This window comes from Brucella lupini (assembly GCF_002252535.1).
GTDB classification, from domain to species: Bacteria; Pseudomonadota; Alphaproteobacteria; order Rhizobiales; family Rhizobiaceae; genus Brucella; species Brucella anthropi.
Genome location: NZ_NNRN01000051.1, coordinates 1 through 56,511 on the forward strand (window position 1 = coordinate 1; position 56,511 = coordinate 56,511).

Consider the following 56,511-nt stretch of genomic DNA (forward strand, 5'->3'; position numbering starts at 1 on the left):
TGGCTACTTCTACATCCCAGGCACCGAAACCTGCCTGCGTATCCATGGTTATGTTCGTTACGACGCAAAGGGTGGCGATCGCGTTTACGCTCGTACGCCTGGCGATCTGGACCGTGACACCTGGGGCAAGAACGCCCGTGCAACGCTCCGCTTCTCGACCGCTTCGGAAACCGAACTCGGCACTCTGAAGACCTTCACCGAACTTCGTTACAACTGGAACGGCGGCGGCGACGGCGAAGAAGACGCATACGGCTCGAGCGAAAACAGCTCGCTGCGTTATGCTTACATCCAGCTCGGCGGCCTGCGCGTTGGTCTCGATGAATCGGCCTTCGTAACCTTCCCTGGTTACCTCGGCAACGTCATCAACGACGACGTGATCCTCGCTGGCGGCTACCGCACCAACCTCATCAGCTACACCTTCACCGGCGGCAACGGCTTCTCGGCTATCCTGTCGCTCGAAGAAGGCGGCAACGGCGACTCCGACGTTGACGTAACGCTGAACGACTACACGCCGCACATCGTTGGCGGTCTGAAGTACGCTGGTGGCTGGGGCTCGATCGCAGCTGTTGCAGCTTACGACGCTCGTAACGAAGAGTGGGCCGGTAAGGTTCGCGGCGACGTCAACATCACGGATCGCTTCTCGGTCTGGGTACAGGGCGCTTACAAGTCCAACGACGACGAATACTTCGCTACGTCGGATGGTAACGGCGGTTTCTACACCTACCGTGGCATCACCAGCTTCTACGGCACGTGGGGCGGCGACTGGGCTGTCTGGGGTGGCGCTGCATTCAAGGCAACCGAAAAGGCTACCTTCAACCTGCAGCTCGCTTACGACGACACCAAGACCTTCGCAGCAACCGCAAACGTTGCTTACGAACTGGTTCCTGGTTTCACGATCACCCCGGAAGTTTCCTACACCAAGTGGGACGACGAAAACATCAGCCTCGACGGCAAGGATGCCTTCCAGGGTATGGTTCGTTTCCAGCGCTCGTTCTAATCCCTCTGGGATTGTTCACAAAGAACCCGGCAGCATCGCTGCCGGGTTTTTTGTTTGCGGATTTTCACGGTTGCGATCTTGCTTTCACCGAAATCTCGGTCTTTGTACGAATAGAAAGCGGCTTGTGTTCCGCAGCTTCGCATTCGATAATTTCCAGCGTGGAGACGCCACGACATGTTCAAATGGTTTTGGCCCGGAGTTACGTGGACCACAGCGCTGACTGCGCTTGCGCTCTGGTTTGGTGCCGATCGGGTCGAGACGGATATTGCATCACGTACCGGCGAAGCATTGGCTCCATATGTATGGACGGGCTTTGATGTGGACGGTCGCGATGTGACGCTTAAAGGTATTGCGCCCGATCCAGAGGCTCAATCCGCTGCGAAAATGGTGCTGGAGCAGGTGAGGGGGATTCGCGAAATCACCGATCTGACGAGTGTTCTTCCGCTCGTGTCGCCCTATTCGCTACAGATAAAGAAGAGTGCAGACGGAATCATTCTATCTGGTTCCGTCCCTGATAATGATGTCAGGGACCGTATCATGACGGCGGCTGAAAGTGCGGCTCGGGGCATCCCGCTTGATGATGAAATGGCCGTAGGCCGAGGCAGCCCGGCGAATTTCGTTGATTCGGTGGAGTTTGCCTTGCAATTTCTGTCGGCTCTGCGGGAAGGAGAGATTGAGATTTCAGACCTCAACATCTCTGTCAAAGGCAAAGCTGCAGACGATGCCAGCTATCAAAAGATAGAATCCCGGTGGCACTCCCCGCTTCCTTTCGCTCTGAAGGCAGGACGGGTAGAGATTGGCGAACCTTAGCTTTTACGGCGAGGAAGGCTGACGGAATCTCGAATTTCGTCCCCTGTTAGTTTTCTGTTCGGAATTGACAGCCCGCCTGTTCGAGCCTTTCCTTTCTCTTTATGAATAGGCATAGCGGATCATATGTTCCATTTCCGGAATAGAAAGCGGACCTGACAATGCTTTATTTAGCCGTATCGTTTTGGCCGGTTCTCGTTGTAGCGGTTTTAATCGGTGCGGGTGTGGGCTGGCTGACCGGTTCGAAATAGTGGCGGCAAATTGGGGGCGGGGAAAAATTGACGACGATTATGTTCGTCAGGCTTGAGTAATTTGGAGTACGAGGAAACCATATGCCGTTGCTGATTGTTCAACTGGCTGTTCTTGTTGCCATCGCTTTTGTTATTGGCTGTGTTCTGGGTCGTTTCGTGCGGCGCAGAAGTGCGGCGATGCCGGATCACGAGCGTACAATTATTGCAGCGGCACACGCGACATTGCCAGTTGCTGAAAAGCCGGAAGCGTCAAATAAGATCTCTTCCCCGGCAAAAACTGAAGAACCCAAAATCTCATCCCAACCGCGTGAACCGGAGAAGCTTCAGTTGAAAGCTGTGCCCGATGCTGAAGTGGTCGGGAACTGGCCTTCTCGGGAGGAAAAGGCGGGGGCTGAGGCAAATGCCGAGCCTGTACGCGATCCGGGCCGACCTGAGCTTTTGGAAGCTGCGCGCCTTGGAAAACCTGATGACCTTACCGTCATCAAGGGCATTGGCGGGGCGGTTCAGGGATTGCTCAACGGGATCGGCGTGTTTCATTACGACCAGATTGCCGGCTGGAATGAAGACGAATCGCGCTGGATCGAGCGAAACATAGGCTTTCCGCGCCGTGTGGAGCGCGAAGACTGGAGCGGGCAAGCCACCAAGCTGGCGAATGCAGCAAATAAAGCCAGTGCTAGGAGATCGGAAAAGCCCGGCAAAACAGCGACCAAACCAAGATCGCGACGGACAAAAAAAGCAGGCGAATAGCCTGCTTTTTCATTTCAGAGCATTTCTACTATTTCAATATAAGTGCGAAGTTTTCTAGCGCCGACCGTAAATCAGATCGGTCTGTATATCCGCACTTCCGGTCAGGCGGGCCTTATAGACTTCGTAGTTTTCCATCACGCGCTGAACATAGTTGCGTGTCTCGGAGTAGGGGATACGTTCGATCCAGTCGACGACCTGATCGATAGGCTTGCCACGTGGATCGCCATATTTCTCGACCCATTCGGATGCGCGGCGAGGGCCTGCATTGTAACCGGCGAAGGTAAGAACGTAAGACCCATTGAAACGGTCAAGCTGCTCGCCGAGGAAATGGGCGCCAAGCGTCGCATTATACCCTGCATCCGTCGTGAGGCGTGGCGCGGAGAAGCTCATGCCGTTGCGGGTCGCCACGCTTTTGGCCGTTGCTGGCATAAGTTGCAGCAGACCGCGTGCGCCAGCTTTTGAAACCGCGCCGACGTTGAATTCACTTTCCTGCCGGGCAATAGCATAGGCTAGAGCCTTACCTGATCCGCTTATATTGGCATTGGCGGGAATTGCGCCAAGCGGATGCGAGAGAGCACCAACATCAAGACCTCGCAATGCAGCATTTTTGCCGACGCGCAGCGCCAGATAGTGGTTCTCGTCGCGCTCGGCCATGACCGCCAGCAGAGCCAGTTCGCCGACACTGTCGAGTTCCTGCGAAAGCTGATTGTAGAGCGTCGTTGCGCGACTGCTATAGCCGACCTGTTCCAGCCGCTTGATTGCCTGCACGGCGGGACGGCCCGCAAACCGCGCGCGATCCGCTTCCGTTGGTCTTGGATAGATAAGCTCAGGTGCTTTTTCGCTCAGTTTGGCTGCCGAAAGCTGTCCGTAAAATGTTGTGCCGAAATGGGCGGAGCGGCGATAATAGTCGCGCGCATCGCCACCGCTACCTGCTTCGGCCGACCGTCCGAGCCAATAGAAAGCACGAGACGCCGAAATCGGACGCGAGGAGATTTCTGCGATCTTGGCAAAATGTGGCGCAGCCGTCTTCGGCTGGTTCAGGGCGCGCAGTGCATACCATCCGGCATGGAATTCCGCTTCTGCGGCCATTGTGGGCGATTCGGCGGCGTGGGCCGAAACCAGCTTGTAGGCGAGCTGCGGTTTGCCAAGGTCGAGCAGTTCCCGTGACAGGATGCGGCGTTCGACCCACCAGGCATCCGGATCGACAAGCGCCGACGCCTGACGTGGTGCCTTGAGCATGAGGTCTGTCGCCTCGTTATAGCGTTCGGCGCGACGCAGATAGCGAATCTTCAGGAACTGATAGGCGGCGTTTCCCTGCCACGTGCGGTCGACGTCCGCTATCGCCTTGGCGGCATTCGGAGACTTCTGTGCTACTGCCGCAAAAGCGTTGTAAAGCGATTGGGCCTGTGCCGGACCTGCAAGCAGTTTTGCGGACTGCATACGGTCATTATAAAAAGAACGCAGAATACGGCGCTGATGATCTTCGCGCGTCAGAACGTCAGAGAACTCTTTCAGGATCTTTTGCTCGTCATCGGCTGATAAGCGCTGTGTAGCCCACCATGGTGAAAGCAGTTCGCGCGCTTTGCCCGCATTTCCAGTGCTGACATAGGAGCGGGCAAGAAGAATCATGCCTTCTGTAGTCTGCGGGCGCGTATTGCCGAATGTTGCGATTACGGTCGCAGGAGCTGGATTTTCCTTGAACAAGGCCCGTTCAGAGTTACGGCGCAGAACCGATGTCCCCGGCCAGCCGCGCAAATCTGTTGCCGCCGCTGCAATTTCAGCGCTCGGCACACCATCAAGACCGGATGTCGCGATAGCCCACGTCAGAATCTGGCGGTCAAGCGAACCACGAGGAATCCCGTTGCGGAATGCGATAGCACTTGCCGTGTCACGGGAGGAAAGGGCATCAAGCCCGCTTTTCAGCGTTCCACCAATCGCTGCCGGGTTTTCCATGCGGCTGACTGCTGACGTCACGACCGGATCAGGCGTGGCCGGACGCGGTTTCGGTGTCACCAGATTCATCGGCGACTGGTGTGTCGTCGTCGGTGCAAAGGGACGCGCAAGCGGGGTGGGAACGCCGGACGGCAGCGAGGATTGGGCGAGCGAAATCACCGGCTGCAGAGCAACCGCAACAAAGCAACTCGCGAGGAGAGCTTTTCTTTTCAGGGATATCGCTGCGACTTGTTTTGACATTGGCTAACTAGAACAAAGACTTGGTTGATGTGCAATATGTTGTTGAAATCCGGCTTTTCTTAGCCCGGTTTTTGACTGGCTATTTCAATGATGAGGATAGGCTCAAGGAATGAATCTATCCTTAATAAAGCGTTATCGCTTCGGTGTTGCCGCATCTTGGTTGTTTCGGGCCGCCGATGTTTCTAAAGGCAATCGAGCGAATAGCCGGTGGAGCTTGGGGATCGCTTTAAATTTTGTCGCAAAACTGCCGTATTGCCCTTGTTTTGCCTGTATACCCCGCTTGCTCCACTCGTGTGGCAAGACTATTGTGCAACGCCTCAACCCGGTCAGAAGCCCCAGAGTGATCCCAAGCTGATCGGTGGAATGAGGTCCAGTCTTTCTTTTTTCAGGAGTTCACTAATGCTGAAGGGCTCAATTACCGCGCTTGTCACGCCATTCGATTCCGAAGGAGCGTTCGACGAGAAAGCCTTTCGCGCATTTGTAAACTGGCAGATTGAAGAAGGCACCAAAGGGCTCGTCCCAGTCGGCACGACTGGTGAAACACCGACCCTGTCGCATGACGAGCACAAGCGCGTCATTGAGGTTTGCATTGAGGTTGCAGCTGGTCGCGTTCCCGTGATCGCCGGTGCAGGTTCCAACAATACTGTGGAAGCGATCGAACTGGCGCAACATGCCGAAAAGGCTGGCGCTGATGCCGTTCTCGTCGTCACGCCTTACTACAACAAGCCGAACCAGCGTGGTCTTTACGAACATTTTTCGCGTGTGGCCCGCTCCATTTCGATCCCGCTCATCATCTACAATATTCCCGGTCGTTCGATCGTCGACATGACACCGGAAACGATGGGCGCACTCGTTCGCGATCACAAGAACATCGTGGGCGTCAAGGATGCGACTGGCAAGATCGAGCGCGTATCCGAACAACGCGCAACCTGCGGCAAGGATTTCATCCAGCTTTCCGGTGAAGACGCAACGGCTCTTGGTTTCAACGCCCATGGCGGGGTAGGGTGCATTTCGGTGACGTCCAACATTGCGCCGCGTCTTTGCGCCGAATTCCAGGATGCATGTCAGGCCGGCGATTTCTCCAAGGCACTCGAATTGCAGGATCGCCTCATGCCGCTGCACAAGGCACTCTTCATCGAGCCAAACCCGTCAGGCCCGAAATATGCGCTGTCGCGCCTCGGCCGCGTGGAAAATGCCTTGCGCTCGCCGATGGTGACTGTGGAAGCCGCGACGGCAGAGAAGATCGATCAGGCCATGAAGCATGCGGGTCTGGTCAACTGACCCGTCAAGTTTACCGCTTTCGCTGATTTTTACGCTCCCGTAGCTTCGGGAGCGTTTTCATTTCAGGCATTGCACATTATATGGTGCCATCATGAACAAGCCCAAGAATTCTCCTGTGCGCAAAATCATCGCGGAAAACCGCAAGGCGCGCTTCAATTTTGAAATTCTAGATACGCTCGAAGCCGGTCTCGTCCTGACCGGCACCGAGGTCAAGTCGCTGCGCGCCAATCAGTCCAACATAGCGGAGAGCTATGCGAGCTTTGAGAATGGCGAGTTCTGGCTTATCAATTCCTATATTCCGGAATATACGCAGGGCAATCGTTTCAACCACGAGCCGCGGCGCTTGCGCAAACTGCTCATCAGCAAACGCGAAATGTCCCGCCTGTTCAACTCGGTATCACGCGACGGGATGACCGTGGTGCCATTGAAGCTTTACTTCAATGATCGGGGTCGCGCGAAGCTGGAACTGGCGCTGGCGCGAGGCAAGAAGACTCACGACAAGCGCGAGACGGAAAAGAAGCGCGACTGGAATCGTGAAAAGGCTCGCTTGATGCGGGATAAGGGATAAAGATCAGCAAAGTATGAGAGCGCCTCAGGCGCTCTTTTGATTCAGATAGTCGCGTACATTCCGGAATACGGTTCGGAACATGGTATCCGTCAACCGCCCGGTATTGGTGTTATAGCGCGAGCAGTGATAGCTGGAAAAAATGCGCAGGCTGCCAATGTCGCTTGCCCGGTCGTGACCGAAGGGATGTCGCGCAACCGGCGCACCAAGTGCACGAACCGTCGATTGATGCGCAATCGTTCCCAGTGTGACGATTGCCTGCAGATTCCGAAATCGGGTCAGCATCGGCAACAGGAATTGTCGGCAATTGTTGATCTCGGCGCCGATGGGCTTGTTTTCCGGCGGCACGCAGCGCACCGCATTGACGATGCTGGCATCCAGCAGGCGCAAACTGTCGTCAGGACGAGCCTCGAACTTGCCAGTGGCAAAACCGAATTCACACAGTGTGCTGTAGAGCAGATCACCGGCATAGTCGCCGGTGAAGGGGCGTCCGGTTCTATTGGCGCCGCGCAAACCTGGCGCCAGCCCCACAATCAGGAGCCGAACATCGTCATCATGCGCTGGCAGAAACGGTGGAACCGGTGAATTATGCCACGAAGGCTCCTTGCGGCGCCATTCCTGCAGGAATGCGTGCAGCCTGGGGCAGATATCACAGTTGGGAGATGGTTCGGAAATCATGCCCCTGCATGAACCGGCTCGACGACGGCGTCAATAGCTGTCGTCGAGATCGTCATCCTGGCGGCGCGGTGCGCGTTCCGACGGATCGCGGCCAATCTCAGCCTTGAGCGAGACCAGATCGATGAAATGATCGGCCTGGCGGCGCAGTTCATCGGAAATCATGGCCGGCTGGGTGGTGAGGGTCGAGACAACCGAAACCTTGCGGCCCTTGCGCTGAAGTGCTTCGGCAAGTGAGCGGAAATCGCCGTCGCCTGAGAAAATCACAAAATGGTCGACTGTATCGGTGAGCTGCATGGCATCGACTGTCAGTTCGATGTCCATATTACCCTTCACCTTGCGACGCCCGGTGGAATCCGTGAATTCCTTGGCAGCCTTAGTGACGACCTTGTAGCCGTTATAATCCAGCCAGTCGATCAGCGGGCGGATCGAGGAATATTCCTGATCTTCAACCAATGCCGTATAGTAATATGCACGAAGCAGATAGCCACGCTTCTGAAATGCCTTCAAAAGCTTCCGATAATCAATATCGAACCCCAGAGTTTTCGAGGCGGCGTATAAATTGGCGCCATCAATAAAAAGGGCAATTTTTTCACGAGAATCGAACATCGTGCAATATATCCACTCTACGGCCGGACGGGAGTGGACCGACGACCGCTTATCAGTTTGTTTTCTAAACGGCGGGTGGTATCAAATTTTACCAATGCGTTTATTGCCTTCTAAGGATATATCACAGAAAAACAAGCAACCATGGGTTGTTATTTACCTGCACAAAATTACCTATAAGGGAGTCTTGTCTCAGTAATCCCGTTCTGGCTTACAAAATATTGTGCCGTTTTGACGCGCCGCCGTGTTTTATCGGGTGAATCCATGAAATTGACGTTCTTTTGGCAGATTTCATGAGTCGAGGCACGAGCAATTCCGCTTTTGCTTGTAATTTGGCTCCACAAGCGTTATGTGGGGAAAAATCCAATAAAGTTCGAGAAATGAAAGGGACCGCGCATGGCCCGCGTCACTGTTGAGGACTGCGTAGATAAGGTCGAGAACCGTTTTGAACTGGTTCTGCTGGCTGGTCACCGTGCTCGCCAAATTTCCCAGGGTGCACAGATCACCATCGACCGCGACAACGACAAGAATCCTGTTGTTGCGCTGCGCGAAATCGCTGATGAAACCCTGTCGCCAGATGATCTGAAGGAAGATCTCATCCACTCTCTGCAGAAGCATGTGGAAGTCGACGAGCCAGAAGCCGCTGCGCCTGCACAGATTGCTTCGTCTTCGGAAGAAGTTGCAGAAGGCATTGCAGACGCTGCCGAGGAAGATGTGGTTGCTTTCGACCGTATGTCGGAAGAAGAGCTGCTCGCCGGTATCGAAGGCCTCGTCGCACCAGAGAAGAACGACGACTTCTAATCGTCGTTCGAATTATTTCTCTTTGTGCATGCGTCGCGACTTTCCAGTCGCGGCGCATGTTTTTATGCGCCGACGGTTTACACACTGACTGGTCGAGAAGTTTCTGAATGCTTGTTGCCGGTTAGAATGACCAGATGACGAGCGATTTCTGCCGGAAATTAATATTGTCGGCAGAAAATTAAGCCTAAACGTCGAGAACTATTCGATTTTCGGCGATTTTGGGTCACAATGCCCGGTATGTGTGCAGGTACAAGTACCGGTTTCGAAAGGGAGTTCTCGTAGATGATGCGCCAATATGAGCTTGTGGAGCGTGTTCAGCGATACAAGCCTGACGTGAACGAGGCGCTTCTCAACAAGGCATATGTCTATGCCATGCAAAAGCATGGCAGTCAGAAACGTGCTTCCGGCGATCCCTATTTCTCCCATCCGCTCGAAGTCGCTGCGATCCTCACCGATATGCATCTGGATGAAGCGACGATTGCAATCGCGCTCCTGCACGACACGATCGAAGATACGACGGCCACTCGGCAGGAAATCGATCAGCTCTTCGGCCCTGAAATCGGCAAGCTCGTCGAGGGACTGACCAAGCTCAAAAAGCTCGACCTCGTTTCGAAAAAAGCAGTGCAGGCGGAAAACCTTCGCAAGCTGCTTCTGGCGATTTCAGAAGATGTCCGCGTGCTTCTGGTGAAGCTTGCGGATCGCCTGCACAATATGCGCACGCTGGGCGTGATGCGGGAAGACAAGCGCCTGCGTATTGCCGAAGAAACGATGGATATCTATGCGCCGCTTGCTGGCCGCATGGGTATGCAGGATATGCGGGAAGAGCTCGAAGAGCTGGCCTTCCGCTATATTAATCCGGATGCATGGCGCGCCGTGACGGATCGCCTGGCCGAGCTTCTGGAAAAGAACCGCGGCCTGCTGCAGAAGATCGAAAAGGACCTGTCCGAGATTTTCGAGAAGCATGGCATCAAGGCCAGTGTGAAGAGCCGCCAAAAGAAGGCGTGGTCGGTTTTCCGCAAGATGGAAACCAAGGGCCTTTCCTTCGAGCAGCTTTCCGACATTTTTGGTTTCCGCGTGATGGTCGACACCACGCAGGATTGCTATCGGGCACTCGGTCTCATTCATACGACGTGGTCGATGGTTCCGGGCCGGTTCAAGGATTATATTTCCACGCCTAAACAGAACGATTACCGGTCGATCCACACCACCATCATCGGTCCGTCGCGCCAGCGTATCGAGCTACAGATTCGCACACGCGAAATGGATGAGATTGCGGAGTTTGGTGTCGCAGCCCACTCGATCTACAAGGATCGTGGCAGCGCCAATAATCCGCACAAAATGTCGACCGAGACCAATGCTTATGCATGGCTGCGCCAGACAATCGAGCAGCTTTCAGAAGGCGATAATCCGGAAGAGTTCCTTGAACACACTAAGCTAGAGCTCTTTCAGGATCAGGTCTTCTGCTTCACGCCCAAGGGCCGCCTCATTGCTCTGCCGCGTGGTGCGACGCCGATCGATTTCGCCTATGCCGTTCACACCGATATCGGTGACAGCTGCGTCGGTGCGAAGGTCAATGGTCGCATCATGCCGTTGATGACCGAACTGAAGAACGGCGATGAGGTCGATATCATCCGTTCCAAGGCGCAGGTTCCCCCTGCGGCATGGGAGTCGCTTGTTGCAACCGGTAAGGCGCGCGCAGCCATTCGCCGCGCGACCCGCTCGGCTGTCCGCAAACAGTATTCGGGGCTTGGCATGCGCATTCTGGAACGCGCATTCGAACGTGCCGGTAAGCCGTTCAGCAAGGATATTCTGAAGCCAGGACTTCCGCGTTTGGCACGCAAGGATGTAGAGGATGTGTTGGCCGCAGTCGGACGCGGAGAGCTGCCGTCCACCGATGTGGTCAAGGCGGTCTATCCGGACTATCAGGACACACGCGTCACATCGCAGAATAGTCCGGCGAAGACTGGCGAAAAGGGCTGGTTCAACATCCAGAACGCTGCCGGCATGATCTTCAAGGTGCCTGAGGGCAGTGAGGATGCAGCGAAGACCGATGCGGATGCCGTGGCGAAGCCCGGGAAAAAGGCGCTGCCGATACGCGGCACCAACTCGGATTTGCCGGTGCGCTTTGCCCCGGAGGGGGCCGTGCCAGGAGATCGCATCGTCGGTATCCTGCAGCCCGGCGCCGGTATAACGATCTATCCGATCCAGTCGCCTGCGTTGACAGCCTATGACGATCAGCCGGAACGTTGGATCGACGTGCGCTGGGACATCGATGATCAGATGAGTGAGCGTTTCCCGGCTCGCGTCAGCGTATCGGCCATCAATTCGCCCGGCTCTCTGGCGGAGATCGCGCAGATCGTGGCTGCTAACGACGCGAATATTCACAATCTCTCCATGGTACGCACCGCACCGGATTTCACCGAGATGATTATCGATGTCGAGGTTTGGGACCTCAAGCATCTCAACCGTATCATTTCCCAATTGAAAGAAAGCGCGAGCGTCAGCGGCGCGAAACGCGTGAACGGATAGGATTAAGATGAACACCGAAGATGTGCTTGCCGTCTTCCGCGAAGCGGGAGCGATCCTTGAAGGCCACTTTATTCTTACGTCAGGCCTGCGCAGTCCTGTTTTCCTTCAGAAGGCGCGTGTTTTCATGCATGCCGACAAGACGGAAAAGCTATGCAAAGCGCTTGCAGAGAAAATCCAGGCGGCAGATCTTGGACCTATCGATTATGTGGTTGGTCCGGCAATTGGTGGCTTGATTCCCTCCTACGAAACTTCACGCCATCTGCGTGTTCCGTCGGTCTGGGTAGAGCGCGAGAACGGTGTGTTCCGCCTGCGTCGTTTCGATGTGCCGAAGGGCGCGCGAGTCGTTATCGTGGAAGATATCGTCACGACCGGACTTTCCATCCGCGAAACGATCGACTGCATGAAGGACCTCGGCATTGAAGTTGTGGCTGCGGCCTGCATCGTCGACCGCTCGGCGGGCAAGGCGGATGTTGGCACGAGGCTGATTGCTCTCGCCGAATATGAAGTTCCGGCCTATCCTGCGGATAAATTGCCGCCGGAGCTTGCTGCAATTCCGGCTGTGAAGCCCGGTAGCCGCAACATTTAAACAAGTACACCGACGGCTTTTGAAACGCTGCGGGGGACGATACACCCCTGCGGCGAAATTCCGCTTTGCAGGACGCGTTCTAGTTACCTATTTAAGGGGTAACTGCAAAAACGTTCTTCCAGCTTCCACAAACAGGGTTCCATCGTGAGTGTAGCGCCTATCAGATTCGACCCCAGATCGCCTTACCGTGCGCCATGTGGGGTATGCGTGGATTGCGATGTCCGACGAACGGCGGTTTGTGCGGCACTTGACGACGGCGATCTCGGTGCTCTCGAAGCAATCATGACGTCTAAGCGTCTCGATGCCAATGAGCAGTTGGTGGAAGAGGGGGAGCCGAAGCGCCGTGTCTTCAGCCTGACCTCCGGCATGCTGCGAATCTACACGTCGCTTCCGGATGGACGTCGGCAGATTGCAGGTTTCCTGTTCCCTGGCGACTATCTCGGTCTGGCTGACGACGAGACGTACTCCCAGTCTGCTGAAGCGGTCGTACCGTCGGTTTTGTGCGCCTTCTCCACCAGAGAGATGGATGATCTGATGGAGCGTTTCCCGAAATTGAAGGAGCGTCTGCACCAGATGACGCGGGCAGCTCTTCGCACGGCGCGCGACAATCAGCTGGTTCTCGGGCGCCTTGCACCGGTGGAAAAGCTTGCGAGCTTTCTTCTGATGCTGTCCGCGCGGGCTGAAAAGCGCGGCGAGAAGCCGAACCCGGTGCATCTCTCGATGAACCGTACCGATATTGCCGATTATCTCGGCCTGACCATTGAAACTGTCAGCCGGAGCTTCACAAAGCTGAAGACTCAGGGGCTGATCCAGTTGCTTGACGCCAATACGGTTGAGATCCTGTCCCGCCGGTCTTTGGCGGCCGTTGCCGGAATGGACCCGGAAAACCTCTGAATTCAAGCTGCCATCCCTAAAAGCCGGGTGTATTTCCGTTGATTCAAATCAATGCAGCACCCGGCAGAACAGCCTATTCCTGATCATAGAGATTGATGCGATCCGTTGCAGGATTGCACGTTCAAAATGGGGAAAACAGGTGCTGTTGTGGCTGGGAATTGCAATATCGGCTGTCATGCATGCGGGCTTCCTTGCCGCATCATGCCGTCTTGCCCCGCGGAATGTCGCCCCGGTTCTGGTGCGCGCATATCCGGCAGGGCCTCGCCGGAGCGCCCGACGCTTAAGGTGGACGCGCTATGCATGAAGAAGCGATAAGACGCTACGCCGCGTTGGCGGTTCCCAGATACACGTCCTTTCCGACAGCTGCTGATTTCATGCCTGTGGGGGTCGATACGACTCATCGTTGGTTGCGCCAGATCGGACCGGAAGAAAGCGTCTCCCTTTACATCCATGTGCCTTATTGCCGGCAGCTCTGCCATTATTGCGGTTGTCATGCCAAGATGGCGGTCCGCAACGACGTGGTCGAAAACTTCAGCACTTCTTTGCTCAGCGAAATCGAAACTGTCAGCAAGAGCCTGACAGCACGGCCCAGTGTCGTCCATCTTCATTGGGGCGGTGGTACGCCCTCAATTTTGAACCCGCGTCAGTTTACGAGCATTCTGGCCGCTCTGCGCGTTGCGTTCGATTTTGCGCCTGAGATGGAACACGCCATCGAGCTTGACCCGCGCACGGTTACCCCACAGCTGGTGCAAACGCTTGCGCTCATGGGAGTCAACCGCGCCAGCCTCGGCGTACAGGATGTCGATGCCGAGGTTCAGAAAGCCATCGGTCGCATTCAGCCGATAGAAACGGTTGCTAAGGCTGCAACTCTGCTGCGGGAAGTCGGCATTGATCGCCTCAACTTCGATCTTATCTACGGCCTGCCGTTGCAGACCGTCGAGACATTGCGTGAGACTTGTGAAAAGGTTGCGGTGCTCAAGCCTGACCGTGTTGCCTGCTATGGCTATGCGCATCTTCCGCAGCGGCGCGCCAATCAGCGCCTGATCGATGCAAGCCTTCTGCCCGATGCTGACGAGCGCTTCGCTCAGGCACGTGTGGTGGCGGACAGCTTCATCGGTTTCGGCTACGAGCCGGTGGGGATCGATCACTACGCATTGCCGGATGACAATCTGGCCGTCGCTGCGCGCAATGGAACGCTGCACCGGAATTTCCAGGGCTATACGGATGATCGCTGCCAGACATTGATCGGTCTCGGACCGTCATCGATTTCGCAATTCCCCGGTGGTTATGCCCAGAATATCTCGGACGTGAAGCAATATTCCAAGCGGGTTGAAGCGGGCGACCTTGCAACGGTTCGCGGTTATGCCATGCGCGAAAGTGACCGCATCCGTGCCGGAATCATCACAGCCCTGATGTGCAATTTCCGGGTCGATCTGAATACCACGGCGCCGGGCGTGGAGTTTTCCGACGAGCTGGCCTTGTTGCGACCTCTGGTGGCTGACGGGCTTGTGGAAGTCCGCAGTGGTGTCATCAGCGCAACAAGCGACGGCAAGCCGCTGATCCGTCTGGTTGCGGCTGCTTTCGATGAATTTCGCAGGGAGACGATGCACGGCTTCAGTTTCGCCGTCTGAACTTGCGTTGGAACAAAGAGATAGAGCGGATGATGCTCTATCAAGAGAATGCTGCTGCACCGGGCCGTCAAAAGGTCAGTAGCATGGGAGCACCGCCGTTGGGGGACGTGCGGTGCTCCACTATTTTGAGCACAGCCCGAGGAGCGTGAATTGCTTCTCGGGCTGTGCGTTTTCATATGGGTCAGGCCTTGCGGTTCTTTTCCAGCTTGGGCAGGAAAATCGTCAGCAAGCCGAGCAGCGGCAGATACGAGCAGATGGTGTAAACATACTCGATGCCCTTGTGATCGGCCACGATACCGAGGACGGCGGCTGCGATACCGGCCATGCCGAAAGCAAAGCCGAAGAACAGGCCCGACACCATGCCGACGCGTCCTGGCAGCAATTCCTGTGCGAACACCACGATTGCCGGGAAGGCCGAGGCGAGGATCAGGCCGATGATAACCGTCAGGATCGCCGTCATTTCCAGGTTCGCATAGGGCAGGGCCAGCGTGAACGGCAGGACGCCGAGGATCGATGCCCAGATCACCTTGCGCGCACCGATCTTGTCGCCGATCGGGCCACCTATGATCGTTCCCGCAGCTACCGCACCGAGGAACAGGAACAAGAGCAGCTGCGATGCCTGCACCGTCACGCCGAAATGGCTAATGGTGTAGAAGGTGTAGTAGCTCGTCAGGCTGGCCATGTAGATGTACTTGGTGAAGACCAGCATTGCCAGAACGCCAACGGACACCAGAACCTTGTTGCGTGGAAGCGGAAGGGTCTTGTCGGGCTTCGCCTTGCTGGCATTGGCAATCCGGTAGCGATTATACCAGTTGCTGACATACCAGAGCAGCATCATGCCGATCAGTGCGGCGACGGAGAACCACGACACGCTGATCTGGCCGAAAGGCAGAACGATGAACGCTGCCAGAAGCGGGCCAATCGACGAGCCGAAATTGCCGCCCACCTGAAACAGGGATTGCGCAAAGCCATGACGCCCGCCCGAGGCCAGACGCGCCACGCGAGCTGCTTCCGGATGGAAGACGGACGAGCCGAAACCAACAAAAGCCGCCCCCAGAAGCAAGATCGAATAGTGATGTGCCGTTGCCAGAAAGATCAGCCCGACAAGCGTACAGCCCATTCCGAAAGGCAGGGAATAAGGCATCGGCTTGCGGTCGGTATAGATACCCACGAGCGGCTGCAGGATCGATGCCGTCATCTGGAAAGTGAATGTCAGGAGGCCGATCTGCCAGAATGACAGGCTGTAGTTATCCTTCAGCATCGGATAGATGGCAGGAAGGAGCGACTGCATCATGTCGTTCAGGAAATGGCCCATGCTTGTGGCCAGAATAATAGCGAGGACAGTATTATCCGCGCCGCTGTTTGATGGCTGCTGTGCAGCACTCATGCTCATACTACTTCTCCGAAGATGAAAGCCGGTCTTCAGAGCCTGTTCCGAAAGTCGCCCTGTGTGGCTGCAAATGGCAATTTGTCTGCGTTCCGGTGCTCATGTAGCTTTCTCTGGTGCGTAGTCTTACCCGAAAAGTCTGCAACTTTTCGGGACCATGCTTAGAAGTACATTGCGCTCCGGTACTCGAAAATCACCATTTTCGCACACACATGACGCTTTTTGATCCAGGCTCTCAGGCATATTTCCTGCAGATACCATCCGAAAACAGGAAACAAGACCCTCAAGAAAATTACGGGGTGTTGATGAGGAACCAACGAAAATTCACGAATTTGACGTCTGAACCGGTACTTGTCCGATTCAAACGTCAAATTCATTCCGCCAGCGAATGTCGCGACCCATTCTCAGCAAGCCATTAATAGGACTATTGCCTCTCGCCCGCTTTCGTGATTTGGTCCAGTAGTTTCGAGAGTGGGCCAAACGCAGGGCAGAACTGCAATGAAACCAAAGTCTCCGCCGGGGCTTTTACTGCCGGGAAGCGAGGAGCTGCAGAAGTTCCACGAGCAGCGTATTGCCATGCTGGAGGGCATGAGCGGGCCAGTGATTGCCTTGCCGACACGCTATCCCGACGGCTATTTTGTGCCGCGCCACCGCCATAGCCGGGCACAACTTCTCTGCGCCTCACAAGGAGTGGTGCTGGTGACGACGGATGCTGGACGCTGGATGATTCCCAGTGACCACGCCATGTGGATACCGGCAGGTGTGGAGCATTCGGTTGAAATCCTCGGCGAAGTCTTCATGCGCTCGATTTACATCTGCGTCGATGCCGTCTCGGGTGTACCGGATTATCTCCACGTGGTCGGGCTTACCGATCTCATGCGGTGCCTCATAACGGATGCAACGACGCAGGACAGCACGCCGGAACCGGATAGTCGCGATGCTCTGGTAATCGAACTGATCCTGCGGGACCTTCACACATTGCCGCAACGCTCGCTGGGCCTGCCTTTTCCATCGGATCCGCGCTTGCAGAAACTGTGTCGTGAATTCGTGAAAAAGCCTTCTTCGCGCGCCACAATTGATGACTGGGCGGACAGGATGGCGATGAGCCGGCGCTCGTTCACCCGGCATTTCCAACGGGAGACTGGCGTAAGCCTTTCAGTCTGGCGCCAGCAGGCCTGTCTTTTTGCGGCAGTTCCCCGCCTGGCAGAAGGGGAGGCGGTGACGAGCGTGGCACTGGATCTGGGTTATGACAGCGTTTCCGCTTTCACGACGATGTTCCGCAGGATGCTCGGTGTTTCGCCGCGGTTTTATTTGCCTCGACTGGACACTGTTCCGTTTGAGCGCAGCGACAACGCCGCAGTTTTGTCCGAATAATAACAATTGTCTCCGCGATGGGAGAGCATTAATAGAAGCGCATGCTGTTTCAACGCCGTAATCCTCCGACCAGAAAAGAGCGCTTAAGGCTTCTGGTCTGGCCGCGCCGCTCCTTCTCCCGTTCCTTCCGGTACGGTGGCAAGCGGATTCTGCGCATCACTGCCTCGCCTCACGCTGTCGCAGCCGGTCTGGCCGTGGGCGTGTTTTCGGCGTTCACGCCTTTCTTTGGCTTCCATCTCATCATCGCAATCGTGCTGGCCTATTTCCTTGCCGGAAATATTGCCGCAGCGGCACTTGGCACGACGCTTGCCAATCCGCTGACCCTGCCATTCATCTGGGGCAGCACATTCGAGCTGGGCCGCTTCATCATGAATGGAAGCATCGACGATGCTCCGCCAGTTCATCTCGGGCGGGCGCTGGAAACCATGCATTTCGATGAAATCTGGACGCCGCTTTTGAAGCCGATGCTATTCGGCTCAACGATTCTGGGCGCAGCATTCGCTGTCGTGGTCTATTTCGTTACCCGGTTTGCCGTCTCGGCCTTCCGCCGTCGCCGTATCGAACGCCTTGCCGAAAAGCATCGCCTGCACCGCGAACAGGAGCTTCAGAAAGTATGATCGTCGGTATAGGCAGCGATCTCATCGATATTCGTCGTGTCGAAAGCGCGCTGGAACGACACGGCGATCGTTTTCGCAACAGGGTTTTTACCGAGGTCGAGCAGAAAAAATCGGACGGGCGCAAACAGCGTGCTGCATCTTATGCAAAGCGCTTTGCGGCTAAGGAAGCCTGTGCGAAGGCGCTTGGAACTGGCATAGCTCAGGGCGTTTTCTGGCGGGACATGGGCGTGGTCAATGCCCCTTCCGGAAAGCCCACCATGCATTTGACCGGTGGTGCGGCGAAGCAGCTGCAGAAACTCTTGCCCGCCGGAACACGCGCCGCCATACATCTGACAATTACCGATGATTTTCCTCTCGCGCAGGCGTTCGTTATCATCGAAGCCCTGCCTGAGTGTCTGAATCAAAATGCGTCAGGCCGTAGCGAAAATGGTGATTTTCGAGAACCGGAGCGCAGTGTACTTAAAAGTACATGAGCACCGGAAGCGCAGAAAAATGCCATTTGCAGCAAGGCATGGCGACTTTTGGATCAGGCACAGAGACGAAATAGTTGTGGTTGTGACAGGTAAACTCCTGCTCATAATCGTGCGATAAACCGGCGTTCTGCCGGTGGCCTGATTGCGTCATGCATTCATAGTCGTTATTAGATCGCGTTATCGGAAGCGGAGATACAATGAGCGTGTCCAGCAAGAGTGAGACAAAAAAATCCGGCGGCCTTGGCGAAACCATCAGCGTTATCGTGCAGGCGCTGCTGCTGGCACTGGTCATCCGCACCCTTCTTTTCCAGCCTTTCAGCATACCGTCGGGCTCCATGCGCCCCACGCTTCTCGAAGGCGATTATCTGTTCGTTTCAAAATATGCCTATGGTTATTCGCGCTATTCGCTGCCGTTCGGACTGGATTTGTTTTCAGGTCGCATCTGGAGTGCCGAACCGAAGCGCGGTGACGTGGTGGTGTTCAAACTGCCGAGCGATCCTTCCGTCGACTACATCAAGCGTGTAATCGGCCTGCCGGGTGATCGTGTGCAGATGCGCGGTGGTGTGCTTTATATCAATGATCAGGCGGTCAAGCGCGATCGCATCGGCACGATCAACAATCCCGATGTCACCGAACAGAACCGTCCCGTCGAAGTCTATCGTGAAACCTTGCCGGACGGCGTGACCTACGACACGCTTGATCTGTCGCCAAACTCCATCGGTGACGATACGCGTGTTTTCGAGGTTCCAGCCGGCCATTACTTCATGATGGGGGACAATCGTGACAACTCGCTCGATAGCCGTTTCGGCGTTGGCTATGTTCCGTTTGAGAATCTTGTCGGGCGCGCAAACATCATCTTCTTCTCGATCGCCGACAAGGCGAGCCCGCTGGAAATCTGGAAATGGCCGACTGATGTGCGCTTTGGCCGACTGTTCAGTTCAGTCAATGCCGCGCCGCATACAGCTGTAACCGGAAACTGAAATGGCTTCGGCAAATCAGGCAGCAGCAATCCTGGAGGAGCGCACCGGACACCGTTTTCTCAATTTGAAACGGCTGGATCGTGCGCTCACCCACTCAAGTGTGCAGGCGCCATCGCGCGCAAATTATGAACGTCTCGAATTTCTCGGTGACCGCGTTCTGGGACTGACCGTCGCGGAGATGCTGTTCGATGAGTTTCCGGACGCATCCGAAGGTGAACTGTCGGTTCGCCTCAATGCGCTGGTGAACGCAGAAACCTGTGCGGCGATTGCCGATGAGATCGGTCTCGCTAACCTCATCCATACCGGTTCCGATATCAAGTCGCTGAATGACAAGCGTCTTTTGAATGTCCGCGCCGATGTTGTCGAAGCACTGATCGCCACGATCTATCTCGATGGCGGACTGGAGGCCGTGCGGCCTTTCGTCAAGCGCTACTGGGAGAAGCGGTCTCTGCAAACGGGCGCTGCCCGCCGTGACGCCAAGACGGAATTGCAGGAATGGGCACACCAGCAGGGCAACGTCCATCCTTCATACGCCATCATAAGCCGCACCGGTCCGGACCATGATCCGCTGTTTGCGGTGGAGGTTACGGTCAAGGGCTTTGCTACGGAAACGGGTGAGGGGCGTTCCAAAAGAATAGCCGAACAGAATGCGGCGGAAGCGATGCTTTATCGCGAAGGCGTCTGGAAGCGTGACGATTCCGCTTGATGCAAGAGTTGGCGTTTTTTAAGTCGAGATCGGTTATAATCAGTCAATTACGATGTGTCGCTTTCGTCGGCGGTTTTGTCGTATCCGGAATGCCGTACGCAGGGGACGGCGGCGTTCTGCAAGGAAATATCGTCTGGAAGGATAAAAAATGAACAATCGGACGACGCCGGCTGACGGCGAAAACGAGGCAGGCCAGACCCGGTCCGGCTTCGTGGCGTTGATCGGGGCGCCGAATGCGGGGAAATCCACGCTGGTCAACCAGCTTGTGGGAACGAAGGTTTCTATCGTCACGCACAAGGTGCAGACGACGCGCGCTCTTGTGCGCGGCATATTCATCGAAGATCAGGCGCAGATCGTCCTGGTGGACACACCTGGTATTTTCCGGCCGAAGCGCAGGCTCGACCGTGCCATGGTCACCACGGCCTGGGGCGGTGCGAAGGATGCCGACATCATTCTCGTTCTTCTCGATTCGCAAGGCGGTTTGAACGAGAACGCCGAAGCGCTGCTTTCGAGCATGAAGGATGTGCGCCGGAAGAAGGTTCTGGTGCTCAACAAGGTTGATCGTGTCGATCCGCCGGTTTTGTTGGAGCTTGCCCGCAAGGCCAACGAGCTGGTCGCGTTCGACCAGACCTTCATGATCTCGGCGCTGAATGGATCGGGCTGCAAGGATCTTGCGAAATATCTCGCAGAGAACGTGCCGAACGGTCCTTGGTATTATCCGGAAGATCAGATTTCCGACATGCCGATGCGGCAGCTTGCAGCCGAAATCACACGCGAAAAGCTCTATCTGCGCCTGCATGAAGAACTGCCTTACTCGTCGACGGTGGAAACCGAACGCTGGGAAGAGCGCAAGGATGGATCAGTCCGCATCGAGCAGGTGATCTATGTCGAGCGCGAAAGCCAGAAGAAGATCGTGCTTGGCCACAAGGGTGAGACGATCAAGGCAATCGGGCAATCCGCGCGCAAGGAAATCTCCGAGATACTGGAACAGACGGTTCATCTCTTCCTTTTCGTGAAAGTGCGTGAGAACTGGGGCAACGACCCGGAACGCTATCGTGAAATGGGTCTTGATTTTCCAACCTAAATTATAAGACTGGCGGCCATGGAATGGCGCGATGAAGGCATAATTCTCGGGACACGACGCCATGGCGAGACAAGCGCCATCGTGGAAGTGATGACCCGTGAGCATGGTCGCCATATGGGTATGGTGCGCGGCGGGCGTTCCCGCCGCATGCAGCCTTTGCTACAGCCGGGCAATCATGTGGACGTGACATGGTGGGCGCGGCTGGACGAGCATATGGGCAGTTTTACCATCGAACCGCTGGAATTTGCCGCCGCCCGCCTCATCGAAACGCCGGTGGCGTTATACGGTATCCAACTGGCGGCTTCCCATTTGCGTCTCCTGCCGGAACGCGATCCGCATCGCGGCCTCTATGAGACATTGCGGCTTATCATCGAACATTTTGACGATCCGCTGGCCTCCGGCGAACTGGTGCTGCGTTTCGAAGTGATGATGCTTGAAGAGCTGGGCTTCGGCCTTGATCTCAAGAAATGCGCGGCAACAGGCGTCAAGGAAGACCTGATCTATGTGTCGCCGAAATCCGGGCGCGCGGTCTGCCGTGATGCGGGTGCGCCATGGGCTGACAAACTTCTGCTGCTACCCGGCTTCGTCAACAACACGGCTGTTCGCGCGTCGTCCTATGATGACATCGATCATGCGTTCACGATGACAGGCTATTTTCTGATGCGGCATGTTTGGGAGCCGCGTGCTGTAACACCGCCTGATGCGCGGGGTGGGTTTTTGAATGCTCTCGGGCGGGCAATCAGCCCTTAGATGCATTTGATCCTGTTCTCACAGGCAGGCTGAAAACCTCACCTTCGAAGGCATCCGCTCCGCGTCCGATTGCGCGTATGGCCGCAGTCATTCGTCCGTTTCGCCCCAGAACTTCGTCTGCGAGCGATATGAGCCGGATATTCGGCGTCGCAGATGGTGACAGGCTGCGAACAAGCGCGGCAAGCTCGCTTTCATCCAGCGCCGGGTTTAAAGCCGAAGCGATGATATAAGCCGCGGCCGTAGAACGAGAAATGCCAGCATAACAATGGATGAGCAAAGGCGCATCCATGGACCAGCTCTTCGCGAAGTTCAGAAGTCCCCGCACATGGGTTTCATCGGGGGCGACCAACCCCTCGCGCAATTCGATAATATCGTTGAATGTCAGCGACAGACGGACGGCATCGTAGCCATCAGGCAGAGCCGCCGGGGCCTCGCTTCCAAGCGTCACGACATGGCTGGGCTGGTGCGATGCGAGTTGTGTTGCCAGTTGCGACAAGGGCGTCACGACGATCCGGCTCATCGGGGGTGGCGTGCCTTGTCCAATGCCGCAAATCGCGCCAGGAAATCCATCTGCACGTCTTGTGTGGGGCGCGGTGCGATATCCAGCCCTGCGGGGTCGAAGCCACGCGGGCGCCCGAAATATTTAACGGCCTCGGTCTCGGTGAAACCGGCAAGTCGCGTGGCTTCAAAGAAAGCGGCAACCTGATCCGCGCGCTTGATCAGCGTCTTGAGCTGCGCAGGCACAGTTACCGGCAGCGAGAAGCGCAGGTGAATTGCGTTTTCCAGCCGCGTTTCGATTATCTTGTAATTGCCACCCATCACCGCCTTGAAGGGCGAGATCATGTCACCGATCACATATTCCGGTGCGTCGTGCAGGAGTGACAATAGCTGCCATTCAATGCTGGCATCGGGCACCAGCCGGTTGAATATCTGATCCACGAGCAGCGAATGCTGTGCGACCGAAAAAGCATGTTCACCAACAGTCTGACCGTTCCAGCGTGCAACACGGGCAAGGCCGTGAGCAATATCTTCGATTTCAATATCGAGCGGCGAGGGGTCAAGCAGGTCGAGACGGCGTCCCGACAACATGCGTTGCCAGGCACGTGTCTTGCCGGAAGATCGGTCGGCGCTTGCCATCAGGCGTTGCCCGCTTCAGCTTCCGGAAACCCGAACCGCACGTGAGGCGGCAAGGTGAGTGTTATGGGCGCTTCGCCAGCCAGAATCGGACTACCCGCATCTATCGCATCCTTGGCGCGATCGATGCGCACAAGCGCGATGCCGATAGTGTCAGCGGAGCTTCCTGTCGTGCCGATCTCGCGCCCATAAACGGTAATAGGCGTACCCATCGGAGGCAGATTTCCATCGGAGTGTGCCACCAGAACGCGCCGCCGAGCCGTACCGCGATGCTGCATGCGCGACACGACTTCCTGCCCGATGAAACAGCCTTTCGGGAAGGAAACGCCGCCGGTCTGGTCGAAATTGACGTCATGCGGGAAGACGTCATTATAAGCGAAATCCGTTTCGCCTTCCGCTATGCCATACTCTGCGCGCAGCTTTGTCCATGCGCTTTCATCGGTCGTGCCATCGGCCGGACCGTAAATCCGGTGTACGTTCAGCTCGGTCGGAAAGCGGCTGTCCCGCTTGATTGAATCATTCTGTGAAGGATGTGATTCAGTTTGCCAGGAAACACTGACAAGCGATTCTGGTAGTTGCGTTATTTCGGCTTTTGCACGCAGCCTGTAGAGGGTGATACGCTTGATGAAATCGGCGGCAATGCTTGCCGGGAGATCGAAACGCAAGCCGCCATCAATGCGTGAAACGAGAAAATCGAACAGGATTTTCCCTTGCGGAGCGAGCAATGCTCCCGGTTTCAGGTTGTCCGGTCCAAGCTTGTCGAGGTCGGTGGTAATCACAGCCTGCAGAAATTTTTCCGCCTCTTCGCCAGTGATATGAACCAAAGCCCTGTTTGAAAGATTTACCACTTCAACTGCCGTCGTCATCGCTTCGTCCTTGCCTTTCGCGCCTTCGTTACGTAAGCCCCAATGGAAAGGCTCGCAAGTCCTATCAATCTGGCAGGAGACAACTATGGCCGAAACATTCGATACGATTTTGAAGGGTGCAACCATCGTCAATCACGACGGTATAGGCCAACGCGACGTCGGTATTCGCAATGGTCGCATCGCTGCCATAGGCTCTCTTTCCACACATACCGCAGGTGAGGTGATCGACTGCACCGGTCTGCATATTCTGCCCGGCGTGGTGGATAGCCAGGTCCATTTCCGCGAACCTGGCCTTGAACACAAGGAAGATCTCGAAACCGGTTCACTCGCAGCCGTGCTGGGTGGGGTGACCTCCGTGTTCGAGATGCCGAACACCAAGCCGCTCACCACTTCCGCCGAGACGCTGGAAGACAAGATTCGTCGTGGCCGCCATCGCATGCACTGCGATTTCGCTTTCTGGGTTGGTGGTACGCGCGACAATGCAAACGACGTTGCTGAACTGGAACGCCTGCCGGGCGCTGCTGGCATCAAGGTTTTCATGGGATCGTCCACCGGCGATCTGCTTGTTGAAGACGATGATGGCGTTCGTTCGATCCTGAAGAACACGCGCCGTCGCGCGGCCTTCCACTCTGAAGACGAGTTCCGGTTGAAGGAACGCGAAGGCCTGCGCGTGCAGGGTGATCCGTCGAGCCATCCGGTCTGGCGCGACGAAGTTGCAGCGCTTCAATGCACGGAACGGCTTGTGCGCATCGCTCGCGATACTGGCGCCCGCATTCACGTACTGCATATCTCCACAGCCGAAGAAATCGACTTCCTGAAAGATCACAAGGATGTCGCGACGTGCGAAGCAACGCCGCATCATCTCACCTTGTCGGCAGACGATTACAAGACACTCGTCAATCTCATCCAGATGAATCCGCCTGTCCGTGACAAGCGTCACCGCGATGGCGTATGGAAGGGCATCGATCAGGGTATTGTCGATGTGCTCGGTTCTGACCACGCTCCGCATACACTCGAAGAAAAGCAGAAGCCTTATCCGGCTTCCCCGTCCGGCATGACAGGCGTGCAGACACTGGTGCCGATCATGCTTGATCACATCAACGCTGGCAGGCTCACGCTGGAGCGCTTCGTCGATCTTTCCAGCCACGGCCCGAACCGTATTTTTGGCATGGCGCGCAAGGGTCGTATTGCAGTCGGCTACGATGCCGACCTGACCATCGTGGACATGAAGCGCCGCGAAACGATCACGCATGAGCAGGCAGGTTCGAAGGCTGGCTGGACGCCCTATCATGGCAAGACTGTTACCGGATGGCCGATTGGCACTTTCGTGCGCGGCATAAAGGTGATGTGGGAAGCGGAGATCGTCAACGCCAACATGGGCGAGCCGGTGGAATTCCTCGAGGCATTGCCGCATCGCTGAAGGTCGTCTCATGTTCGTTGTCAACCTGACCTACATCAAGCCTCTTGAGGAGATCGGGAGGCATCTCGAAGCGCATCGGGAATTTCTGGACCGGCAATATGCGGATGGCGTTTTCCTGGCTTCCGGGCCGAAAAACCCACGAAACGGCGGCGTGATCCTCGCAAGCGGTAAGGTCAGCAAGAGCGAGCTGGACGCGATACTGAGGCTTGACCCTTTCAGGCAACACGGACTGGCAACCTATGACGTCGTCGAGTTTACGCCAGCAAAGTATGCGCCTCCTCTTGGTGATCTTCTTTAAGGTAAGGAGCTGGTAACGTATTGGCGTGATCTGTCCGCTCTTTGTCCGTCAGGTGGCTTTTGATCCAAGTTGCAAGGCGTAGTCTCTCCCTATAGTCTTTTTATAGGGAGAACAAAAAATGTCCGCTCAAGATACTGCTTTGCTGGTTATCGACGCTCAGGAGTCATTCCGCCACCGGCCTTACTACCGGGACGAAGAGGTTAGCGCCTATATTGAACGCCAGCAGGCACTGATCGATGGCGCCAAGCGTGCCGGTATTCCGGTGGTGCAGATTTTCCATGTCGAGAATGAAGGCCCATTCTCGGAAGCATCGGGTCTGGTGAAGGCGATTTCGCCGCTGTCGATTGAACCCGACGCGGTTTTCCGCAAGCGCCGCCACAGCGCGCTGGTTGGAAGCGGGCTTGATGTGTGGCTGGTTGCCAATGGTATCCGCCGTGTGCTGGTTTCGGGTATCCGCACAGAGCAATGCTGCGAGACGACAACACGGCAGGCATCGGATTTTGGATATCACGTCGATTTCGTCAGTGAAGCGACATTGACCTTTCCCATGACTGACGCAAGCGGCCATGAGTGGAGCGCTGCGGACATCAAGGCTCGCACGGAGCTTGTTCTGGTCAATCGCTTTGCTCGTATCGTAACTGTGGAACAGGCGCTCGCCACGTCCGGAGAACGGAAGGCAGCATGAGTGACCAAGAGGACATTGTCCGGGTAGTTCCTGTTTATGTCGTAATCCCGCCGCGTGTGCTTCTGCTCGACGTGGCGGGACCGCTTGAGGTTTTGCGCAAGGCAAATCTTGAACAGCATAACGTACGGTTCGACGTTTGTTATATCGGGCCAGCATCGACCGTGCTTAGTTCCATCGGTCTGCCAGTGGCGGGGGTGGAGCCTTTGCCAGAAGCCTTGCCAGATGACGCACTGGTCATTGTTTCGGGTGCTGCCGATATTCCGCTCGGAAACGCGGAGATCCACCGATCCGCTGATGCGGCGCTGGAAAAGGAAATCGTTCTATGGCTTCGCCGGGCAGTTCGCCCCGGTGTGCGGCTGGTGACGATCTGTTCCGGTGCGCTGCTCGCAGCGCGCGCGGGATTACTCGACGGCTATTCCTGCACCACGCACCATCTAACGCTTGGTGAACTCGAACGGCTGGCGCCTGCCGCACGCGTGCATGAGAACAGGCTGTTCGTTGAAGACGGCGAGCGGTTAACGAGCGCGGGCATCACCGCAGGCATCGATCTGATGCTGCACATCGTGGCGGGGCTGACCGATCACGCCACGGCGCTGGCGGTTGCGCGTTATCTGGTCGTTTATTTGCGGCGCAGCGGCAATGACCCGCAGCTATCGCCCTGGCTTGAGGGGCGAAACCATATGAATCCGGTTGTGCATCGCGCACAGGATGCCATCGCGCACGATCCGGCGGCGGAATGGTCGGTGGAACGACTGGCGGATATTGGCGGTGCGAGTCCGCGCAACTTCTCGCGTCTGTTCAATGAATATGCCGGAATGACGGTGACCGACTATGTCAATCGTCTCAAGATCAGCCTTGCGCGCGAGATGCTTTTGAATTCCGAGCTCGATATCGAGAATGTAGCGGCGCAAGCGGGTTTTGCTTCCGCACGGCAGTTTCGCCGGGTCTGGCAACGCATCTACAACGAGCCGCCGAGCCGGGTACGTTTCGGGGTCTGACTATTCACCCGCAGTGAAAAAGCGCCAGCTACCGTCCGGCCCGATACCGATACTGTAGAAGATATAGCCGCCTGCTTTCTTCATATCCTCGAAATCACCGGCGGTGACGATTTCGAAAAGCTCCACGATCTGCGGCGGCGTCAGTCTGTCGAGGGGCATGGCGTAGAAATAGGGCCAGACATAAACCTCGTCGTCCTTGCCTGCATTCAGATGCACATAGCCGGTATCCAGTAGATCGACGATGATTGCCAGAACTTCACGGCCTGCTTCGTCGCCCGACAGCGATTTGAGGAAATCGATAACGTCTTCCTCATGGTCCTCAAGCGAGAGCTGGGTGGCCTTGTCCTCGACGCCGAGGAGCGGTCGCAATTGCTCAATGTCGCCGGAGCGGGCAGCTTCCAGCATGCGCTCACGCGTCAGCCTCACAGGCTCGGGCAGCTTGTCGAAATCGCGGTGGATTTCCGGCATGGGCTTGGAGGATGCAGCCGGGGCAGGTGCGTTGTCCGGCGACACTCTTGGCACCGCGCGAGGAAGCGCGCCAGGCAGGGGAATAGGGGAAGAGCTGTCGCTTTCATCCGTCACTGCACTGCCGCCGGGGCGTTGCAGGAAGTCCGACTGGTCCGCCAGCGCGAGGTCAAAAGAGCTTGCCGCAGCTGCGGGCAAGGTAATGCCGCAGGCAAGGATTATCCCGGCCAATAAAATTCGAAGCGAGGCGGAGTTCCTGATCGGGAATGACATTTGGCGCAAGGAGAGGGACGCCGGGAGGGAACTGCTACGCCGGTCTGGTCCCGCGACCGGCGTTCTATCGATGCTATTGAAGAATGCGCTGCGGCAGGAAGGTTCCCGCTACAATCTGTTCGCGCATTTTCTCAATCAGCTCCAGCGCACAATCGTCGCCCGCTTCACGGATCAGTTCAGTAAGCGCGGTCGTAAAGGCTGCTTCGGCAAGGATTTCCGGTTCGATACCTTCAGAGATACCGTCTGCCCAGGCCTCGTTGTGATATTCGATTGCGACGAGTTTCTTCTCGCGCGCAATCATTTCGTCCAGATCGGCCGGTGCATGTTCCATAGACTTCATCCTGGCTTTCGCCTTTCTGTTGCACTGTCGGTGTCTCACCGTTTCGCGGGAGCTCAACCATCTGGCAACGTGACTGCCTTCTTAAGACAGTGTTAACAGATTATCACGGATTTGAACGAACTAATCCTGTCAATCCGCACAAGAGTGAATGATTGGTTAATTTCCATAGCGCGAGATGATCTCGTTCGACAAGTCCTCGCCTTCTTTCATGTAGCGATCAATCGCCGCAAGCGCCGAAGGGGTGCAACGGGTATAATTGTCGCTGAACACGCGATACCCGTGGTTGAAGCTCGAAATGAGCCGCACCCGTTCGGCTTCGGAAGGCTTTTCCGCCGTCACAATCGCATCCATCCGATCGCGCCATTCGCTGCCAGCTTCGCCACACAGATTGCGCAGATAGTGAAGCGAGCCGAGAATTTCGGCGAGCCGCAACATCTTCCCTTCATAGGGCGCGTCCTGAGCGGAAGCCGGACATGCCGCCCCGACCCATAAAGCGATCGAGAAGCAGATAGCCGGTCGAAAAAACGGAATGCTTTTCAATCGAAAACCTCTCACCTGAAAATGAGCTATTGCTATAAATCGGGGCCTCTTCAAGGCAGATCGCTAAACAGGATTAATATCCAAGCGCTCGTCTTCATTTTCCGCCACCGTGCGCGCGACATCGAGGGTACTGTCCGTCACCTTTGCGGACGCCATTTCTTCTATCGTCAGCCAGTGAATGGATGCGGCGTCGTCTCCGGCAATTTCCTGCCCCGAAACATCGATGGCCCGGAACACAGACAGATAATAGCTCTTGTCATATGCCTTCCCCTCAAGCGCCAGATCTACAGTAATGACGTGCGATAGCGCCCTTGCATCAAGCGCCGTTTCTTCCTTGAGTTCGCGGATCGCGGCTTGTTCGGGTGTTTCGCCCGGTTCGATACTTCCTCCCGGAAAAGCAAGCCAGCCTTTCCACGGCTCCTTCCCGCGCTCGACCAGAAGGAAGCGCCCTTCGCGTCTGCAGATCAGCGAAACACCATGAATCTTCAGAGGTATCGGAACTACGGGAACTGTTTTCATCACGCTAGAGCTACACCGTTGGTAATGGAAAAGCACCCCTTGACCGGCGCAGAAAAACGCTAAACATGGCTACCATGTGTGGACGTTTTTCATTAACTGCAAGCCGGGAGGAGCTGGAAGCCTTCGCGGCCGCATTGATCGCAGAGGATTTTCCTCCACGATACAACATCGCGCCAACGCAACCCATATTGACTATTCTGGGCGGGGAAACGCCACCGCCGGGCAGCAACAGGCCGGATCGCGTCGGCTTGCTGGTGCGATGGGGCTTTGTCCCGTCATGGGTCAAAGACCCGAACGACTGGCCGCTCATGTTCAACATCCGCTCCGAGACGGCTGCAGAGAAGAATTCGTTCCGTGCGGCGCTGAACCATCGGCGAGCCCTGATCCCGGCATCGGGTTTCTATGAATGGCGCCGTGAGGGCAAGAACAAGGCTCAAGCCTACTGGGTGCGCCCGCGAAAGGGCGGAATCGTCGCTTTTGGCGGCTTGATCGAGACATGGAGCAGTGCGGACGGATCGCAGATCGATACCGGAGGCATATTGACGACGAGTGCCAACGGCCTGTTGCGGCCGATCCATGAACGGATGCCTGTTGTTGTGCAGCCGGAAGATTTTGCCCGCTGGCTGGACTGCAAACGTTTTCTGCCGCGCGAAGTGGCGGATATCATGCGTCCGGCTCAGGATGATTTCTTTGAAGCAATTCCGGTGTCGGACAAGGTCAACAAGGTGGCCAACACGACGCCCGATTTGCAGGAGCGTGTAGAGGAACAGGTTCCTTCGGAGCATTCAAAGCCGAAGCGAAAGAACAAGCCCGAATCCGATGACGGAAATGGCGGGCAGCTTTCGATGTTCTGACCGTGACCGCCAGTCTTGCTGAACTGGCGCTATTTGTTACGCATCCACCGACTCTGATCGCCGAGCCTGCGCGGCTCGGCGCTGAACGACATCAGCTTCTTCAGCCTGTCTTCTTGACGGCGAGAATGGAACGCCGGCGATTGTCGTTACGACCGTCGCTGCTGCGCCGCGTTGCGTTCAGCAATGCTGCAACAAGCACGGCAGGCCCGATTTCGCGGTATTTATCAACCAGTCGGTCTTGGCGGGGTTGCAGTTCACTCTTAGACATTGGTCCTTCCTTTCGATAATGCCTGCTCACCATTTTGTGATTGATTGAGACCGAATGAAGGCTGTTTGGAGCCGGTTTTGCGGTTTTCCGGTTAACGCGGGAAAGGGGGATATGCAGGTTGCAAAAATACAACATGCTTGGTGATCTCACTAAACTATCAGCCGCTTAGCGAAAGTTCTTGACGGAAGCACTCCTGCTGAGGATAAGTGCAGCCATGAAAACGCCGACCACGATCATTTGTATTTGTGCGATTATTATTGGCTAGCAGTTTGCTGGCCCGGCCGTTTTCGTCTCCCTTTCATAAAAATTGGATGATAACGCCCCGGCCAGTCGGCTGCGGTCAGTTGCGCACTGATTTCACAGGTCTATTTGGGGAATATTTACAATGGCTTATGCGCCAAAACTGCGTCTGTACAACACGCTGACCCGCATGAAGGAGGAGTTTTCTCCTCTCGATGCTGACAATGTGCGCATGTATGTCTGCGGGCCGACGGTTTATGACTTCGCGCATATAGGCAATGCCCGTCCGGTGATCGTTTTCGACGTATTGTTCCGTCTGCTGCGTCATGTCTATGGCGCAGAACATGTCACCTATGCGCGTAACATTACCGACGTTGATGACAAGATTAACGCCCGTGCCGCGCGGGATTACCCTGATCTTGCCTTCAATGAAGCCATTCGTCGTGTGACGGAAAGCACCAATGCGCAGTTTCAGGCTGACGTGACGGCACTCGGCAATCTGCGGCCCAGTGTTCAGCCGCGTGCAACCGAGCATATGGACGAGATGCGCGCGATGATCGATCGTCTCGTGAAGCTCGGTGTGGCCTATGTGGCTGAGGACCATGTCCTCTTCTCGCCGTCCGCCATGAATGAACGGAAGGGGCCGCGCTATGGTGCGCTCGCCCGCCGTTCGCTGGATGAGATGCTGGCTGGCGCCCGCGTTGACGTCGCGTCTTACAAACGGGACGAAATGGATTTCGTCTTGTGGAAACCGTCGAAAGAGGGCGAGCCGGGCTGGTCGTCTCCTGCGGGGATTGCGGTGCTGGGCCGGCCGGGTTGGCATATCGAGTGCTCGGCCATGTCGATGGCCAAGCTGCTTGAGCCGTTTGGTGGCGGATTGAAGTGCGATGATCCGCTGAAGAACCAGTTCGACATCCATGGCGGCGGAATCGATCTCGTCTTCCCGCATCACGAGAACGAAATAGCGCAGTCATGCTGCGCATTCGGCACTGAGCGGATGGCAAACATCTGGATGCATAACGGCTTCTTGCAGGTCGAAGGGCAGAAGATGTCGAAATCGCTCGGCAATTTCATCACCATTCGCGATGTGCTGAACGAAGGCCTGCCGCAACTGGGCGTATGGGATGACGTTGATGCGCGTGATCGCTGGATCGGTCTGGCGGCACGCCTGTCGATGCTACAGACGCATTATCGTGAGCCGATCAACTGGACGGCGCAGCGTCTGGCAGAATCCGCCGACGAACTGCATCGCTGGTATGGCTTGTTGCGTGACAGGAAGTTCACTGTACCGGAAACGCTGACCGCAGTTGGTGAAGTCGTTGAGGCCTTGTCTGACGATTTGAACAGCTGGACGGCGATCACCGCATTGCGCAAGGCTTTCAAAGCACGCGATATCACCGGATTAGGCGAGGGCATGGCGCTGCTGGGCTTGTTGGATCCGCATTTCGTTATGGCTGAAGATATTCCTGTCTTTGCAAAGGCGGAAGTGGATCATCAAGCCATCGAAGCACGTATCGCGGAGCGTCTGCGCTTCATCAATGAGAAGAACTGGGCCGAGGCTGATCGCATTCGCGACGAACTGCTTCAGGAAGGTGTTCAGCTTAAGGATGGCAAGGACCCGGCAACGGGCGAACGCACAACCAGCTGGGATGTGGTAGGCTAACAAGCTTATGGAGCAGGGAGGATGACATGACGCTTGATAACAAACCGATCTATACCGGCGGATGCCAGTGCGGTGCGGTTCGCTTTCGCGTCGACGGCGCGATGGGCGCTGCATCGATCTGCCATTGCCGCATGTGCCAGAAAGCGTTCGGTAATTTCTATGCGCCGCTGGTGTCGGTGAGCGATGCGAAGCTGGAATGGACGCGCAACGAGCCGAAGCGCTTTCGTTCGTCCAATCATGTGCAGCGGGGCTTTTGTCCCGAATGCGGCACGCCGCTTACCTACGAAGCGCCCGACGGGATCGCGCTTGCCATAGGCGCTTTCGATGCGCCGGAGGAAATCGAGCCGACGGTTCAGTGGGGCATCGAAAAGCAGCTGCCCTATGTGCCGGAACTTGCAAATCTTCCCGGCTACACAACGGAACGCGATCCGGAGAGCATCGAATTTGTACGAACGATGATTTCCTACCAGCATCCCGATTACGACACTGAAAGCTGGCCGCAACAGCAAGGTTGACCGGACCGCAGACCCACCGACAGGCAGGCACAATGGCACGCGAACGCATCTATATCTACGACACCACTCTGCGGGATGGACAGCAGACACCCGGCATTGATTTTTCCGTGGAGGACAAGAAGTCGATTGTCGCGCTGCTGGAAGAGCTCGGCGTCGATTATGTGGAAGGCGGTTATCCGGGAGCCAACCCGACTGATACGGCTTTCTTCAAGCGTCGTCAGACCGCTCGCGCCAAGTTCGTGGCCTTTGGCATGACGAAGCGTGCAGGCGTTTCGGCATCCAATGATCCCGGCCTTTCCAGTCTGCTTCAGGCCTCTGCCGATGCCGTTTGTTTCGTTGCCAAGAGCTGGGACTACCATGTCCGCCTGGCGCTGGGCTGTACCAATGAGGAAAATCTGGAGTCGATCACCGCTTCCGTCACGGCTGCGCGTATGGCAGGACGGGAAGCGCTGGTCGATTGCGAGCATTTCTTCGACGGATACAAGGCCAATCCCGAATATGCGCTTGCCTGTGCCAAGGCTGCCTATTCGGCAGGTGCGCGCTGGGTTGTGCTTTGCGATACGAATGGCGGCACGCAACCGTCGGAAATCGCCGAAATTGTTGCCGCCGTGACGGCTGTAGTTCCAGGCGAGAGCCTTGGCATCCACGCCCATAACGACACCGAGCAGGCGGTCGCCGTCTCGCTTGCAGCTATCGATGCGGGTGTTCGCCATGTGCAGGGGACCCTCAACGGGATAGGCGAGCGTTGCGGCAATGCCAATCTCGTTTCGCTGATCCCTACACTGGCGCTGAAACCCTATTGGGCCGAGCGTTTTGAGCTGGGGATCAAGCCAGCTGCGCTGAAGGGGATCACGCGGATTTCGCGCGCCTTCGATGATATCCTGAATCGTCCGCCGACGGAGCAGGCACCCTATACCGGCACTTCCGCATTTGCGACCAAGGCCGGAATTCATGCTTCCGCGCTGCTCAAGGAACCGCAGACCTATGAGCATGTGCCACCGGAATCCGTGGGCAACAGCCGGCGTGTCATGGTGTCGGATCAGGGTGGAAAGTCCAATTTCATCGCCGAACTGGAACGCCGGGGCATTCGCGTTGCGAAGGACGATGTGCGTCTCGATACGTTGATTGCCATGGTCAAGGAGCGCGAAGCCGAAGGCTATGCCTATGAAGGCGCGGATGCGAGTTTCGAGCTGCTCGCGCGCAATATGCTGACGCCACAGCCGGAATTCTTCAAGGTCGAATCCTTCCGCTGCCTCGTCGAGCGTCGTTTCGATGCCAACGGCATGCTGAAGACCGTTTCCGAAGCCGTGGTCAAGGTTGAGGTCGATGGCGAGGTTCGCATGTCTGTCGCCGAAGGGCACGGTCCGGTCAACGCGCTCGATATTGCGTTGCGCAAGGACCTCGGGCGTTTTCAGGCCGAAATCGAGGATCTTGGACTGGTGGATTTCAAGGTGCGTATCCTCAATGGCGGTACGGCGGCTATTACGCGCGTTCTGATAGAATCCGGAGATGCGACCGGTGCCCGCTGGCGCACGGTTGGCGTGTCGGACAATATCATCGACGCGTCCTTTCAGGCACTGATGGATTCGGTCAACTACAAGCTGATGAAGAACCGCGCGATGGCCGGACTGGCTGCTGCTGAGTAAACCCATCTGTTCACGGCGATTGATGCTTCGATCAGTTTAATTGAATGGATTTTATGGGTTGTTGGGCGCATAGCAGGTGAAGTTTGATGCTTCGCCTGCCGCAATCGGTTTGCGACATCTTCAGTTTCGCCGAGGAGAGAGGCATGTCCGACCAGACCATCACCGATACGCGCCTTTCTGACGGGTCGCGCGGTTTTCTGATGGCTTTGGCAGCCTATGGGCTCTGGGGCGCTCTACCGTTCTATCTCAAGGCACTTGGCCACATCCCGGCAATGGAAGTCGTGTCGCATCGCGTGATCTGGTCGGTTCCGGTCGCGCTGCTGCTTTTGCTGGCTCTGGGGCAGTTCAAAGGCATTCTCAACGCCGTGCGCCAGCCGCGTATGCTGGCCATGGCTGCTCTGACAGCCGGGCTTATCACTATCAACTGGTCGATCTATGTGTGGGCTGTGGCTCATGATCAGGTGATGGGTGCAGCGCTCGGCTATTACATCAATCCACTGTTCAATGTCGTCCTCGGCGGTCTCTTCCTCGGCGAAAGGCTGACCAGGGTTCAATATGTTGCCGTGGGACTGGCTTTCGCTGCAGTGATACTGCTGACCGTCAATGCAGGTGGTCTGCCATGGGTATCGCTGGCGCTGCCACTGACTTTCGGCCTCTATGGTTTCTTCCGCAAGTCACTGCCAATGCCGCCGTTGCAGGGTTTCACACTTGAAGTGCTCATCCTGTGCATTCCGGCGCTGGGCTATGTGCTGTGGCTGGCCGCAAACGGTCAGGACCATTTCTCGACCGGCCCAGCGTTTAACGTGACGATGCTGCTTCTGGCCGGGCCTTTCACTGCCATCCCGCTGATCCTTTATGCAGGTGGTGCCAAATTGCTGCGCTATACGACACTTGGCCTCATGCAATACATGACGCCGACGATGTTGTTTTTCTTTGCGATTTTCATCTTCCATGAGCCGTTCTCGACAGCTCAGCTCGGTGCATTCGCGCTGATCTGGGCCGGCCTTGCGCTCTATACATGGTCGATGCTGGTCGAACATCGCCGGGGGCGGGTGGAGGCCTGATCTTCACAATTCGCTGAATGTGATTCTCTTCTGGTGGATATCCCGCCAGAAGCCTTATTTTGGCCGCTGTCTTTGCCACTCTTCCGCCGATAATCCTTGGCGGAGAATTATTTAAAATGGTCTTCTGGTCAGCGCCAGCAAACGAAAGACTAGTTGCTGCGACGGCGGAGCCAGATTTTGCGTCCTTCGGAGCTGCCCTCAAGGGCGAGCCACTTTCTTCCCACAGTCTGAGACCATTCCGACAGGTCCGGTTTTCCCTGCATACACATCTGCGGTTCTGTCTGGCACTGGCAGCCGCTACCGTCATTGCCGGGGGCGGATTTTTGTTTACGACAGGGCGGCTGGTGCGACATGGGCGGCCTGCACAACCGGTCATGTTCAATACAACTACACTGAGAAGGAACCGCGCTGCACCGAAAGAAGCACGACTGGTGCCGGAAGGAAGTATTGCCCCCGGAAGTCGGGTATCAAGACGCATCGACATAGCTGAAGGCGTCGAGGACGGCGACGCGCGCCTTTACACCTACCAGCACGTGGTTCTTGACGCCAAAGGCTCGAAACGCGCCGTGATTGATGATGCGCTTCGCGGAGGAATTTCCTCGCTGAAATCTCGTTCGGAACCAGCCGAAGAAGCACTGGAGCGGGGTATTCCTGTCAATGTCAGTCTCGCCAGACCGGCTGTAGGAACAGAAGCCAAGGTTCATGAAATTATTGTCGCGCCGCAGTCACGCGAACGATTGGGCGCCTTGTTGCAGGCAGCGGGCATAGCAATCGAGGACAGTAAGCGGCTTGAGGAGGCTCTGGCTCGAACTGAACTGGTACCCGGTGACAGTCTGGAACTGCTGGTCGATAAATCGGGGCAAGACGCTGGCGCTGATGGCGAACAGCACATCGCGCTTGCGCGTTTCGAGCATGGCGATATCGATAAAGCTGTCTATGGACGTGCCGACGATGGCGTTTTTCGCGCTACCGGCAATGAACGCCTTTTTGCACGACTGTCGCGCGATGCGATGCTGACAGCCTACCACCCACAAAATGAGGTCAGCAGTAGCGGCTCCATTCCGTCCCGGCTGGCACAGGCGGGCGCACCGAAAGCAATCGTCGGTGAAGTCGAGAGGGTGGCTTCACAGAATGGTATTTCGCTTAATGGTGGTAAAAGGCCGGACTTGATCGACCTTCTTTTCCGCAAAAGTGCGGAGACGGAACCGGAACTGGTTTTTGTCGAGTTCACAACGGATGGGAAAAGCCGTCGCCTGTATCGTCATGAAGGCAATGGCGGTGCGGATTACTTTAATGAAGACGGCTCCTCCATGACGAAATATCTCATGCAGAAACCTCTTCCGAATGGCCGTCTCAATGATGGTTTTGGCTGGCGCATACATCCCGTTCTGCATGTTCGCAAACACCATAATGGCGTGGATTACGATGCGCCAATCGGCTCGCCCATCGTTGCGGCGGGTGACGGTGTGGTGGAGCTTATCTCGTATCAGAAGGGATATGGAAAATATGTCCGTATCCGTCATCAGGGTGGCTACAGCACGACCTATGCGCATCTTTCAGCGGCCAGAAAAGACCTGAAGGTTGGCGAACACGTCAAGCAGGGTGAGGTGATCGCCTATGTCGGGTCGACGGGGTATTCAACCGGCCCGCACCTCTATTATGAGCTCAAGGTCGGCGATCAGTATGTCAATCCGTTGACGGCGCGTCTCAACGCTGGTGAAAAACTGACTGGCTCGTCCCTGAACAGCTTCCGTGAAGAGATCGACCACGTGGGGCAGATCGTCAATGAAATGAAGCTGCCAGTCATGCCTGCTGCGCCTGAAGCGGCGAAGGCAGCCACCGGGAAAAGTGACCGTCATTAGAGCAGTAAACCGCTCTAACTATTTGATCGGGCGATAGGCGTTTGCCAGCGCGACGAATTCTTCCACACTGAGCGTTTCGGCACGGCGTGTTCCGTCGATGCCTGTCTTCTCAAGAAGCTCGGCCCCGCCAACCGGTTTCAGGCTCTGGCGCAACATCTTGCGACGCTGTCCAAAGGCGGCCTGCGTGATTTGCCCGAGCGCATTCGCATTGCAAGGCAGCGGGTCTTCACGCGGGATGATATGGACGACTGACGACATCACTTTCGGCGGTGGTGTAAATGCTTGCGGCGGCACATCGAAGCTGATCTTCGAAACAGTTCTCCACCCGGCAAGCACACCAAGGCGTCCATAATGATCACTGTCAGGCGTCGCGACGATACGCTCGGCGACCTCCCGCTGGAACATCAATGTCATCGACGAATAGAAAGGGGGCCATGGCTCGACCAGCAGCCAGTTGAGCAGAAGCTGCGTGCCGACATTGTAAGGCAGATTGGCAACGATGCGCGGCTTTGGCCCATCTGGAAATAATGCCGAAAAATCCTGCTCAAGAGCGTCGCCTGAGATGATGCGCAGACGACCCGGATAATGGGCCTCAATTTCGGCAAGAGCATCAAGGCATCGTTCATCGCGCTCGATTGCCGTGACATAAGCGCCTTGGGCAAGAAGTGCGCGGGTCAGTCCGCCGGGACCTGGACCAACTTCGATGATGGGCTGGTCCTGCAGATTCCCTGCCTGGCGGGCGATCTTCGATGTCAGATTGAGATCGAAAAGGAAATTCTGGCCGAGCGATTTCTTCGGCATCAGATCGTGCCGTTCGATTACCTCGCGAAGCGGGGGAAGGCCATCAATACTCATGCCATTTGTACTCGTTAATGTCCGTTGGCTGCATTCTCAGCCAGTTCTTGCGCAAGGCGAATAGCCGCGACAAGGCTGTCCGGGCGGGCGATGCCTTTGCCCGCAATGTCAAAAGCCGTGCCATGGTCTGGCGATGTGCGAATGAAGGGAAGCCCGAGCGTTACATTCACGGTTTCGTCGAAAGCCAGCGCTTTGGCAGGGATAAGAGCCTGATCGTGATACATGCAGACCGCAGCATCATAGGTTGCGCGGGCTGGCGCGTGAAACATCGTATCAGCGGGCAGGGGGCCGCGCGCATTGATCCCCTCATGGCGCAACGCCTCGATTGCGGGAAGGATGACGACATCATCCTCTTTGCCCATGGCTCCGCCTTCGCCCGCATGCGGGTTGAGTCCGGATATGGCCAGACGGGGTGATGCGATGCCGAACCGTTCGCGCAGTTCGGTGGCGGTGATCCGCGATACTTCGATGATATCGGCAGTACGCAAGCGTACGGGTACTTCGGAAAGCGGAATGTGTATGGTGACCGGAACGGCGCGAAGCTGTGGCCCGGCCAGCATCATGACCGGCGTAACAGGCTTTCCAAGATGTTTGCTTGCCAGTTCCGCCAGAAATTCCGTATGGCCGGGATGCTGAAACCCGGCTTCATAAAGCGGCTTCTTCGAGATTGGGCAGGTAACGACTGCCGAAGCCTCACCTTTCAGTGTGAGCGCGACCGCGCGCTCGATGGCTTCGATGATGCCTGCAGCGTTTTCTGGCAACGGCTTCCCGACATTATCCGTCAGCTTGTTCTCGAGCGGAAGCACCGGCAACGCACGAGAAAAGACACTGCTTGCGGCAGATATAGTGGAAATAACCTCTATCTCAACATCAAGACCAAGGTGTCGTGCACGGGCAGCCAGTTGCAGCGGATCTGCCAGCAAGGCGAAAGGCGGCAGCGAAAGTTCGCTGCGCCGAAGCCAGGCTGCAAGCACAACATCGGGGCCGATGCCAGAAGGGTCGCCAATGCTGATAGCGAGGAGAGGAACAGGTGCGGCGGACATCACGTCATATTCCATAGAGGACGGATGAACCGTCCGGTCGGTTTAGCGATTAACGATCGTCGCCTTTTCGCGCAGTTCCTTCAGATATTTCTCGCTGAGCTGTTCGGCTTTCTTTTCCTGGCCAGCAGGGGAATCCGCACCTTCCATGGAGAAGACGAGCTGAGCAACGCGGTCATCCGATATCTGGCGGGTCGAGCAGACTGCCAGGAATTCCACGCCCTTTTCGGTTTCCTGTGGCGGGGTCGTGCCACCGACGGATGTTGCCTTGACCGCTTTCGCCCACTCGTTCGGCAATTGCTGTTCGATGATGCGGCCGAGATCGCGGACGGTCACGTCAAGAATGCCTTTGGCCTGCTGACGGGTCGCGTCACAGCTCTGGAAGCGCGAGCGAAGCGCATTGGCTTCCTGCTTGCGCTTGGAAAGCAGGGCAGGAGAGCGTTTGGAAGCGGGGATCACGAAAATGACCTGCTGAAGGCGATATTCGGTTGCCACAGGCTTCTTACCGCCATCCTTCAACATGCGTTGAACGGCTTCCTGTTCACTGACCATGCCGGTCGCGCGGAAACGGGCACTGACGAGGCGGCCCCAGCCCATCTGGACCATGATGTATTTCTTGAAATGGTCGGGCGTAACACCTGACTGGTTCATCAACTGATTGAGCTGAGCCAGGCTCATCTTGTTGCGGCTGGCAAACCCGGCATAAGCCTCATCGACCTGCTGGTCGGTAATGTTGATGCTGCGCGATTTCATTTCGATGCGCTTCAACATTTCATCGGTCAGTTCTTCTTTCGCGACCTGACTGAGATTGCCACCCTTGCGTTGCAGCTTCAGGAACGCGACGCGGTGCTGAATGTCGCTGTTTGTAATGGCATTGCCGGAAACGATGACTTTGACCTCGGACCCTGCACCTGCAGCAAATGCCGGAACCGCAACGGTTCCAAGCGTCGTCAGGCAAACTGCGGCGCTCAGCATGGAGGCGAAGAGAGGTCTTGCAATCATCATCTTTCTTTCCCGATTCCTTCCGGTCGACGAACGACAATCCTTACCGGACATATCCCATTATAGTCATTGCCGCTATTCAGCCCAACAAGCAATCATATCAGCGGCTGATCATAAGCTGCCTGTATAGATGAGCTAGTGCGGCGAAACAATGACCCAAAAGCTATTTTAGGAAGCTTGTATCGTCTGAATACTGAAGAATGGATGCCAAATCAGGCTTTGATGAGCAAATTTCTTTGTCGCATTAAATGGAAAGACCGGAAGCATTTCCAACGCTTCCGGTCCATCAAGATTAGAAAGTCTGATTACCGCTGCCTATGTCGCCGAGGGTGCGCAGCGAAATGTTGAAGCCAACGCTATGGGACGCTTTATCATCACCCGGATTGCGGGTTTGGACATAAGCCATGGAATACGTGAAGCACTCATCATCATAGGCGAGGCCTGACGATGCGCGGACCAAGGTTTCAGATACCATATCGTAGGTGCCTGAGCCGAAGACGCGCCAGTTCGTATTGATGCGCGCTGTTGCCGAACCCGTAACTTCCTGACGAAGATCACTATATCCGTAGGCCGGTTGCGGCGCGATATAGGCGTACTGTGCAGAAACTGTCAGCTTCTGCCAGCTCTGCTGGGCTTCAAGCTCGCCACGCTGAACTGCGAAACTGTCCTTGTCGAAACGTCCGCGAGCAGCCAGAGCAAGGCCTGTCGAGTTGGACGTGCCGATCATGGCCACATAGTCGGAGCGGGCATCTTGCAGGCCGGAATCTGCGCCGACATTCACGAAATCGCTTGTGCCGTAGGAGTTTACGCCACCCAGCTGGAATGACTGACCGCCGAGAGCATAAAGCGCCCAATCGCTATTGTTGAAGTTGCCCGAATAGCGGACGCCGAGATTGGCACGCGTGCCACCTTCAACACGATCATAACCGGAGAACTTGTCGCGCGAGAACAGGTTCGTCGCGTCGAAGACAAAGCTCTGGGCATCTTCATTCGGCAACTCGCCTGCATAGCGTTCGTTGTTGCGAACATAAAGCTGGGCAATCGGCTCGATGATATGGGTTGAGCTGGTGGTCGAGAACAGGATCGGCCAGCGCAGTTCAAGCCCTGCGGTTGCCATGGCGCGAAGCGCTTCTGAACGCACGAGTGCATCCGTATAGCCAGCATCTGCCAGATTGAAGTTCGTATTGGCGCCAATGGCGTCGCCGCGCAGTGCCAGCAACGGCGTGATGACCAGGCCGGCAGGCGTGATGAATGTGCGCTTCCATTCTGCTTCGGTGGTCAGACGTGCATTAGTTCCGTCGAAGCCGGGAACGCGAGGGAACCTCGTGCCGAGAGGCGTATAATTTGCATTCTGACGATAAAGAACCTGCAGATTGGTATTGAAGTTCAGCTCACCGCCATAGACCGGCTCAGGCATCGTGTAGGAATAATCCAGACTTGGGAAAACCCAAGGCTGCTTCGAATGCATCTCGTTCGGATTATCCGACAAGAGAGATTCCTGCACATTGAAACGGTAGAAGTTCAGGTCGAAATAATTCCGGTTATTAATACCCGTGAGGTATATTTTGGAAACCTGAGTTTCGGCACCGTAGCCGTCAAGAGAATAAGTGCGGCTGAAATTCCGGTCGGTCTGTGCCATCACATCCCAACCAAAACGCCAACGCGAATTAAGATTGAAATCGCCTTTCGATGCGACCATGCCGCGATTGTCTTCTTCGCGGTCAACGGTGTTTACATCGAATTCGCCCGGCTTGTTCTGGTGAATGCCAGCAATACGAAGATTATATGTGCCATTTTCCAGGCGATGACGCCATTCGGCTTCGGTCAGGAAGCCCTGCTTCGTGTAATAGGTCGACGAAAGGGTCACGTCGTAATTCGGCGCAAGTGCCCAGAAATACGAGTTCTTGATGCCGAAGCCGAGATCGTCCTTGTAGGAAAAACCCGGAAACAGGAAGCCGCTCTTGCGCTTCACTGTCGGGTCTGCCATCTCGAATGCCGGGAAATAGGCAAGTGGCATACCAAAGAACTCGAAGCGGCCATGTTCAAAACGAACCGTCTTCGTCGTGCTGTTCCAGATGATCTTGCGCGCCTTGATCTGCCAGAGAACAGGCTTGTCCGGATTCTTCGCGCAGGGTTCGCAGGCCGTATAGACGCCATTGTTGAACGTCGTGATTTCGCCGTTACTGCGTTCAGCGCTTTCGGCGGCAAAGCGGGTGTTATCCGTCGTCTCGACGCGAAGGCCGTTTACGAAGCCGTCGCGGAAACTGTCGGTGACATCCATATGTTCGGAGTAGATCTTGTTGCCGTCGCGTTCGACGATCTCAACATTACCCGTCGCGGTCATGCGCCGCGTCTGCTGGTTATAGGTTACCTTGTCGGCGACGAGATGGTTGCCGTCATACTCGATACGCACCTTGCCCTGAGCCGTGACGGTATTGATGTCGCGATCATAGACGAGCTCGTCTGCTTGCAGAAGCATGCGCGCATTCGGATCGCTCTCATAATTGGATGCGAGAGCGTCCTGTGCCGATGCAGGAGAGGGCAGGGCTGCGACAGAAATGAAAGGTAAAGCAAGGACGCACGCCAAAGCCGTCCCGCGCGCAAGACGCGAGAGCGAATGGGGCAATACCATGCGGGCGTTACTCAAACCCACTAACCATCCTCCTTATGCAACAGAAAGGAGACACCAAAGAATGTCGCGATAACAACCGGAACCCAGGCAGCCACGAACGGCGGAACGAATCCCGCATTCCCGAATGCCTTCACCAGCACCGAAACGACATAAAGCATGAAGCCTGCGATAACGCCACCCAGAATCATCGCTCCTGACTGACCAAATCGCACAAATTTCAACGACACTGTTGCAGCAATGAGAGTCATCGCCATCAGCAATGCCGGCAATGCCAGAAGTGACTGGTATTGCATGTCAAATGCGTTTGCCGAATAACCGAACGAACGCGCGACTTCGATCTTGTGACGCAACTGCGTGAAGGGGATCGTGTCCGGCGTCGCGAGCTTCTCTTCTACATATTCAGGGCGCAGCTGCGTCTCTATCTTGAAACTCGCCATTTTCTGGGGTTCTTCGCCGCGCGCGAATCGCGTCACGTCGGTAAGCTCCCAATGACCGTCCTTCAGCTGTGCAGTGCGCGCATCGTAGCGTACCTTGATGTTCTTCTTTTCATCGAACTGAATGAATGTCGCATCGGCAAGTGTCGCGCCCTGATCCAGAATGCTTTTTGCGCCGATGATGGTTTCGCCTTCATCCGTTTTCTGGCGAAGCCATGGGTCGCGCAAGGCGGAAACGTCGGTAACCTTGCCGGTCTTCCATGTCGATGCAATCTCGTCGGCCTTGGCAAAGCCGTAGGCAGCAAACGGATTGAGGATGAAGATGGTGGCAAGGCCAAACAGGAAAGCGCCGAAACAGGCAGGCAGAAGGAATTGCCAGGCCGACACGCCAACGGAGCGGGCGACAACGAGTTCGTATTTTCTGTTGAGCGAGATGAGCGTCGCCATTGCGGAAAACAGGGCAACGAACGGGATCATCTGCTGCATGATGAACGGAACGCGCATGGCGGAAAGGCCAAGCGCCGCCCATACCGAATAGTCCGGCAGGTTCGAAAGCTTGCTCGCATTCTCGGTAAAATCGAGAAGCAGGGACAATGCAAAGATACCGAGCAGAAAATAGAACGTGATCTGCACGTAGCGGATGAAGAAATAGCGTCCAAGCGTCCAGCCAATCATGCCTGACCTCCGGCTTTATTGCGCGAACGTCCAGTGAGACGGGCATAGCGTTCTGAGACACTGTTTCTCAGATTGTCGAAATTGTCGAGAATGCGGTCGTTCCATTTGTCCGGCAGGCCGATCCGTCGCCCGGTAGCGAGCGCAAAGCCCGTCACAAGAATGACAGCGGCAGGAACGAGATACATGACAACGATATAACCTGCATCCTTGTCGGCCCGGTCGGACGCGAAATAGCCTGCCCAATAGACGAGAAGGGCGGTGCTGATCGCCGAGAAGGACGCCGATACGCGGGCTTCGCGATGCGAGCGGGAATCGCCAGCAAAAGCCAGTGCTATCATTGCAAAGACAACCGGATAGAGCCATTGCGTCAGACGGCGATGCAATTCGGCCTTGTAGCGCAATGGACGGGTCTGAAGGATCGGATCGTTCGGGTCCGGATTCAACAGGTAGGAAAGCGGACGATCCTTTGCGTAGATAACGAAATCGTCGCCAGCCGAGGCGAACTGGCTGAGATCGAATGCGTAGGAATTGAACTTGATGATCGAGACGGTGCCATCCGACACATCACGCCGCTGCACTTCACCGTTCTGCATCAAAAGCATGTCGCCAGTCGGCGTCGACGCAATCGCGCCATCTGCGGCGTAATAGATGAGGTCGAGCGACGGATCGCGTGAATCGGCAATGAAAAGCCCGCCAATGCTGCCGTCTGGGCGTCGTTCCGCCACCTGAATATAGAGATTATCCGCCAGTTTCCGGAAGTTGCCTTCCTGAACGATGACATTCATCAGGTCGGCGCTGGCATTGGCAATCATCGCGCGCATGTTCATGCGCGCATAGGGATCGACATAATTGGCGACGAGAAACGAGACGACGGAAATGACGGCTGCAAGAATCAGGATTGGACGCATGACCGCGCTGCGCGGTGCGCCCGACGCATTGATGACGACAAGCTCGGAATCCTGGTTCATGGTCGAAAGCGTCTGGGTGATTGCAATAATCAGCGCAAACGGCATCACGAGGGGGATGGCCGACGGGATCAACAGCGAGCTGAACTGAATGATGGTCTGGAATGTCTGTCCGCTTGTGGTCAGAAAGTCGATGCGCTGGAGCACCTGCACAGTCCAGGTAATACCGACCGCCGCCCCAAGCACTGCTAGGAACATGATCGCCACCCGGCGCAAGATGTACAACTCAATCAATCGCATAGGTGGAGTCTACATCCCGGTTCCGTTGAAGGAGCGCGCACCCGAAAGGGCAGCAGCACTCGTGATAATCATTAAACTTAATGACGCTTGGCTAAGATTGGCCCAATAAACGCGGTTAACAGACTACTAAAAGCATTAGGAAGATGCCAGCTCTGCTACTCCCATTAATGGGCCCTGTTAATGAGCGATGAGTCGGCTCAAGGCAACCAGTTTTTGTGCGGAGCAGGTAAGACGGGTTTGCAATTGTGTCCTGCACGGTTTTCCTCGGGCTAAAACTGGACAATCTGGCATCAACTCTTGCTGTTTCGCCATATTCGTCTCACATGAGTGGGGAAAAGTCGCGACACAATCGTGTCATTCTCAAATCGACACCAAGCTTGGAGTTGTCATGTCTAAACGTCCTTCGATCTCTTTCAGCGATTTTGCAGCACCGGAAAAAGGCGTGTCCATCGTCCTCGTCGCCAAGGGCGGCGGCTTTGCGGATGAGGCGGCTCAGGCTGCTGGCGGTGCGGAAAAGATCAAGCGCATTGCCGAAATTTCCGGATTCACCGGTGCTCTCGGCAAGACCGCTGAGGCGATCGAAACCACGTCCAGCGGTGTCGACAAGATTGTTCTGGTCGGCGTCGGTGAACCGGGCAAGCTTGGCAATGACGATTGGTTGAAGATCGGCGGCGCTGCATTTTCACGAATCGGTAAAGCCGAGCGCGCAACGGTGACGCTTGCATTGCCCGAAACCACCATTGCCGGTGACGAAGCAGCTGATCTCGCGCTTGGTATGATTCTGCGCTCCTACAAGTTCGAGCGCTACAAGACGCGCAAGAACAATGAGGAAAATGGCGATCCGAAACACGCTGCCAAGATCAGCATCTGCGTCGCTGATCCGCACACGGCGAAGCGGGCTTTTGAAGTTGCTGAGGCGGTTGCGGACGGCGTTATCCAGGCACGCAATCTCGTCAATGAGCCTGCGAACATTCTCGGCCCAGTCGAATTTGCACAGGAAGCTGAAAAGCTCGAAAAGCTTGGCGTGAAGATCGAGGTTCTCGGTGAGAAGGAAATGAAGAAGCTCGGCATGGGCGCGCTTCTCGGCGTGGCACAGGGTTCCGTTCGCCCGCCGCGACTGGTTGTCATGGAATGGCAGGGCGCGAAGAGCAAGGAAAAGCCGGTGGCCTTTGTCGGCAAGGGCGTGGTGTTCGATACGGGCGGTATTTCCATCAAGCCTGCCGCTGGCATGGAAGACATGAAGGGCGACATGGGTGGCGCGGCAGCCGTTACTGGCCTGATGCGCGCTCTGGCTGGACGCAAGGCAAAGGTCAATGCCATCGGCATTATCGGCCTTGTTGAAAACATGCCGGATGGCAATGCCCAGCGCCCGGGTGACATCGTTACATCCATGTCGGGACAGACGATTGAAGTCATCAACACCGATGCCGAAGGTCGTCTCGTTCTCGCCGATGCGCTGCACTACACGAATGACCGTTTCAAGCCGCGCTTCATCATCAATCTGGCCACCCTTACGGGCGCTGTCATGGTTGCTCTCGGCCAGTATCACGCCGGCCTCTTCTCCAATGACGACGAGCTTGCGGATCAGCTTTATGATGCAGGCCAGTTGACCGGCGAAAAGCTGTGGCGCCTGCCGCTCGGCACCGAATACGACAAGATGATCGATTCGAAGTTTGCCGATATGAAGAACAGCGCTGGCCGTTACGGCGGATCGATCACGGCGGCACAGTTCCTGAAGCGCTTTGTCGGCGAAACCCCTTGGGCGCATCTCGACGTTGCCGGAACGGCTATGGGGTCGCCAGCAAACGAGTATAGCCAGACATGGGCTTCCGGCTATGGCGTCCGCCTGCTGGACCGCCTTGTCCGGGATCATTTTGAAAGCTAAAATCTTTTCCAAACAAAAGGATGGGTGGAGAAGCGGAATCAATTTCTTCACCCATTCCCGAAACGGATAGTGCATGGCGGAAATTCTCTTCTACCATCTGACGGAATCGACACTCGATGAGGCCTTGCCCGGTCTGGTCGAGCGCTCGCTCGGGCGCGGCTGGCGCGTCACGATCCAGACTGTCAGCGAGGAAAGACGCGATGCGCTGGATGGTTTGCTCTGGACCTTCTCCGATACGTCCTTCGTGGCGCATGGCACCGATAAAGAGCCTCATCCCGAACACCAGCCGGTTCTGCTGACGACCGGTGAAGCCAATCCGAATGGAGCGACGGTGCGCTTTCTCGTTGAAGGCGCAGGACTGGAACGGGCGGATGCCTATGAACGTCTTGTCGTCATGTTCGACGGCCACGATCAGGATCAGCTCGATATTGCCCGAGGGCAGTGGAAAAATTTCAAGGCGGGGAGCCACGACTTGACTTACTGGCAGCAGACGCCCGATCGCCGTTGGGAGCGCAAAGCGTGACGCGAGTGCTATTCATTTTGATGATCGTCGCCGGTTTTGGGCTCGCCATCGGTTATCCTTGGTATATGCGCCATTTCACTGGCAGCGAAATCGGGCGCTGGACCATGCTTGAAAACCGCCAAAGCGGCTTCAAGATACAAGAAGTCAGGCTGTCGGCGGACGATGGGCCGGTGCGTGTGTTCATTGATGCAACGCCTTTGCCGGGTTACGTACCTGCGGAAAGGCGATCGGCGGTGACCCTTGCGGTCAGCCGCGACGGCCAGCCGGTTCTCTCTCAGGGGCTCGATTTCGCCTCGACGAGCGGTTCCATCAATACGGACCGCCCGCAGGATGGCAGCGTTCTGCGCCAGAGTGCGGGGGATATCGATCCAGTCATTCCAGGGCTTTATGCGTTCCGTCTGGTGCAGGGAAACACGGATGGGCTTCAGCTTTCAAAAGCCGATCTCGTATTGCGTCGTGGAGCGGAAACGCCGGACGAGGTCTATACGACCATAGGTCTGATCCTCGGTGCATTCGGTCTTTATGCTTTGATGCGCACGCGTTTGCGTCCCCAGAGCTGACCAATGACGATGCTCTGCAAAATTTCCGACAGGTTGCTGCTGTTGCTGCTTTCGGCTCTTGCAGCGCTGGTTGCGCTGATGCCGCTCGAAAAGCTTGGCGTCTTCGGCTCTTCCTTTGAAGGGCAGAGCGGTTACGCCGCCCTTTATTTCGGGTTTCCCGTTCTGTCCGTCATTTTCGCGCTTCTCGCGGTGCGGTTCATGCCCCGTCCTCTGCCGGTTACCATGCGTGTCATCGGCTGGATCCTGTTGGGGGTCGTGATCTTGCTTATGTTCACGTAGGACTCTGCTGAAAGACAGAAGGCCGATTTTTAATCGGCCATAGCTTCTTCATATTCGGTGGAAAGTTCCAGCCACTTGTCCTCTGCATCCGCAAGTGCAGAACGGGTATCGCTCATGTCCTTGTTGATCCGGACCGCCTTCTGGGGTTCCTTCTCGTAAAGCGCCGGGTCTTCCAGTTGCGACGAGAAGCCTTGAATCTGTTTCTGCAGTTTTTGAATCAAGGCTTCGGTTTCCTTGATCTTTTTCTGCAGCGGCGCCATGGCTTCGCGCTTCTGGGCGGCGAGCTTTCGCTGTTCAGCCTTGTTGACCTTGGCGTTATCGTCGCGGTCGGCAGCCGGTTCTCCCTTGGCATCAGCAAGAACGATCTGCCGGTATTCATCGAGATCGCCTTCAAACGCCTTCACACCGCCTTCGCGGACCAGCCAGAGTCGTTCCATCGTGGCTTCGATAAGATGGCGGTCGTGGGCAATCAGGATAACCGCGCCGTTGAAAGCGTTGAGCGCATGCACAAGCTCCTCGCGGCTGTCGATGTCGAGATGGTTGGTCGGTTCGTCGAGGATCAACAGGTTGGGACCATGAAAGGTCGCAAGTCCCATCAGGAGACGCGCTTTCTCGCCACCGGACAGGTCTTTGGCCGGCGTCAGCATCTTCTCGGTCGACAGGCCCATCTGCGCAACGCGCGCGCGCACCTTCGCTTCCGGTTCCATCGGCATCAGCTTGCGCACATGCTCGATGGCATTTTCTTCAGGAATCAGATCGTCCATCTGGTGCTGTGCGAAGAATGCGACTTTCAGGCTCGGCGAAAGCGTGAGCGTGCCTTTTTCCGGCGTCAGACGACCGGCAATCAGCTTTGCAAGCGTTGACTTACCGTTACCGTTCGAGCCGAGGAGGGCGATGCGGTCATCATTGTCGATGCGCAAGGTCACATTGCGAAGGACCGGCTTGCCGGGCACATAACCGACATCGGCATTATCAAGCGCGATGACAGGCGATGCCGTCTTTTTGTCAGCGTCTGGAAAACGAAACGGCTGCACATTGCTTTCAACATAAAGCTCGATTGGTTTGAGCTTTTCCAAAGCCTTCATGCGCGATTGTGCCTGACGGGCCTTGGTGGCTTTGGCACGGAACCGTTCCACGAAGGATTCCATGTGCTTGCGGTGGGCTTCCTGCTTGGCGTGGGCCTTCTGCTGCAATTCCAGCATTTCGTGACGCTGGCGCTCGAACTGATCGTAATTGCCGCGCCAGAAGCTGATCTTCTTCTGGTCGAGATGCATGATCGAACTGGTCGCCGAGTTCAGGAGATCGCGGTCGTGGCTGATGATGATGACGGTGTGCGGATAGCGCTTCACATAGTCGACCAGCCACAGCACGCCTTCAAGGTCGAGATAGTTGGTCGGTTCGTCGAGGAGCAGCAGGTCCGGTTCGGCGAAAAGAACTGCGGCCAGAGCGACGCGCATGCGCCAGCCGCCGGAAAAGGCGGACGCAGGCTGGCGTTGTGCTTCGGCGTTGAAACCGAGACCGGACAGAATGGCGCCTGCGCGAGCTTCCGCCGAATGCGCATTGATATCGGCAAGGCGTGTATGAATTTCCGCAATGCGGTGCGGATCGGTTGCCGTGTCAGCCTCTTCAAGAAGTGCCGTGCGCTCCTTGTCCGCCTTCATGACGATTTCAATCAGTGCGTCCTCGGTGCCGGGCGCTTCCTGCGCCACCTGACCGATACGGGTATTTTTCGGAAGCGAGATGCTGCCTGTTTCCGGCGCAAGATCGCCCGTGATCACACGAAACAGCGTGGATTTGCCGGTGCCGTTGCGGCCGACGAAACCGGTTTTCGATCCCGCAGGCAGCGTTACGCTGGCGTGGTCGATCAAGAGGCGTCCGGCAATTCGTACGGAGATGTCGTCAAGGATAAGCATGGTGAAAGCGCTTTTGCACGGCTTGAAGCGTTTCCGCAAGTATCAACATCAGTCAGGCGAAGCGGCGTCCGCCTTCGGTTCGCTGGAATTGTGAGAGGTCGAGCGACGGAGCGTCGGCACCGAGCCGCGTCAATGCCGCGTGGATCTGGCCGCGATGATGGGTCTGGTGATTGAACAGATGCGCCAGCGAAGGCGCAAGCCGCTGGCTCATCGTGCGCATGTCCGAAACGGTCGTATAGGTAAAACGTCCAGCAAGCTTGTCGGCGTTCAAGGAGTCGGTATACCGGCAGATGCGTTCATCTTCGGCATGACGCAGATCGCGCAGCGTGATGAAATTGTCGGTGATGATGGCGTCGAGTTGCTTTGGATGGTCGCCTTCGCCGGTAAACCGCTTCATCCAGATGCGGTCGGTGACCAGAAGATGGTTGAGCGTGCGATGGATCGAACCGAAGAACAGCCCAAGATCGAGCCGGTATTCCTCGTCGCTCAGATCGGCAGCAGCGGCATAGAGCAGTTCGTTGGCCCAGCGATTGTACCACGCAAACATTTGAAAATGCTGTTCCATACAAGTTCCCCGCTACCCGATAGCCTGAATCAGAGTGGCATTATCTATGCCTTCAAATTTCCGTCGTCTCAAGCTGCTAGGCGGTATGCGATGTGTTCAAAATGGTGTGGCCTCTTGGCAATTAGGCCTATCGACGGTATAGAGCCTCACTTTTCTGAAATTTCCCAGCGAACAAGGTGTCATAATGGCAATCGAACGTACCTTCTCCATGATCAAGCCCGATGCGACCCGCCGCAACCTGACCGGCGCAATCACCGCCAAGCTCGAAGCAGCTGGCCTGCGCGTCGTCGCTTCGAAGCGCGTCTGGATGAGCCTGCGTGAAGCTGAAGGCTTCTATGCTGTTCACAAGGATCGTCCGTTCTTCGGCGAACTGACTGAATTCATGTCTTCCGGCCCAACGATCGTTCAGGTTCTGGAAGGCGAAAACGCCATCGCCAAGAACCGCGAAGTCATGGGTGCAACCAACCCGGCCAACGCCGACGAAGGCACCATCCGCAAGGAATTCGCCCTGTCGATCGGCGAAAACTCGGTTCACGGTTCCGACGCTCCGGAAACCGCTGCAGAAGAAATTGCTTACTGGTTCTCGGGCACCGAAATCGTCGGCTAATCCCAACGAGAATTCAAAGAAAAAGCCCGGTTTGACCGGGCTTTTTTGTTGGGTGAGATGACGCGCAGAAGCAAATCTCAGAGGCTCTGTGCGAGCCTTGCCATCTCTTTCCCTTCGTCATCGAAGAGAACAAGCTTGCCCATGTCGATCTTGTAGGACTTGGTTTTGCCGAGCACATCGAGGAACTTGCGTTCCTGGTTCATGAGGGCAGGCGGGCACTGGACATAGGTCGATCCGATATCGGCAAAGGAAATGTTTTCCCCGGTCACGACCGCCTTGCTGAAATAACGGTTGCAGCCGCCTGAGCCACTGACGGCACCGTCGCTCGAAACCGTCAGCGTCGTCTGGGCATTGTCGATCACGCCGCCGCCCTGAATGTCTTCCGCGAGCCAGTCCTTGCCCTCGATGCCGATGGCAACGCCTTCATCACCGCTCTTGCGAACCATCACAACCTTGATTTCTGCCGGTTCTCCGGGGTTCTCCGGATCGATGGTATAGCGCTCGTCATTGACGAACCATAGCGTATCGCCTGCCGAAATGCGCGCCTGCAGGGCATAGGTATGACCGGGCTGAATCTGGTCCGTATCAAAATTGATGGCAAACGGGATCGGCGATCCCTGAACGGATTCAATCCGCGTTTCGCCAATGACTTTGGAAGGAGCGTCGGCCAGCGAGACATCGGAAAGCTGAACCGTCAGGTTTGCCTCCGGTGGCAGCGCGATACGCTCACGATACATCACCTTGCCGCTGACGGTTTTTTCCGCGGCAATGCTGCTCGTCGGCATCGACGTGGTCAGGAATAAGGCAGCGCCACCAAGCGCGCCAATGCCGACCACGAGTGCCGCAGCAATTGAAAGGGTTTTTGCCAGTCCATTTCGCATCGTCAAAGCCCGAAACTTCCGTTCCCGCACGCGTCATCTGTTGCAAGACAGATGGCGCTGATGCGGTTTCCAATCTGTCTTTCATTATCGCTTGTCAGCGTCTGATTCATCATGCCGACATTAGCGAAATCTTCATGTGAAAATTGTGGCAGCGCAAGAACACACCACCTAAATTAGCCATTATTCTAGGGGGTTAAATAGTTAATTCACGATTAAAATGAGAAATAGAGATCAACAGAATAGCTGGCAATCGAAAGATTACGACTGTTTCCAGCGTTCGCGGATCTTTTCGTCTTCCTCTTTGGACGACACCCAGCCACCAACCGAACCATCTGCGAGATGTTCCCGCTTCCAGAAGGGGGCGTCGGTTTTCATGTAGTCCATCAGGAATGAGGCGGCCTCGAAAGCCGCATGTCGATGCGACGACGCTGCTGCAACCAGAACGATGTTTTCGCCCGGTTTGATGAGTCCATAACGGTGAATGATCGTGAGGGCTGTTATCGGCCAGCGCTCGATGGCCTGTCGGGCGATGCGGGTGATTTCAGCTTCGGCCATGCCCGGATAATGCTCCAGTTCCAGAGCGGAAAGCGAGCCGCTTTCATCGCGACACAACCCGGTAAAGGTGACGATAGCGCCGATATCCGTGCGCCCATGCTCAAGCTTGCGCAGTTCCGCTGCCGTGTCGAAGTCTTCACTTCTTATGCCGACGAAAAGTGGGCATGTCATTAGGGCATTTCCAGTTTTGCTTGAATCATTGAAAATGGCCTATGTTTTTCTTTTACGCATTATCCTACGCAAAACCGCTCCGCACTTTTGCTGGAAATGCTCTTGCCCGCTCACTTCATCCTCCCGTCATGGGCGGAAAGAGCGCAACTTCATCGCCGTCATTCACGAGTTCAACGTGCTCGGCATGTTCCTGATTGATCGCGGCACGGATGACATGTTCGTGCTCGAAGGCGGCTTCATATTCATCACCGCGCGATTTCAGGTGGCTGATCAGGTCAGCCACTGTCGTTTTGGGCGAGGGAAGTTCGATTAACTCTTCACCCTTGCCGATTTTCTCGCGCACCCATGCAAAATAGACGAGTTTTACCGTCATTGGATCAATCCATTACGTGTTTGAGGCCCGCCTTGAAATAGTCCCAGCCCGTATAAAGCGTCAGAAGAGCCGATATCCAAAGCAGGACAATACCCATTTCGGTTACATAGGGCACGACTTTGTCACCAGCAGGGCCTGCGAGCAGAAATGCGAGAGCAACCATTTGTGCTGTCGTCTTCCATTTGGCGAGACGGGAGACGGGAACGCTGACCTTCAGTTCGGCAAGATACTCACGCAACCCCGAAACAAGGATTTCGCGGCAAAGGATGATGATTGCGGCCCACAGCGTCCAGCCGGCGATCGTGCCATCAGCTGCCAGAAGCAGCAGGATGGCGGATACGAGCAGCTTGTCGGCAATCGGGTCCAACATGCGACCGATGGTCGATGTCTGCTTCCAGATGCGGGCGAGGTAACCGTCGAAAAAGTCTGTAATGCTGGCGACGATAAACAATCCCAGAGCTGTCCATCGGGCGAAATCGCTTGATTCCAGCCGCCCTTCGACAAAGAAGCACAATACCACAAGGGGAACGGCGATGATCCGGCCGTAAGTGAGGATATTGGGCAAGGAGAGGGTATGATTTTTCTGCATTGTTCCGCCACGTCGTTGTTAGCGCACATCAACAGGGATGACCGATAAAATCAACACCTGCGAATATGTTCTGCCGGGACCTAATGACGCTTGTGCATAAATCCCGGACAAAATTGCGTCATCTGTCACGAAAATGATCGTGAATCGTCTTGGCCATGGCTTCCGAGATGCCTTCGATCTGCATCAGATCGGCAACCGCGGCTCTGGAAACCGCTTTTGCAGTCCCGAAATGGTGCAGCAGGGCACGCTTGCGTGATGGGCCGATTCCCGCAATTTCATCGAGCGGATTCTTGACCATTTCCTTCTTGCGACGCGCGCGGTGTGTGCCGATGGCAAACCGGTGCGCTTCGTCGCGCAGGCGCTGGATGAAATAGAGCACAGGATCGCGCGGCGGCAGCGTGAAGGCCTGTTTGCCTTCCACGAAGAAACGCTCGCGCCCCGCTTCACGGTCGACGCCCTTGGCAATACCGATTGCATTGACGAGATGGCTGATTCCAAGCTCCCCGAGAATCTGCCTGACTGCACCGACCTGGCCTTGACCGCCGTCGATCAAAATGACATCGGGCCATGCGGGAAATGTATCGGTTACTTCTCCGTCAGCGGGCTCTTCCGGCGTGCCATGCTCCTTGACCAGCCGTGAGAAGCGCCGCTCGATAACCTCGCGCATCATGCCGAAGTCGTCGCCCGGCGTAATGTCAGTCGAGCGGATATTAAACTTCCGGTACTGGTTTTTGACAAAGCCTTCCGGCCCGGCGACGATCATGCCACCGACGGCATTCGTGCCCATGATATGCGAGTTATCGTAGACCTCGATGCGGCGCGGGGGCTGGGACAGGCCGAAGGTCTCAGCCATGCCTTGCAACAGGCGCGCCTGTGACGATGTTTCGGCAAGCCGCCGTCCAAGCGCTTCGCGCGCATTGGTCAGGGCGTGATCGACAAGGTCTTTCTTCTCGCCGCGCTGTGGAACGTTGACCTGCACCTTATGGCCCGCTCGCGTCGAGAGCGCTTCGGCAATAAGCGATTGCTCCTCAACCGTTTCGGACAAGAGAACCAGACGCGGACATGGCTTGTCGTCATAGAACTGTGACAGGAATGCCCCCAGAACCTCTGCCGGGCCGAGCGAACTGTCCGCTTTGGGGAAATAGGCGCGATTGCCCCAGTTCTGGCCAGTACGGAAGAAGAAAACCTGAATGCAGGTCATGCCACCTTCCTGATGTATGGCGAAAACGTCAGCCTCTTCGACCGTCTGTGGATTGATACCCTGATGTGACTGGACGTGTGAAAGCGCAGCCAGGCGATCCCGGTAAACCGCTGCATGTTCGAAATCGAGATCAGCCGATGCGGCTTGCATTGCCGTTGCAAGGTGGTCTTTTACCGACTGGCTCTTGCCGGACAGAAACGCCTTGGCCTCGTTGACGAGTTCGGCATAGTCCTCATCGCTGATCTCGTGCGTGCAGGGGCCGGAGCAACGCTTGATCTGAAAGAGAAGGCAGGGACGGGTGCGTGTCTCAAAAACCGAATCCGTGCATGTCCGCAACAGAAAGGCGCGCTGAAGCGCGTTGATCGTGCGACCGACAGCACCGGCAGAGGCGAATGGGCCGAAATAGTCTCCCTTGCGGGACCGTGCACCGCGATGCTTGAAAATGCCGGGTGCCCGATGGTCGCCAGTCAGGAGAATATAGGGAAACGACTTGTCATCGCGCATCAGCACGTTGAAGCGCGGACGCAATCTCTTGATGAGATTTGCTTCCAGCAACAAGGCCTCGGTTTCTGTCCGGGTGACGACGAATTCCATCGTCACCGTTTCGCGGATCATCCGGGTGATGCGATTCGAATGGCCGATCCCGCGCGCATAATTGGAGACGCGCTTCTTGAGATTGCGTGCCTTGCCGACATAGAGCACGTCACCATCGCTGTTGAACATGCGATAGACGCCCGGATTGTTCGGCAGGCGCTTCACGAAAGCATTGATGATGTCCTGACCGCTCAGGCCTTCAATGTCCGGCAGGCCATCTGAAGAATCCCATTGAATGGAATCGGCAGCGGACGGCGAGGCAGGAACGTCGACTATATCGTCGGTCTCGTCATCATCGTCGGCTTCCGCATCACCAATGATAATACCGGCCACATCCTGCTCGTCATCTGACGGCAGGTTTGCAACGGCATCCTCATTGTTCTTGCGG

Annotated in this window: 56 protein-coding genes and 1 pseudogene (1 of these 57 only partly in view); 32 read left to right on the top strand and 25 right to left on the bottom strand. The window is 56.2% G+C overall.

The annotated features are described in order from the left end of the window. The 3 genes from CES86_RS15955 to CES86_RS15965 form a co-directional block, all read left to right on the top strand. Positions 1-997, top strand: a 997-nt coding sequence (locus CES86_RS15955; protein ID WP_094514884.1) for a porin, incomplete at its 5' end; no start/stop codon positions are given. 174 nt (positions 998-1,171) lie between these two features. Next, positions 1,172-1,807 (top strand): BON domain-containing protein, encoded by a 636-nt coding sequence (locus CES86_RS15960; protein WP_094514885.1) that lies wholly within the window; start codon positions 1,172-1,174, stop codon positions 1,805-1,807. Between the two features lie 329 nt (positions 1,808-2,136). After that, on the top strand, positions 2,137-2,802 hold the full coding sequence (locus tag CES86_RS15965; RefSeq protein WP_094514886.1) for a 50S ribosomal protein L21: 666 nt from the start codon (positions 2,137-2,139) through the stop codon (positions 2,800-2,802). Between the two features lie 54 nt (positions 2,803-2,856). Here CES86_RS15965 and CES86_RS15970 read toward each other — a convergent pair whose 3' ends face one another. Beyond that, positions 2,857-4,995, bottom strand: coding sequence for a lytic transglycosylase domain-containing protein (locus CES86_RS15970; RefSeq protein ID WP_192802347.1), 2,139 nt, complete (start codon positions 4,993-4,995; stop codon positions 2,857-2,859). 399 nt (positions 4,996-5,394) lie between these two features. On the opposite strand from CES86_RS15970, the gene dapA reads away from it, so the two are divergent. Next, positions 5,395-6,276 (top strand): 4-hydroxy-tetrahydrodipicolinate synthase, encoded by an 882-nt coding sequence (dapA, locus tag CES86_RS15975; protein ID WP_010661626.1) that lies wholly within the window; start codon positions 5,395-5,397, stop codon positions 6,274-6,276. Positions 6,277-6,367: 91 nt separating this feature from the next. After that, positions 6,368-6,844 (top strand): SsrA-binding protein SmpB, encoded by a 477-nt coding sequence (gene smpB / locus CES86_RS15980; RefSeq protein WP_010661627.1) that lies wholly within the window; start codon positions 6,368-6,370, stop codon positions 6,842-6,844. A 24-nt stretch (positions 6,845-6,868) separates the two neighbouring features. Here smpB and CES86_RS15985 read toward each other — a convergent pair whose 3' ends face one another. Next, positions 6,869-7,519, bottom strand: a complete 651-nt coding sequence (locus CES86_RS15985) for a uracil-DNA glycosylase (protein ID WP_010661628.1) — start codon at positions 7,517-7,519, stop codon at positions 6,869-6,871. Positions 7,520-7,549: 30 nt separating this feature from the next. After that, positions 7,550-8,125 (bottom strand): LabA-like NYN domain-containing protein, encoded by a 576-nt coding sequence (locus CES86_RS15990; RefSeq protein ID WP_012092419.1) that lies wholly within the window; start codon positions 8,123-8,125, stop codon positions 7,550-7,552. 393 nt (positions 8,126-8,518) lie between these two features. Between CES86_RS15990 and rpoZ the strand changes: the two genes are divergently transcribed. From rpoZ to hemN, 5 genes are all read left to right on the top strand, one after another. Beyond that, on the top strand, positions 8,519-8,923 hold the full coding sequence (gene rpoZ, locus CES86_RS15995) for a DNA-directed RNA polymerase subunit omega (protein WP_010661630.1): 405 nt from the start codon (positions 8,519-8,521) through the stop codon (positions 8,921-8,923). A gap of 282 nt (positions 8,924-9,205) precedes the next feature. Beyond that, positions 9,206-11,452, top strand: a complete 2,247-nt coding sequence (locus CES86_RS16000) for a RelA/SpoT family protein (RefSeq protein WP_010661631.1) — start codon at positions 9,206-9,208, stop codon at positions 11,450-11,452. Between the two features lie 7 nt (positions 11,453-11,459). Next, the gene (gene pyrE, locus CES86_RS16005) at positions 11,460-12,038 is read left to right on the top strand and encodes an orotate phosphoribosyltransferase (protein WP_036585798.1); all 579 of its coding nucleotides are present in this window, start codon (positions 11,460-11,462) and stop codon (positions 12,036-12,038) included. A 144-nt stretch (positions 12,039-12,182) separates the two neighbouring features. Beyond that, a complete protein-coding gene (locus tag CES86_RS16010) occupies positions 12,183-12,932 on the top strand; it encodes a Crp/Fnr family transcriptional regulator (protein WP_094514888.1) in 750 nt (249 codons plus the stop codon). Between the two features lie 296 nt (positions 12,933-13,228). Continuing rightward, on the top strand, positions 13,229-14,563 hold the full coding sequence (gene hemN / locus CES86_RS16015) for an oxygen-independent coproporphyrinogen III oxidase (RefSeq protein WP_040129534.1): 1,335 nt from the start codon (positions 13,229-13,231) through the stop codon (positions 14,561-14,563). A 181-nt stretch (positions 14,564-14,744) separates the two neighbouring features. Here the strand turns inward: hemN and CES86_RS16020 are convergent, their stop codons facing one another. Continuing rightward, the gene (locus tag CES86_RS16020; protein ID WP_010661635.1) at positions 14,745-15,956 is read right to left on the bottom strand and encodes an MFS transporter; all 1,212 of its coding nucleotides are present in this window, start codon (positions 15,954-15,956) and stop codon (positions 14,745-14,747) included. A gap of 522 nt (positions 15,957-16,478) precedes the next feature. Between CES86_RS16020 and CES86_RS16030 the strand changes: the two genes are divergently transcribed. From CES86_RS16030 to recO, 7 genes and pseudogenes are all read left to right on the top strand, one after another. Next, on the top strand, positions 16,479-17,324 hold the full coding sequence (locus tag CES86_RS16030) for an AraC family transcriptional regulator (protein WP_192798615.1): 846 nt from the start codon (positions 16,479-16,481) through the stop codon (positions 17,322-17,324). A 41-nt stretch (positions 17,325-17,365) separates the two neighbouring features. After that, positions 17,366-17,941 carry a type IV secretion system effector BspA gene (gene bspA / locus CES86_RS16035; RefSeq protein ID WP_029925252.1) on the top strand — a complete coding sequence of 192 codons (576 nt, stop codon included), beginning with the start codon at positions 17,366-17,368 and terminating at the stop codon, positions 17,939-17,941. Further along, positions 17,938-18,330 (top strand): annotated as a pseudogene (gene acpS, locus CES86_RS16040) (holo-ACP synthase); the annotation flags it as partial. The gene bspA and the pseudogene acpS, both read left to right, overlap by 4 nt. Before the next feature lie 281 nt (positions 18,331-18,611). Then, positions 18,612-19,394 carry a signal peptidase I gene (gene lepB, locus CES86_RS16045; protein WP_010661640.1) on the top strand — a complete coding sequence of 261 codons (783 nt, stop codon included), beginning with the start codon at positions 18,612-18,614 and terminating at the stop codon, positions 19,392-19,394. Position 19,395: 1 nt separating this feature from the next. Further along, complete coding sequence (gene rnc / locus CES86_RS16050) at positions 19,396-20,100, top strand: ribonuclease III (protein ID WP_010661641.1); 705 nt, start codon at positions 19,396-19,398, stop codon at positions 20,098-20,100. A gap of 148 nt (positions 20,101-20,248) precedes the next feature. Further along, a complete protein-coding gene (era, locus tag CES86_RS16055) occupies positions 20,249-21,184 on the top strand; it encodes a GTPase Era (RefSeq protein ID WP_012092413.1) in 936 nt (311 codons plus the stop codon). 18 nt (positions 21,185-21,202) lie between these two features. After that, complete coding sequence (recO, locus tag CES86_RS16060; RefSeq protein ID WP_012092412.1) at positions 21,203-21,934, top strand: DNA repair protein RecO; 732 nt, start codon at positions 21,203-21,205, stop codon at positions 21,932-21,934. Here the strand turns inward: recO and CES86_RS16065 are convergent. Genes CES86_RS16065 through ygfZ form a run of 3 tightly spaced genes read right to left on the bottom strand, consistent with a single transcriptional unit; the run spans position 21,924 to position 23,934 of the window. Beyond that, on the bottom strand, positions 21,924-22,454 hold the full coding sequence (locus CES86_RS16065) for a tyrosine phosphatase family protein (protein WP_094514892.1): 531 nt from the start codon (positions 22,452-22,454) through the stop codon (positions 21,924-21,926). The genes recO and CES86_RS16065 overlap by 11 nt on opposite strands. Further along, complete coding sequence (locus CES86_RS16070) at positions 22,451-23,071, bottom strand: YfbR-like 5'-deoxynucleotidase (protein ID WP_094514893.1); 621 nt, start codon at positions 23,069-23,071, stop codon at positions 22,451-22,453. The genes CES86_RS16065 and CES86_RS16070 overlap by 4 nt, the downstream gene beginning before the upstream one ends. Beyond that, entirely contained in the window at positions 23,071-23,934 is an 864-nt protein-coding gene (gene ygfZ / locus CES86_RS16075; RefSeq protein ID WP_235819929.1) for a CAF17-like 4Fe-4S cluster assembly/insertion protein YgfZ, read from the bottom strand. The genes CES86_RS16070 and ygfZ overlap by 1 nt, the downstream gene beginning before the upstream one ends. A gap of 85 nt (positions 23,935-24,019) precedes the next feature. On the opposite strand from ygfZ, the gene CES86_RS16080 reads away from it, so the two are divergent. The 4 genes from CES86_RS16080 to CES86_RS16095 all read left to right on the top strand — a co-directional run bounded on the left by CES86_RS16080 (position 24,020) and on the right by CES86_RS16095 (position 27,335). Next, positions 24,020-25,354 (top strand): dihydroorotase, encoded by a 1,335-nt coding sequence (locus CES86_RS16080; RefSeq protein WP_094514894.1) that lies wholly within the window; start codon positions 24,020-24,022, stop codon positions 25,352-25,354. A gap of 10 nt (positions 25,355-25,364) precedes the next feature. Next, the gene (locus tag CES86_RS16085; RefSeq protein ID WP_094514895.1) at positions 25,365-25,652 is read left to right on the top strand and encodes a YciI family protein; all 288 of its coding nucleotides are present in this window, start codon (positions 25,365-25,367) and stop codon (positions 25,650-25,652) included. 118 nt (positions 25,653-25,770) lie between these two features. Continuing rightward, positions 25,771-26,337, top strand: a complete 567-nt coding sequence (locus CES86_RS16090; protein WP_012092406.1) for an isochorismatase family protein — start codon at positions 25,771-25,773, stop codon at positions 26,335-26,337. Next, entirely contained in the window at positions 26,334-27,335 is a 1,002-nt protein-coding gene (locus tag CES86_RS16095; protein WP_094514897.1) for a GlxA family transcriptional regulator, read from the top strand. The genes CES86_RS16090 and CES86_RS16095 overlap by 4 nt, the downstream gene beginning before the upstream one ends. On the opposite strand, the gene CES86_RS16100 is transcribed toward CES86_RS16095, so the two are convergent. From CES86_RS16100 to CES86_RS16115, 4 genes are all read right to left on the bottom strand, one after another. Then, complete coding sequence (locus CES86_RS16100; RefSeq protein WP_029376310.1) at positions 27,336-28,073, bottom strand: hypothetical protein; 738 nt, start codon at positions 28,071-28,073, stop codon at positions 27,336-27,338. A 73-nt stretch (positions 28,074-28,146) separates the two neighbouring features. Next, complete coding sequence (locus CES86_RS16105) at positions 28,147-28,413, bottom strand: hypothetical protein (protein ID WP_010661652.1); 267 nt, start codon at positions 28,411-28,413, stop codon at positions 28,147-28,149. 156 nt (positions 28,414-28,569) lie between these two features. Next, positions 28,570-28,944: a TIGR02301 family protein gene (locus CES86_RS16110; protein WP_373418758.1), complete on the bottom strand. Its 375-nt coding sequence runs from the start codon at positions 28,942-28,944 to the stop codon at positions 28,570-28,572. A 72-nt stretch (positions 28,945-29,016) separates the two neighbouring features. Further along, a complete protein-coding gene (locus CES86_RS16115) occupies positions 29,017-29,472 on the bottom strand; it encodes an NUDIX hydrolase (RefSeq protein WP_094514898.1) in 456 nt (151 codons plus the stop codon). Between the two features lie 74 nt (positions 29,473-29,546). On the opposite strand from CES86_RS16115, the gene CES86_RS16120 reads away from it, so the two are divergent. Continuing rightward, positions 29,547-30,326: an SOS response-associated peptidase gene (locus CES86_RS16120; protein ID WP_094514915.1), complete on the top strand. Its 780-nt coding sequence runs from the start codon at positions 29,547-29,549 to the stop codon at positions 30,324-30,326. Positions 30,327-30,426: 100 nt separating this feature from the next. On the opposite strand, the gene CES86_RS16125 is transcribed toward CES86_RS16120, so the two are convergent. Then, positions 30,427-30,594: a hypothetical protein gene (locus tag CES86_RS16125; RefSeq protein WP_010661656.1), complete on the bottom strand. Its 168-nt coding sequence runs from the start codon at positions 30,592-30,594 to the stop codon at positions 30,427-30,429. Positions 30,595-30,979: 385 nt separating this feature from the next. On the opposite strand from CES86_RS16125, the gene cysS reads away from it, so the two are divergent. The 5 genes from cysS to CES86_RS16155 all read left to right on the top strand — a co-directional run bounded on the left by cysS (position 30,980) and on the right by CES86_RS16155 (position 37,584). Beyond that, on the top strand, positions 30,980-32,497 hold the full coding sequence (cysS, locus tag CES86_RS16135) for a cysteine--tRNA ligase (protein WP_094514900.1): 1,518 nt from the start codon (positions 30,980-30,982) through the stop codon (positions 32,495-32,497). A gap of 26 nt (positions 32,498-32,523) precedes the next feature. After that, positions 32,524-33,012: a GFA family protein gene (locus CES86_RS16140; protein ID WP_036585779.1), complete on the top strand. Its 489-nt coding sequence runs from the start codon at positions 32,524-32,526 to the stop codon at positions 33,010-33,012. Between the two features lie 32 nt (positions 33,013-33,044). Further along, positions 33,045-34,658 (top strand): citramalate synthase, encoded by a 1,614-nt coding sequence (cimA, locus tag CES86_RS16145; RefSeq protein WP_094514901.1) that lies wholly within the window; start codon positions 33,045-33,047, stop codon positions 34,656-34,658. 143 nt (positions 34,659-34,801) lie between these two features. Further along, entirely contained in the window at positions 34,802-35,722 is a 921-nt protein-coding gene (rarD, locus tag CES86_RS16150) for an EamA family transporter RarD (protein WP_094514916.1), read from the top strand. A 116-nt stretch (positions 35,723-35,838) separates the two neighbouring features. Continuing rightward, positions 35,839-37,584: a M23 family metallopeptidase gene (locus CES86_RS16155; protein WP_094514903.1), complete on the top strand. Its 1,746-nt coding sequence runs from the start codon at positions 35,839-35,841 to the stop codon at positions 37,582-37,584. 18 nt (positions 37,585-37,602) lie between these two features. On the opposite strand, the gene rsmA is transcribed toward CES86_RS16155, so the two are convergent. From rsmA to lptF, 6 genes are all read right to left on the bottom strand, one after another. Next, positions 37,603-38,439 (bottom strand): 16S rRNA (adenine(1518)-N(6)/adenine(1519)-N(6))-dimethyltransferase RsmA, encoded by an 837-nt coding sequence (gene rsmA, locus CES86_RS16160; protein WP_010661662.1) that lies wholly within the window; start codon positions 38,437-38,439, stop codon positions 37,603-37,605. A gap of 14 nt (positions 38,440-38,453) precedes the next feature. Then, the gene (pdxA, locus tag CES86_RS16165) at positions 38,454-39,482 is read right to left on the bottom strand and encodes a 4-hydroxythreonine-4-phosphate dehydrogenase PdxA (protein WP_041545222.1); all 1,029 of its coding nucleotides are present in this window, start codon (positions 39,480-39,482) and stop codon (positions 38,454-38,456) included. 42 nt (positions 39,483-39,524) lie between these two features. Further along, positions 39,525-40,484, bottom strand: a complete 960-nt coding sequence (locus tag CES86_RS16170) for a peptidylprolyl isomerase (protein WP_010661664.1) — start codon at positions 40,482-40,484, stop codon at positions 39,525-39,527. A 289-nt stretch (positions 40,485-40,773) separates the two neighbouring features. Further along, entirely contained in the window at positions 40,774-43,113 is a 2,340-nt protein-coding gene (locus CES86_RS16175; protein ID WP_041545219.1) for an LPS-assembly protein LptD, read from the bottom strand. A 20-nt stretch (positions 43,114-43,133) separates the two neighbouring features. Beyond that, entirely contained in the window at positions 43,134-44,222 is a 1,089-nt protein-coding gene (gene lptG, locus CES86_RS16180; RefSeq protein WP_094514904.1) for an LPS export ABC transporter permease LptG, read from the bottom strand. Next, on the bottom strand, positions 44,219-45,427 hold the full coding sequence (lptF, locus tag CES86_RS16185; protein WP_094514905.1) for an LPS export ABC transporter permease LptF: 1,209 nt from the start codon (positions 45,425-45,427) through the stop codon (positions 44,219-44,221). The genes lptG and lptF overlap by 4 nt, the downstream gene beginning before the upstream one ends. A 388-nt stretch (positions 45,428-45,815) precedes the next feature. Between lptF and CES86_RS16190 the strand changes: the two genes are divergently transcribed. The 4 genes from CES86_RS16190 to CES86_RS16205 all read left to right on the top strand — a co-directional run bounded on the left by CES86_RS16190 (position 45,816) and on the right by CES86_RS16205 (position 48,674). Further along, positions 45,816-47,312, top strand: a complete 1,497-nt coding sequence (locus CES86_RS16190; RefSeq protein WP_036580666.1) for a leucyl aminopeptidase — start codon at positions 45,816-45,818, stop codon at positions 47,310-47,312. A 73-nt stretch (positions 47,313-47,385) separates the two neighbouring features. After that, positions 47,386-47,835 carry a DNA polymerase III subunit chi gene (locus CES86_RS16195; RefSeq protein WP_036580669.1) on the top strand — a complete coding sequence of 150 codons (450 nt, stop codon included), beginning with the start codon at positions 47,386-47,388 and terminating at the stop codon, positions 47,833-47,835. Continuing rightward, the gene (gene bspB, locus CES86_RS16200; protein WP_010661670.1) at positions 47,832-48,395 is read left to right on the top strand and encodes a type IV secretion system effector BspB; all 564 of its coding nucleotides are present in this window, start codon (positions 47,832-47,834) and stop codon (positions 48,393-48,395) included. The genes CES86_RS16195 and bspB overlap by 4 nt, the downstream gene beginning before the upstream one ends. A gap of 3 nt (positions 48,396-48,398) precedes the next feature. Beyond that, positions 48,399-48,674, top strand: a complete 276-nt coding sequence (locus CES86_RS16205; RefSeq protein ID WP_040129498.1) for a hypothetical protein — start codon at positions 48,399-48,401, stop codon at positions 48,672-48,674. A 29-nt stretch (positions 48,675-48,703) separates the two neighbouring features. On the opposite strand, the gene CES86_RS16210 is transcribed toward CES86_RS16205, so the two are convergent. Together CES86_RS16210 and CES86_RS16215 are read right to left on the bottom strand one after the other, a co-directional pair. Next, positions 48,704-50,587 (bottom strand): ABC-F family ATP-binding cassette domain-containing protein, encoded by a 1,884-nt coding sequence (locus CES86_RS16210; protein ID WP_040129497.1) that lies wholly within the window; start codon positions 50,585-50,587, stop codon positions 48,704-48,706. A 52-nt stretch (positions 50,588-50,639) separates the two neighbouring features. Continuing rightward, entirely contained in the window at positions 50,640-51,152 is a 513-nt protein-coding gene (locus CES86_RS16215) for a DinB family protein (RefSeq protein WP_040129495.1), read from the bottom strand. 184 nt (positions 51,153-51,336) lie between these two features. Here CES86_RS16215 and ndk point away from each other — a divergent pair, with 184 nt between their 5' ends. Beyond that, entirely contained in the window at positions 51,337-51,759 is a 423-nt protein-coding gene (gene ndk, locus CES86_RS16220; RefSeq protein WP_010661674.1) for a nucleoside-diphosphate kinase, read from the top strand. 77 nt (positions 51,760-51,836) lie between these two features. Here ndk and CES86_RS16225 read toward each other — a convergent pair whose 3' ends face one another. The 5 genes from CES86_RS16225 to uvrC form a co-directional block, all read right to left on the bottom strand. Then, positions 51,837-52,640 (bottom strand): YbaY family lipoprotein, encoded by an 804-nt coding sequence (locus CES86_RS16225; protein ID WP_010661675.1) that lies wholly within the window; start codon positions 52,638-52,640, stop codon positions 51,837-51,839. A 258-nt stretch (positions 52,641-52,898) separates the two neighbouring features. Then, positions 52,899-53,366: a molybdenum cofactor biosynthesis protein MoaE gene (locus tag CES86_RS16230; protein WP_029925213.1), complete on the bottom strand. Its 468-nt coding sequence runs from the start codon at positions 53,364-53,366 to the stop codon at positions 52,899-52,901. 115 nt (positions 53,367-53,481) lie between these two features. Continuing rightward, complete coding sequence (gene moaD / locus CES86_RS16235) at positions 53,482-53,739, bottom strand: molybdopterin converting factor subunit 1 (RefSeq protein ID WP_010661677.1); 258 nt, start codon at positions 53,737-53,739, stop codon at positions 53,482-53,484. Between the two features lie 4 nt (positions 53,740-53,743). After that, entirely contained in the window at positions 53,744-54,328 is a 585-nt protein-coding gene (gene pgsA / locus CES86_RS16240; RefSeq protein WP_010661678.1) for a CDP-diacylglycerol--glycerol-3-phosphate 3-phosphatidyltransferase, read from the bottom strand. A gap of 118 nt (positions 54,329-54,446) precedes the next feature. Next, on the bottom strand, positions 54,447-56,511 hold the 3' portion of the coding sequence (gene uvrC, locus CES86_RS16245; protein WP_094514907.1) for an excinuclease ABC subunit UvrC. It continues 11 nt past the right edge of the window; the window shows 2,065 of its 2,076 coding nt (coding positions 12-2,076); its start codon lies off the right edge, out of view — the gene reads right to left on this strand; it ends in the stop codon at positions 54,447-54,449.

What these genes read in the sequence shown, in the direction of transcription:
- pyrE (WP_036585798.1), top strand. Translation starts at nt 11,460, where the DNA reads ATGAACACCGAAGATGTGCTTGCCGTCTTCCGCGAAGCGGGAGCGATC.
- smpB (WP_010661627.1), top strand. Translation starts at nt 6,368, where the DNA reads ATGAACAAGCCCAAGAATTCTCCTGTGCGCAAAATCATCGCGGAAAAC.
- CES86_RS15960 (WP_094514885.1), top strand. Translation starts at nt 1,172, where the DNA reads ATGTTCAAATGGTTTTGGCCCGGAGTTACGTGGACCACAGCGCTGACT.
- CES86_RS15970 (WP_192802347.1), bottom strand. Translation starts at nt 4,995, where the DNA reads ATGTCAAAACAAGTCGCAGCGATATCCCTGAAAAGAAAAGCTCTCCTC.
- pdxA (WP_041545222.1), bottom strand. Translation starts at nt 39,482, where the DNA reads ATGTCCGCCGCACCTGTTCCTCTCCTCGCTATCAGCATTGGCGACCCT.
- era (WP_012092413.1), top strand. Translation starts at nt 20,249, where the DNA reads ATGAACAATCGGACGACGCCGGCTGACGGCGAAAACGAGGCAGGCCAG.
- CES86_RS16000 (WP_010661631.1), top strand. Translation starts at nt 9,206, where the DNA reads ATGATGCGCCAATATGAGCTTGTGGAGCGTGTTCAGCGATACAAGCCT.
- CES86_RS16210 (WP_040129497.1), bottom strand. Translation starts at nt 50,587, where the DNA reads ATGCTTATCCTTGACGACATCTCCGTACGAATTGCCGGACGCCTCTTG.
- CES86_RS16085 (WP_094514895.1), top strand. Translation starts at nt 25,365, where the DNA reads ATGTTCGTTGTCAACCTGACCTACATCAAGCCTCTTGAGGAGATCGGG.
- CES86_RS16095 (WP_094514897.1), top strand. Translation starts at nt 26,334, where the DNA reads ATGAGTGACCAAGAGGACATTGTCCGGGTAGTTCCTGTTTATGTCGTA.
- CES86_RS16190 (WP_036580666.1), top strand. Translation starts at nt 45,816, where the DNA reads ATGTCTAAACGTCCTTCGATCTCTTTCAGCGATTTTGCAGCACCGGAA.
- CES86_RS16020 (WP_010661635.1), bottom strand. Translation starts at nt 15,956, where the DNA reads ATGAGCATGAGTGCTGCACAGCAGCCATCAAACAGCGGCGCGGATAAT.
- lptF (WP_094514905.1), bottom strand. Translation starts at nt 45,427, where the DNA reads ATGCGATTGATTGAGTTGTACATCTTGCGCCGGGTGGCGATCATGTTC.
- cimA (WP_094514901.1), top strand. Translation starts at nt 33,045, where the DNA reads ATGGCACGCGAACGCATCTATATCTACGACACCACTCTGCGGGATGGA.
- moaD (WP_010661677.1), bottom strand. Translation starts at nt 53,739, where the DNA reads ATGACGGTAAAACTCGTCTATTTTGCATGGGTGCGCGAGAAAATCGGC.
- bspA (WP_029925252.1), top strand. Translation starts at nt 17,366, where the DNA reads ATGCTGTTTCAACGCCGTAATCCTCCGACCAGAAAAGAGCGCTTAAGG.
- rnc (WP_010661641.1), top strand. Translation starts at nt 19,396, where the DNA reads ATGGCTTCGGCAAATCAGGCAGCAGCAATCCTGGAGGAGCGCACCGGA.
- lptG (WP_094514904.1), bottom strand. Translation starts at nt 44,222, where the DNA reads ATGATTGGCTGGACGCTTGGACGCTATTTCTTCATCCGCTACGTGCAG.
- rarD (WP_094514916.1), top strand. Translation starts at nt 34,802, where the DNA reads ATGTCCGACCAGACCATCACCGATACGCGCCTTTCTGACGGGTCGCGC.
- CES86_RS15965 (WP_094514886.1), top strand. Translation starts at nt 2,137, where the DNA reads ATGCCGTTGCTGATTGTTCAACTGGCTGTTCTTGTTGCCATCGCTTTT.
- ndk (WP_010661674.1), top strand. Translation starts at nt 51,337, where the DNA reads ATGGCAATCGAACGTACCTTCTCCATGATCAAGCCCGATGCGACCCGC.
- lepB (WP_010661640.1), top strand. Translation starts at nt 18,612, where the DNA reads ATGAGCGTGTCCAGCAAGAGTGAGACAAAAAAATCCGGCGGCCTTGGC.
- rsmA (WP_010661662.1), bottom strand. Translation starts at nt 38,439, where the DNA reads ATGAGTATTGATGGCCTTCCCCCGCTTCGCGAGGTAATCGAACGGCAC.
- CES86_RS16230 (WP_029925213.1), bottom strand. Translation starts at nt 53,366, where the DNA reads ATGACATGCCCACTTTTCGTCGGCATAAGAAGTGAAGACTTCGACACG.
- CES86_RS16225 (WP_010661675.1), bottom strand. Translation starts at nt 52,640, where the DNA reads ATGCGAAATGGACTGGCAAAAACCCTTTCAATTGCTGCGGCACTCGTG.
- CES86_RS16215 (WP_040129495.1), bottom strand. Translation starts at nt 51,152, where the DNA reads ATGGAACAGCATTTTCAAATGTTTGCGTGGTACAATCGCTGGGCCAAC.
- CES86_RS16105 (WP_010661652.1), bottom strand. Translation starts at nt 28,413, where the DNA reads ATGAAGTCTATGGAACATGCACCGGCCGATCTGGACGAAATGATTGCG.
- ygfZ (WP_235819929.1), bottom strand. Translation starts at nt 23,934, where the DNA reads ATGACGACGGCAGTTGAAGTGGTAAATCTTTCAAACAGGGCTTTGGTT.
- CES86_RS15985 (WP_010661628.1), bottom strand. Translation starts at nt 7,519, where the DNA reads ATGATTTCCGAACCATCTCCCAACTGTGATATCTGCCCCAGGCTGCAC.
- CES86_RS16195 (WP_036580669.1), top strand. Translation starts at nt 47,386, where the DNA reads ATGGCGGAAATTCTCTTCTACCATCTGACGGAATCGACACTCGATGAG.
- hemN (WP_040129534.1), top strand. Translation starts at nt 13,229, where the DNA reads ATGCATGAAGAAGCGATAAGACGCTACGCCGCGTTGGCGGTTCCCAGA.
- cysS (WP_094514900.1), top strand. Translation starts at nt 30,980, where the DNA reads ATGGCTTATGCGCCAAAACTGCGTCTGTACAACACGCTGACCCGCATG.
- CES86_RS16115 (WP_094514898.1), bottom strand. Translation starts at nt 29,472, where the DNA reads ATGAAAACAGTTCCCGTAGTTCCGATACCTCTGAAGATTCATGGTGTT.
- CES86_RS16065 (WP_094514892.1), bottom strand. Translation starts at nt 22,454, where the DNA reads ATGAGCCGGATCGTCGTGACGCCCTTGTCGCAACTGGCAACACAACTC.
- CES86_RS16175 (WP_041545219.1), bottom strand. Translation starts at nt 43,113, where the DNA reads ATGGTATTGCCCCATTCGCTCTCGCGTCTTGCGCGCGGGACGGCTTTG.
- CES86_RS16070 (WP_094514893.1), bottom strand. Translation starts at nt 23,071, where the DNA reads ATGGCAAGCGCCGACCGATCTTCCGGCAAGACACGTGCCTGGCAACGC.
- CES86_RS16120 (WP_094514915.1), top strand. Translation starts at nt 29,547, where the DNA reads ATGTGTGGACGTTTTTCATTAACTGCAAGCCGGGAGGAGCTGGAAGCC.
- CES86_RS16155 (WP_094514903.1), top strand. Translation starts at nt 35,839, where the DNA reads ATGGTCTTCTGGTCAGCGCCAGCAAACGAAAGACTAGTTGCTGCGACG.
- CES86_RS16100 (WP_029376310.1), bottom strand. Translation starts at nt 28,073, where the DNA reads ATGTCATTCCCGATCAGGAACTCCGCCTCGCTTCGAATTTTATTGGCC.
- recO (WP_012092412.1), top strand. Translation starts at nt 21,203, where the DNA reads ATGGAATGGCGCGATGAAGGCATAATTCTCGGGACACGACGCCATGGC.
- CES86_RS16080 (WP_094514894.1), top strand. Translation starts at nt 24,020, where the DNA reads ATGGCCGAAACATTCGATACGATTTTGAAGGGTGCAACCATCGTCAAT.
- CES86_RS16090 (WP_012092406.1), top strand. Translation starts at nt 25,771, where the DNA reads ATGTCCGCTCAAGATACTGCTTTGCTGGTTATCGACGCTCAGGAGTCA.
- CES86_RS15990 (WP_012092419.1), bottom strand. Translation starts at nt 8,125, where the DNA reads ATGTTCGATTCTCGTGAAAAAATTGCCCTTTTTATTGATGGCGCCAAT.
- CES86_RS16140 (WP_036585779.1), top strand. Translation starts at nt 32,524, where the DNA reads ATGACGCTTGATAACAAACCGATCTATACCGGCGGATGCCAGTGCGGT.
- pgsA (WP_010661678.1), bottom strand. Translation starts at nt 54,328, where the DNA reads ATGCAGAAAAATCATACCCTCTCCTTGCCCAATATCCTCACTTACGGC.
- CES86_RS16125 (WP_010661656.1), bottom strand. Translation starts at nt 30,594, where the DNA reads ATGTCTAAGAGTGAACTGCAACCCCGCCAAGACCGACTGGTTGATAAA.
- dapA (WP_010661626.1), top strand. Translation starts at nt 5,395, where the DNA reads ATGCTGAAGGGCTCAATTACCGCGCTTGTCACGCCATTCGATTCCGAA.
- CES86_RS16170 (WP_010661664.1), bottom strand. Translation starts at nt 40,484, where the DNA reads ATGATGATTGCAAGACCTCTCTTCGCCTCCATGCTGAGCGCCGCAGTT.
- CES86_RS16205 (WP_040129498.1), top strand. Translation starts at nt 48,399, where the DNA reads ATGACGATGCTCTGCAAAATTTCCGACAGGTTGCTGCTGTTGCTGCTT.
- rpoZ (WP_010661630.1), top strand. Translation starts at nt 8,519, where the DNA reads ATGGCCCGCGTCACTGTTGAGGACTGCGTAGATAAGGTCGAGAACCGT.